The organism is Pseudomonas sp., assembly GCF_040514055.1.
Taxonomy (GTDB): Bacteria; Pseudomonadota; Gammaproteobacteria; order Pseudomonadales; family Pseudomonadaceae; genus Aquipseudomonas.
On sequence record NZ_JBEVDL010000034.1, the window covers coordinates 1 to 56,261 of the forward strand.

At 64.2% G+C, this 56,261-nt stretch carries 54 protein-coding genes (1 of these 54 running past the window's edge); 25 read left to right on the forward strand and 29 right to left on the reverse strand.

Translation table 11 applies throughout. The features are described from left to right. A partial coding sequence (locus ABWY06_RS08115) for a retention module-containing protein (protein WP_353925060.1) occupies positions 1–2,386 on the reverse strand: 2,386 nt, incomplete at its 3' end. A gap of 478 nt (positions 2,387–2,864) precedes the next feature. Between ABWY06_RS08115 and ABWY06_RS08120 the strand changes: the two genes are divergently transcribed. From ABWY06_RS08120 to ABWY06_RS08140, 5 genes are all read left to right on the forward strand, one after another. Continuing rightward, positions 2,865–4,220 carry a TolC family outer membrane protein gene (locus ABWY06_RS08120; protein WP_353925061.1) on the forward strand — a complete coding sequence of 452 codons (1,356 nt, stop codon included), beginning with the start codon at positions 2,865–2,867 and terminating at the stop codon, positions 4,218–4,220. 29 nt (positions 4,221–4,249) lie between these two features. Beyond that, positions 4,250–6,400 carry a type I secretion system permease/ATPase gene (locus tag ABWY06_RS08125; protein ID WP_353925171.1) on the forward strand — a complete coding sequence of 717 codons (2,151 nt, stop codon included), beginning with the start codon at positions 4,250–4,252 and terminating at the stop codon, positions 6,398–6,400. A gap of 45 nt (positions 6,401–6,445) precedes the next feature. Further along, a complete protein-coding gene (locus tag ABWY06_RS08130; protein WP_353925062.1) occupies positions 6,446–7,804 on the forward strand; it encodes an HlyD family type I secretion periplasmic adaptor subunit in 1,359 nt (452 codons plus the stop codon). Between the two features lie 514 nt (positions 7,805–8,318). Beyond that, entirely contained in the window at positions 8,319–8,735 is a 417-nt protein-coding gene (locus tag ABWY06_RS08135; RefSeq protein ID WP_353925063.1) for a hypothetical protein, read from the forward strand. A 99-nt stretch (positions 8,736–8,834) separates the two neighbouring features. After that, entirely contained in the window at positions 8,835–9,413 is a 579-nt protein-coding gene (locus tag ABWY06_RS08140) for a rhodanese-like domain-containing protein (protein ID WP_353925064.1), read from the forward strand. A gap of 229 nt (positions 9,414–9,642) precedes the next feature. Here ABWY06_RS08140 and ABWY06_RS08145 read toward each other — a convergent pair whose 3' ends face one another. From ABWY06_RS08145 to aceK, 3 genes are all read right to left on the reverse strand, one after another. Continuing rightward, complete coding sequence (locus ABWY06_RS08145) at positions 9,643–10,251, reverse strand: tRNA-uridine aminocarboxypropyltransferase (RefSeq protein WP_353925065.1); 609 nt, start codon at positions 10,249–10,251, stop codon at positions 9,643–9,645. A gap of 163 nt (positions 10,252–10,414) precedes the next feature. Next, a complete protein-coding gene (locus ABWY06_RS08150) occupies positions 10,415–10,537 on the reverse strand; it encodes a PA1414 family protein (protein ID WP_353925066.1) in 123 nt (40 codons plus the stop codon). Positions 10,538–10,710: 173 nt separating this feature from the next. Further along, positions 10,711–12,444 (reverse strand): bifunctional isocitrate dehydrogenase kinase/phosphatase, encoded by a 1,734-nt coding sequence (aceK, locus tag ABWY06_RS08155; protein ID WP_353925067.1) that lies wholly within the window; start codon positions 12,442–12,444, stop codon positions 10,711–10,713. Positions 12,445–12,642: 198 nt separating this feature from the next. Here aceK and ABWY06_RS08160 point away from each other — a divergent pair, with 198 nt between their 5' ends. Continuing rightward, positions 12,643–13,551, forward strand: coding sequence for a DMT family transporter (locus tag ABWY06_RS08160; protein WP_353925068.1), 909 nt, complete (start codon positions 12,643–12,645; stop codon positions 13,549–13,551). Between the two features lie 40 nt (positions 13,552–13,591). Here the strand turns inward: ABWY06_RS08160 and cysK are convergent, their stop codons facing one another. After that, on the reverse strand, positions 13,592–14,566 hold the full coding sequence (gene cysK / locus ABWY06_RS08165; protein ID WP_353925069.1) for a cysteine synthase A: 975 nt from the start codon (positions 14,564–14,566) through the stop codon (positions 13,592–13,594). A 118-nt stretch (positions 14,567–14,684) separates the two neighbouring features. On the opposite strand from cysK, the gene ABWY06_RS08170 reads away from it, so the two are divergent. The 3 genes from ABWY06_RS08170 (at position 14,685) to ABWY06_RS08180 (ending at position 18,253) form a co-directional block, all read left to right on the forward strand. Beyond that, positions 14,685–15,767, forward strand: coding sequence for a DUF748 domain-containing protein (locus ABWY06_RS08170; protein WP_353925070.1), 1,083 nt, complete (start codon positions 14,685–14,687; stop codon positions 15,765–15,767). Between the two features lie 260 nt (positions 15,768–16,027). Further along, positions 16,028–16,873, forward strand: a complete 846-nt coding sequence (locus ABWY06_RS08175) for an AAA family ATPase (protein WP_353925071.1) — start codon at positions 16,028–16,030, stop codon at positions 16,871–16,873. Between the two features lie 201 nt (positions 16,874–17,074). Continuing rightward, positions 17,075–18,253 (forward strand): vWA domain-containing protein, encoded by a 1,179-nt coding sequence (locus ABWY06_RS08180; protein WP_353925072.1) that lies wholly within the window; start codon positions 17,075–17,077, stop codon positions 18,251–18,253. Positions 18,254–18,299: 46 nt separating this feature from the next. On the opposite strand, the gene ABWY06_RS08185 is transcribed toward ABWY06_RS08180, so the two are convergent. The 6 genes from ABWY06_RS08185 to ABWY06_RS08210 form a co-directional block, all read right to left on the reverse strand. Next, positions 18,300–19,199: a DUF2950 domain-containing protein gene (locus tag ABWY06_RS08185; protein WP_353925073.1), complete on the reverse strand. Its 900-nt coding sequence runs from the start codon at positions 19,197–19,199 to the stop codon at positions 18,300–18,302. Positions 19,200–19,212: 13 nt separating this feature from the next. Continuing rightward, on the reverse strand, positions 19,213–20,580 hold the full coding sequence (locus ABWY06_RS08190; RefSeq protein WP_353925074.1) for a DUF3300 domain-containing protein: 1,368 nt from the start codon (positions 20,578–20,580) through the stop codon (positions 19,213–19,215). A gap of 223 nt (positions 20,581–20,803) precedes the next feature. Then, on the reverse strand, positions 20,804–21,337 hold the full coding sequence (locus ABWY06_RS08195; protein WP_353925075.1) for a DUF2937 family protein: 534 nt from the start codon (positions 21,335–21,337) through the stop codon (positions 20,804–20,806). Between the two features lie 43 nt (positions 21,338–21,380). After that, entirely contained in the window at positions 21,381–22,154 is a 774-nt protein-coding gene (locus ABWY06_RS08200) for a class II glutamine amidotransferase (RefSeq protein WP_353925076.1), read from the reverse strand. A gap of 3 nt (positions 22,155–22,157) precedes the next feature. Further along, positions 22,158–22,604 carry an HIT family protein gene (locus tag ABWY06_RS08205; protein ID WP_353925077.1) on the reverse strand — a complete coding sequence of 149 codons (447 nt, stop codon included), beginning with the start codon at positions 22,602–22,604 and terminating at the stop codon, positions 22,158–22,160. A 66-nt stretch (positions 22,605–22,670) separates the two neighbouring features. Then, the gene (locus ABWY06_RS08210; RefSeq protein ID WP_353925078.1) at positions 22,671–23,147 is read right to left on the reverse strand and encodes an MFS transporter; all 477 of its coding nucleotides are present in this window, start codon (positions 23,145–23,147) and stop codon (positions 22,671–22,673) included. A gap of 129 nt (positions 23,148–23,276) precedes the next feature. Here ABWY06_RS08210 and ABWY06_RS08215 point away from each other — a divergent pair, with 129 nt between their 5' ends. From ABWY06_RS08215 to ABWY06_RS08225, 3 genes are all read left to right on the forward strand, one after another. After that, complete coding sequence (locus ABWY06_RS08215) at positions 23,277–25,328, forward strand: S9 family peptidase (protein WP_353925079.1); 2,052 nt, start codon at positions 23,277–23,279, stop codon at positions 25,326–25,328. A gap of 33 nt (positions 25,329–25,361) precedes the next feature. Further along, on the forward strand, positions 25,362–26,750 hold the full coding sequence (locus ABWY06_RS08220) for a TIGR01777 family oxidoreductase (protein WP_353925080.1): 1,389 nt from the start codon (positions 25,362–25,364) through the stop codon (positions 26,748–26,750). A gap of 104 nt (positions 26,751–26,854) precedes the next feature. Then, the gene (locus ABWY06_RS08225) at positions 26,855–27,322 is read left to right on the forward strand and encodes a cyclic nucleotide-binding domain-containing protein (protein ID WP_353925081.1); all 468 of its coding nucleotides are present in this window, start codon (positions 26,855–26,857) and stop codon (positions 27,320–27,322) included. A 31-nt stretch (positions 27,323–27,353) separates the two neighbouring features. On the opposite strand, the gene ABWY06_RS08230 is transcribed toward ABWY06_RS08225, so the two are convergent. Further along, the gene (locus ABWY06_RS08230) at positions 27,354–27,674 is read right to left on the reverse strand and encodes a hypothetical protein (protein ID WP_353925082.1); all 321 of its coding nucleotides are present in this window, start codon (positions 27,672–27,674) and stop codon (positions 27,354–27,356) included. An 83-nt stretch (positions 27,675–27,757) separates the two neighbouring features. Between ABWY06_RS08230 and ABWY06_RS08235 the strand changes: the two genes are divergently transcribed. The 3 genes from ABWY06_RS08235 (at position 27,758) to ABWY06_RS08245 (ending at position 29,704) form a co-directional block, all read left to right on the forward strand. After that, positions 27,758–28,099: a YajD family HNH nuclease gene (locus tag ABWY06_RS08235; protein ID WP_353925083.1), complete on the forward strand. Its 342-nt coding sequence runs from the start codon at positions 27,758–27,760 to the stop codon at positions 28,097–28,099. 696 nt (positions 28,100–28,795) lie between these two features. Further along, positions 28,796–29,266, forward strand: coding sequence for an RNA methyltransferase (locus ABWY06_RS08240; RefSeq protein ID WP_353925084.1), 471 nt, complete (start codon positions 28,796–28,798; stop codon positions 29,264–29,266). Between the two features lie 108 nt (positions 29,267–29,374). Further along, a complete protein-coding gene (locus ABWY06_RS08245) occupies positions 29,375–29,704 on the forward strand; it encodes a YgaP family membrane protein (RefSeq protein ID WP_353925085.1) in 330 nt (109 codons plus the stop codon). 131 nt (positions 29,705–29,835) lie between these two features. On the opposite strand, the gene ABWY06_RS08250 is transcribed toward ABWY06_RS08245, so the two are convergent. Both ABWY06_RS08250 and ABWY06_RS08255 read right to left on the reverse strand, forming a co-directional pair. Beyond that, positions 29,836–31,041, reverse strand: a complete 1,206-nt coding sequence (locus tag ABWY06_RS08250) for a hypothetical protein (RefSeq protein ID WP_502948173.1) — start codon at positions 31,039–31,041, stop codon at positions 29,836–29,838. 72 nt (positions 31,042–31,113) lie between these two features. After that, positions 31,114–31,563: a YcgN family cysteine cluster protein gene (locus ABWY06_RS08255; RefSeq protein ID WP_353925086.1), complete on the reverse strand. Its 450-nt coding sequence runs from the start codon at positions 31,561–31,563 to the stop codon at positions 31,114–31,116. A 287-nt stretch (positions 31,564–31,850) separates the two neighbouring features. On the opposite strand from ABWY06_RS08255, the gene ABWY06_RS08260 reads away from it, so the two are divergent. After that, positions 31,851–32,453, forward strand: coding sequence for a nitroreductase family protein (locus ABWY06_RS08260; RefSeq protein ID WP_353925087.1), 603 nt, complete (start codon positions 31,851–31,853; stop codon positions 32,451–32,453). 19 nt (positions 32,454–32,472) lie between these two features. Here the strand turns inward: ABWY06_RS08260 and ABWY06_RS08265 are convergent, their stop codons facing one another. Genes ABWY06_RS08265 through rnd form a run of 3 tightly spaced genes read right to left on the reverse strand, consistent with a single transcriptional unit; the run spans position 32,473 to position 34,895 of the window. Next, entirely contained in the window at positions 32,473–33,423 is a 951-nt protein-coding gene (locus ABWY06_RS08265) for a D-2-hydroxyacid dehydrogenase (protein ID WP_353925088.1), read from the reverse strand. Positions 33,424–33,471: 48 nt separating this feature from the next. Continuing rightward, positions 33,472–33,765 (reverse strand): YcgL domain-containing protein, encoded by a 294-nt coding sequence (locus ABWY06_RS08270; protein WP_353925089.1) that lies wholly within the window; start codon positions 33,763–33,765, stop codon positions 33,472–33,474. Next, on the reverse strand, positions 33,762–34,895 hold the full coding sequence (rnd, locus tag ABWY06_RS08275) for a ribonuclease D (protein WP_353925090.1): 1,134 nt from the start codon (positions 34,893–34,895) through the stop codon (positions 33,762–33,764). The genes ABWY06_RS08270 and rnd overlap by 4 nt, the downstream gene beginning before the upstream one ends. A gap of 176 nt (positions 34,896–35,071) precedes the next feature. On the opposite strand from rnd, the gene ABWY06_RS08280 reads away from it, so the two are divergent. The 4 genes from ABWY06_RS08280 (at position 35,072) to ABWY06_RS08295 (ending at position 39,657) form a co-directional block, all read left to right on the forward strand. Beyond that, positions 35,072–36,133, forward strand: coding sequence for an SMP-30/gluconolactonase/LRE family protein (locus ABWY06_RS08280; protein ID WP_353925091.1), 1,062 nt, complete (start codon positions 35,072–35,074; stop codon positions 36,131–36,133). Positions 36,134–36,221: 88 nt separating this feature from the next. Then, complete coding sequence (locus ABWY06_RS08285; protein WP_353925092.1) at positions 36,222–37,076, forward strand: sulfurtransferase; 855 nt, start codon at positions 36,222–36,224, stop codon at positions 37,074–37,076. Between the two features lie 676 nt (positions 37,077–37,752). Next, positions 37,753–38,997 carry an OprD family porin gene (locus ABWY06_RS08290; protein ID WP_353925093.1) on the forward strand — a complete coding sequence of 415 codons (1,245 nt, stop codon included), beginning with the start codon at positions 37,753–37,755 and terminating at the stop codon, positions 38,995–38,997. A 357-nt stretch (positions 38,998–39,354) separates the two neighbouring features. Further along, entirely contained in the window at positions 39,355–39,657 is a 303-nt protein-coding gene (locus tag ABWY06_RS08295) for a hypothetical protein (RefSeq protein WP_353925094.1), read from the forward strand. Between the two features lie 64 nt (positions 39,658–39,721). Here the strand turns inward: ABWY06_RS08295 and ABWY06_RS08300 are convergent, their stop codons facing one another. Next, positions 39,722–41,071: a glutamine synthetase family protein gene (locus ABWY06_RS08300; RefSeq protein WP_353925095.1), complete on the reverse strand. Its 1,350-nt coding sequence runs from the start codon at positions 41,069–41,071 to the stop codon at positions 39,722–39,724. Positions 41,072–41,120: 49 nt separating this feature from the next. Then, positions 41,121–41,678: a helix-turn-helix domain-containing protein gene (locus tag ABWY06_RS08305; RefSeq protein ID WP_353925096.1), complete on the reverse strand. Its 558-nt coding sequence runs from the start codon at positions 41,676–41,678 to the stop codon at positions 41,121–41,123. Positions 41,679–41,951: 273 nt separating this feature from the next. On the opposite strand from ABWY06_RS08305, the gene ABWY06_RS08310 reads away from it, so the two are divergent. Then, complete coding sequence (locus ABWY06_RS08310; protein WP_353925097.1) at positions 41,952–42,545, forward strand: tetratricopeptide repeat protein; 594 nt, start codon at positions 41,952–41,954, stop codon at positions 42,543–42,545. Between the two features lie 50 nt (positions 42,546–42,595). Here ABWY06_RS08310 and ABWY06_RS08315 read toward each other — a convergent pair whose 3' ends face one another. Further along, a complete protein-coding gene (locus tag ABWY06_RS08315) occupies positions 42,596–43,357 on the reverse strand; it encodes a 3-oxoacyl-ACP reductase family protein (RefSeq protein WP_353925098.1) in 762 nt (253 codons plus the stop codon). Positions 43,358–43,477: 120 nt separating this feature from the next. Between ABWY06_RS08315 and ABWY06_RS08320 the strand changes: the two genes are divergently transcribed. Further along, a complete protein-coding gene (locus tag ABWY06_RS08320; RefSeq protein ID WP_353925099.1) occupies positions 43,478–44,401 on the forward strand; it encodes a LysR family transcriptional regulator in 924 nt (307 codons plus the stop codon). 1 nt (position 44,402) lies between these two features. On the opposite strand, the gene ABWY06_RS08325 is transcribed toward ABWY06_RS08320, so the two are convergent. Next, positions 44,403–44,786, reverse strand: a complete 384-nt coding sequence (locus tag ABWY06_RS08325) for a VOC family protein (protein WP_353925100.1) — start codon at positions 44,784–44,786, stop codon at positions 44,403–44,405. Between the two features lie 130 nt (positions 44,787–44,916). Here ABWY06_RS08325 and ABWY06_RS08330 point away from each other — a divergent pair, with 130 nt between their 5' ends. Further along, positions 44,917–45,864 carry a helix-turn-helix transcriptional regulator gene (locus tag ABWY06_RS08330; protein WP_353925101.1) on the forward strand — a complete coding sequence of 316 codons (948 nt, stop codon included), beginning with the start codon at positions 44,917–44,919 and terminating at the stop codon, positions 45,862–45,864. A gap of 3 nt (positions 45,865–45,867) precedes the next feature. Here the strand turns inward: ABWY06_RS08330 and ABWY06_RS08335 are convergent, their stop codons facing one another. From ABWY06_RS08335 to kdgD, 8 genes are all read right to left on the reverse strand, one after another. Next, complete coding sequence (locus ABWY06_RS08335) at positions 45,868–46,308, reverse strand: YybH family protein (RefSeq protein WP_353925102.1); 441 nt, start codon at positions 46,306–46,308, stop codon at positions 45,868–45,870. 35 nt (positions 46,309–46,343) lie between these two features. Further along, positions 46,344–47,126 carry a DUF899 domain-containing protein gene (locus ABWY06_RS08340; RefSeq protein WP_353925103.1) on the reverse strand — a complete coding sequence of 261 codons (783 nt, stop codon included), beginning with the start codon at positions 47,124–47,126 and terminating at the stop codon, positions 46,344–46,346. Beyond that, positions 47,123–47,482, reverse strand: coding sequence for a YciI family protein (locus tag ABWY06_RS08345; protein ID WP_353925104.1), 360 nt, complete (start codon positions 47,480–47,482; stop codon positions 47,123–47,125). Before ABWY06_RS08345 ends, ABWY06_RS08340 begins: the two co-directional genes overlap by 4 nt. 162 nt (positions 47,483–47,644) lie before the next feature. Beyond that, positions 47,645–48,583, reverse strand: coding sequence for a 2-hydroxyacid dehydrogenase (locus ABWY06_RS08350; RefSeq protein ID WP_353925105.1), 939 nt, complete (start codon positions 48,581–48,583; stop codon positions 47,645–47,647). 23 nt (positions 48,584–48,606) lie between these two features. Beyond that, on the reverse strand, positions 48,607–50,160 hold the full coding sequence (gene garD / locus ABWY06_RS08355) for a galactarate dehydratase (protein WP_353925106.1): 1,554 nt from the start codon (positions 50,158–50,160) through the stop codon (positions 48,607–48,609). A gap of 216 nt (positions 50,161–50,376) precedes the next feature. Continuing rightward, on the reverse strand, positions 50,377–51,732 hold the full coding sequence (gudD, locus tag ABWY06_RS08360) for a glucarate dehydratase (RefSeq protein WP_353925107.1): 1,356 nt from the start codon (positions 51,730–51,732) through the stop codon (positions 50,377–50,379). 189 nt (positions 51,733–51,921) lie between these two features. Further along, positions 51,922–53,364, reverse strand: a complete 1,443-nt coding sequence (locus ABWY06_RS08365) for an aldehyde dehydrogenase family protein (RefSeq protein ID WP_353925108.1) — start codon at positions 53,362–53,364, stop codon at positions 51,922–51,924. Positions 53,365–53,421: 57 nt separating this feature from the next. Further along, positions 53,422–54,333: a 5-dehydro-4-deoxyglucarate dehydratase gene (kdgD, locus tag ABWY06_RS08370; protein ID WP_353925109.1), complete on the reverse strand. Its 912-nt coding sequence runs from the start codon at positions 54,331–54,333 to the stop codon at positions 53,422–53,424. 342 nt (positions 54,334–54,675) lie between these two features. On the opposite strand from kdgD, the gene ABWY06_RS08375 reads away from it, so the two are divergent. Beyond that, the gene (locus ABWY06_RS08375; RefSeq protein WP_353925110.1) at positions 54,676–55,494 is read left to right on the forward strand and encodes an NAD-dependent epimerase/dehydratase family protein; all 819 of its coding nucleotides are present in this window, start codon (positions 54,676–54,678) and stop codon (positions 55,492–55,494) included. 57 nt (positions 55,495–55,551) lie between these two features. After that, positions 55,552–56,261 carry the 5' portion of an SMP-30/gluconolactonase/LRE family protein gene (locus ABWY06_RS08380; RefSeq protein WP_353925111.1) on the forward strand. 175 nt of this gene lie beyond the right edge of the window, so only the first 710 of its 885 coding nucleotides appear in the window; the start codon lies at positions 55,552–55,554; its stop codon lies off the right edge, out of view.

Sequence of the window (56,261 nt, forward strand, 5' to 3'; positions counted from 1 at the left end):
CGTTGATGGTCACGCTCTGCAGGTCGTCCAGGCCGTCGGCATCGCTCAAGCTAAAGCTGCCGCTGGCGAACTCACTGCTGGACGCCGCATCCGAGCCGGCCGCCAGACCGGCTTCGAAGACCTGGTCGTTGCCGCCCTCGTTACCCGGGTCGACCGAGACTTCCGGCCCATCGTTGCTGCCGGTAATGGTGATCGTCAGGGTGGCGCTGGCCAGGTCGCCGTCGGCGTCACGCATGCTGTAGGTAAAGGTTTCGGTCAGGGTCTCGCCATCGTCCAGGGCCTGCACCGCGGCGCTGCCGTTGTTCAGCAGGTAGCTGTAGGTACCGCTGCCGGTGTCGCTAAAGCTGCCGTAGCTGGCGGCCGTGCCGCTCCAGGCGACGAAACCGGTGGGCGTGTCGGCGCCCGACTGGCCGTTGGCGTGCAGGTCGTTGCTCAGTACGTTGCCGGTCACGGCGGTAACTGCCCCTTCGGCCACGGCATTACCGTCGTCCACCGCATTGGGCTGATCGTCGACGATCTCGACCACGATTGAAGCCGGCACCGAGGAGGCGGTGCCATCGGACACACTCAGGCTAAAGGTCTCGCTCTCGACACCCGGGCCATCGGTGGTCGGCGAGGTCAACTCATAGGAGTAACTGGCCACCCCGGTGGCCGGGTTGTAGGCGGTGACGGTCAGGTTGCCGTTCGCACCGGCGAACACAGTGCCGGCCAGGCTGCCGAGGGCCACAGTGACGCCATTGATGGTCACGCTTTGCAGGTCGTCCAGACCGTCGGCGTCGCTCAGGGTAAAGCTGCCAGTGGCAAATTCGCCGTTGGACGCGGCATCCGAACCGTTGGCCAGGCTCCCCTCGAACACCAGATCGTTGCCACCCTCGTTACCCGGGTCGACATTGACCTCGGGCGGCGTATTGACGGGAGTGACCGTGATAAACACCGTGGCGGTAGCGGTCGCGCCCTGCCCGTCGTTCAAGGTGTAGGTGAAACTGGCGACACCGGAAAAATCGGCCGTGGGAGTAAAGACAATATTGCCGCCGGCAAAACTGACGCTGCCGTTGACCGCGTTTTGCACGCTTTGAATCGTCTGCGGATTGCCTTCGGGGTCCGTGTCGTTGGCCAGCAAGGTCGCCGGGCTGATGGTCAACGGCGTATCTTCCGCGGTCGACAAGGCATCGTCGGTGGCGCTGGTAGTGTTCGGTACAGGTGGTGGCTCAGGCGGCTCTGCGACCGGGAGCACGACTATGGTGACCGTCGCGGTGTCGGTCGCGCCGTTGCCGTCATTGACGGTGTAAGTGAAGCTTGCGGTCCCGCTGAAGTCCGGGGTGGGCGTGAACAGAATGTTGCCGTCCGGTCCGAGGGTCACCGTACCGTTGACGGCAGCTTGCACACTCTGAATCGTCAGCGGATCGCCTTCCGGGTCGCTGTCGTTGACCAGCAAGGTCAGCGGGCTGATCGTCAGCGGCGTGTCTTCAGGGGTGGTCAGCAAGTCATCGGCGGCCCCGGTGCTGTTGTCGTCCTGCGCATCGGGCGCATCGTTGACCGGGGTCACCCCGATCGTCACGGTGGCCGTGTCGGTACCGCCGTTTCCGTCATTGACCGTGTAGGTAAAACTGCCGGTACCGTTGAAGTCAGGGTCCGGGGTGAACAGGATGCTGCCGTCCAGGCCCAGGCTGACGGTGCCATTGACCGCCGCTTGCACGCTTTGGATGGTCAAGACATCACCATCCAGGTCGATGTCGTTGCCCAGCAAAGTGGCCGGCTGGATCAGCAGGGGCGTGTCTTCAGCGGTGGTCAGGGCATCATCGGCGGCCCCGGTGCTGTTGTCGTCCAGCGCGTCGGGCGCCGTATTGGGCGCCTGCAGCAGGGCCGCTTCCGGATCGGGAAATGCGGGCGCCCCGTTGAGCCCCTCGGTGGGAAAACCGATTTCGGGATCGACCGAGGCGCCCACCGCATCGAGCAGCACAAAGGAGTGCCCGCCGCCGGCCGCACCGCCGGCCCCACCGGCACCGGGACCAGCTGCGGTGGCCTCACCCACTTGAGTCGGGTCGACGCCCGCGGCGATTGCCGCTTGCAGCGCCTCGACATCGCTGAGGTCCTGCGTACTGGGGGCCGCGGCTGGGGCGTCGGCTGCCGCGGTGGCAGCGGCAGGGCTTTCGGCAGGCTGGGCACTGGCCAGCGCCTGGGGATCCAGCAGCATCTGGCTGTCGCGCCCCAGGGTCAGTTCGCCGCCCGCGGACAGCGCCAGCGCGACCGCACCATTGGCCCCGGTGACCAATTGCTCCCCGGCAAAAACCTTGTCACCGGCCGCGAGCGGGCGACGGCTACCGTCGGCTGCCACTGCAAAGACCTCACCGACCAGCTGACTGACGACACCCATTACTGCGGCCATGATTGCGTCCTCGTTCCCACTGCCGACCAGTGCCGGCCATGCCTCAAAGAGATGGGATCAACGAGCCTTCGCGCGTCTGGCTTACGGGGTAGGAGCTTCGAATGCTGCGGTACTGGGCAGTGAAATCAACGAAGTGCGACAAAAAATTGTCGCAACGACCCGCCGGACCACTTCACTTAAAACTGCCGTCTATATATGCCAAAAAAGCTTATTGATCGTTTTTATCAGCACACAAAGCACTATAAAAGCCAGTAGATGGCCAGCACCACGGGGCTGTTAGCGCCAACAATGTGCTGCTTTTCACAAAGCGCATAAGATTTTTTCGACATAACTGTTGTGAGAATTTTTTCTTAATGCCTGCAAAAAGATGTTCTTAGCTCTGTCGTTACAAACCTGAAACGGTTTGACCGAAAAATAAGCCATTAAATTGGCGATTGCAAAATGACATCTACCAAACGACATCTAGCGGAGAAGTCCCATGCGCGCCTTGAACCCTCTCTGGAGCGGTCTGTTGCTGGCGATCGGCTGCACCCAGGTTGATGCAATGACATTGTCCGAGGCGATACAGAGCACGCTGGACAATCACCCCGAGATCCGCGCGGGGGCCGATAGCCGCCTGTCCGCCGACGAGGAAGTCAAAGTCGCCCGCGGAGCCTACCTGCCCAGCGTCGACCTGCTGATGGGTTACGGCCGGGAAAACTCCGACAACCCCAGTACCCGCGCCCAGGGCGATCATCACACCGAAACACTGACGTCCAGCAGCGCGGAACTGCGCCTGCGCCAACTGCTGTTCGATGGTTTCAACACGCCCAATGAAATCGCCCGTACCGAGGCTGTGGTGAACTCACGCGCCTACCGGATCCTGGGTACCTCCGAAAGCCTGGCGCTGCGCACTGTCGAGGTGTACCTGGAGGTGCTCAAGCGTCGGGAAATGGTGACCTTGGCGCAGAACAACCTGCAGGCGCACCTGCGCATCAATGACCAGATAGGCCTGCGCAGTCGTCAGGGTGTTGGCAGCAACGCCGACACCGACCAGTCTGAAGCGCGCCATGCCTTGGCACAGAACAACTACTACACCGAACAGGTCAATCTGGCCGACGCCGAGGCCAATTTCTACAGTGCGGTCGGGCGCCTGCCGGACGAATTGGAAGCGCCTGCCAGTCTGAAAGGTCAACTGCCGGCTGACCTGATGCAGGCTCGCCAGGCGGTGGTGAACAACAACCCGCTGCTCAAATCCGCGCAAGCCGATGTGCAGGCGGCGCAGAAGCAGTACGAGGCGGCCAAGTCACCGTTCTACCCGCGCTTCGACGTGGAGTTGGCCACCAACGCCGATGACAACGTTCAGGGCGATGAAGGCCACGCCAACGGCTGGCGCGCCGGGGTGGTGATGAACTACAACCTGTTTAACGGCATGCGCGACAAGGCCCGCCTGCAATCGACCGCCCACCAGGTCAACGAGTCGATGGACATCCGTAACAATGCGTTGCGCCTGCTCAATGAAAACGTCGCCCTGGCCTGGAACGCCATGGAAAACGCCCGCCTGCAAACACCCAAGGCACGCGACTATGCTGAGTACACGGCCAAAGTGCGTGAGGCCTATCAACAGCAATTTGGCCTGAGCCAGCGGACCTTGCTGGACCTGCTGGACAGCGAAAACGAACTCTTCACCGCCAACCGTCGTTACGCCGAGGTGCGCTACACCGAGGAGTACTCGATGTACCGGGTGATGGCTGCCATGGGTGCTTTATTGCGCCATGAGCAGGTCACGGTGCCGGCTGAGGCGGTTGCCCTCAACGAGGTGAAAAGCGAGGCCCAGCTGCCCGAAATGAAGTAACCGACCAGGAGCAGCGAAGCGTGACGACCATGGAACGAGCCGGTCCTGCCGGTGATCCCCGCGTGAGCCATGACGATCCCCTGCTCGACGGCTTGCTGATCCTCTGCAAACTGCACGGCTGCGCCGCCAGCCGGGGCAGCCTGAGTGCCGGCCTGCCCATGCCCGCGCAGCGCCTGAGCGCCGATCTGCTCCCCCGCGCCGCGGCGCGCGCGGGCCTGCAGGGCCGCGTGCTCAAGCGCGAGCTGCAGGGCATCACCAGCCTCAATCTGCCGGTACTGCTGCTGTTGAAAAACGGCCGCTGCGCCGTACTGCGCCGCTGGGATGCCAAGCAGCGGGCCTTGATCCTGCCCAGCGAGGCAGAAGGCGGTGAGCAGTGGGTCGGGCAGGAGCAACTGAACGCGGAGTACAGCGGCCAGGCCTTCTTTGCGCGCCCCCACCACGAGCTGGAGGAAGTGCGCAATCCACTGCTGCCGCGGGTCAACGCCTGGTTCCGCGACACCCTCAAACTGTCGCGCGGGCTCTATGCCGATGCCGTGCTGGCCAGCCTCTTAGTCAACCTGCTGGGCATGCTGGTGCCGTTGTTCGTGATGCAGACCTACGACCGCGTCGTCCCCAATCAGGCCCTCGCCACGCTCTGGGTCCTGGCTTTCGGCTTGCTGCTCGGCACCCTGTTCGAGCTGCTGCTGCGGGTGTTACGCGCCAACCTGCTGGATCAAGCGGGCAAGAAAACCGATGTGGTGCTGTCGGCCACCCTGTTCGAGCGCATCACCGGCATGGCGATGAAGGCCCGACCTGCCTCCGTCGGCGGCTTTGCCCAAAGCATCCACGACTTTCAGGGCCTGCGCGAATTCCTGACTGCGGTGACGCTGACCAGCCTGATCGACCTGCCGTTCGCCGTGCTGATGATCGGCGTGATCGGTTTGCTCGGCGGCTGGCTGGCGCTGATTCCCGTGCTGGCCTTCCCGATCACGGTCGCCTTCGCCTTGATCATTCAGCGTCGCCTGCGCGACACGGTGCAAAAAAGCCTGGCGTTGGCCGCGCAGCGCCAGGCGCTGTTGATCGAAACCATCGGCGGTCTGGAAATGCTGAAAGCCTGCAGCGCGGAAAGCGAACGTCAGCATCTCTGGGAACAAACCCACGGCGCCCTGACCCGCCTGGATGTGCATGCCCGCTTCCTGTCCGCCCTGGCCACCAACGGTACCTTGTTCCTGCAACAGCTGGCCGGCCTGGCCACCATCCTCGTCGGGGTATATGGGATTATCGCCGGAGAGCTGAGCGTGGGCGCCCTGGTCGCCTGCTACATGCTCGGCAGCCGGGTATTGGCGCCCTTGGGGCAGATCGCCGGGTTGATCACCCGCTACCAACAGGCACGGCTGACCATGGTCAGCACCGATGCCCTGATGGCCCTGCCGCAGGAGCGCCAGAACAAACAGCAGCCCCTGGAGCGTACCCAGCTCAAGGGTGCCCTGGAGGTCCGCCAGGTCAACTTCCGGTATCCCGGACAAAGTACCGCCGCGCTGTCCAATGCCAGCCTGCGCCTGAACGCAGGCGAGCGGGTCGGCATTATCGGCCGCAGCGGTTCCGGCAAAAGTACCTTGGCGCGCCTGGTGATGAATTTCTATCAACCCGACGAGGGCCAGCTGCTGCTCGACGGGCTGGACTTGCGCCAGCTGGATGTCGCCGACCTGCGCCATCAGATCGGCTACGTCGCCCATGACCTGCCCCTGCTGGCCGGTAGCCTGCGCGACAACCTGACCCTTGGCGCGCGCTACGTCAGCGATGCGCGCATGCTGGAAGTGGCCGAGCTGACCGGTGTCCAGGACCTCGCACGGCAGCACCCGCAAGGTTTCGACCGGCCGGTGGGCGAGCGCGGCCAACTGCTTTCCGGCGGCCAACGGCAGGCCGTGCTGCTGGCCCGCGCCCTGTTGCTGGACCCGCCGATTCTGTTGCTCGACGAACCCACCAGTGCCATGGACAACACCAGCGAGGAGATCCTGCGTCACCGCCTGCAGACCTGGGCCCAGGGCAAGACGCTGCTGTTGATCACCCACCGCGCCTCCATGCTCAGCCTGGTGGACCGCCTGGTGGTGCTGGATAACGGGCACATAGTCGCCGACGGCCCGAAAGCCTCGGTGATCGAGGCGCTGCGCAAGGGCCGAGTGGGTCCGGCGGCAGTGTGAACGGCCCGTCTTATCGCGTCAGAACCGGCCTGGAGCCATCCCGTTATGCCGACAAGTCCTTCGATACGTGGTTACTTCGACGGTTTCCGCCAGCGCCGGCAGGACACCGAATTTATGCCGGAGGTGGCCGGAGCGGTACTGGAGGACTCGCCCTGGCAAACCCGGATGACCGTCTGGGCCGTCGCCGCCTGCCTGTTGAGCGCCCTGCTCTGGGCGCATTTCGCCATTCTGGAGGAGGTCACCACCGGCGAAGGCAAGGCCATTCCTTCCAGCAAGATCCAGGTGATCCAGAACCTCGAGGGCGGTATCGTCAGCGAAATTTTCGTGCGTGAGGGGCAGATGGTGCAAAAGAACGCCGTGCTGCTGCGCCTGGACGACACCCGCTTTCGCTCCAACAAGGGCGAAAGCGAAGCCGATCGCGTGGCCCTGGTCGCCCGGGTCGAACGCCTGAGCGCCGAGGCCGAAGGTCGGCCGATTGCCATGCCGGCGGAAATCACCGAACACGCCGCGCAGTTGGCCGAGGACGAACTGGCGCTGTACCGCTCGCGCCAGCAACGCCTGCACAGCGAGCAGCGCACCCTGGGCGAACAGCTGCAGCAAAAGATCCAGGAGCTGGCGGAGTTTCGCTCCAAGCAGCAGCAGTTTCGCTCCAGCCTGGGGTTGATCCAGCAGGAAATCAATATGTCCGCGCCGCTGGTGGGCACCGGTGCCATCTCCGAAGTGGAGATCCTGCGCCTGCGCCGCAGCGCCGTGGAGGTCCGCGGCTCACTGGATGCCACCACCCTGGCAATTCCCCGGGCCGAGTCGGCCATCAGTGAGATCAAGAGCCGGATCGAAGAGTCCGAGCTGGTGTTCCGCTCGGATGCCTTCAAGGAGCTCAACGAAGTACGCACCGAGCTGAAGAAAATCACCTCCACCGGCTTGGCCATCGAGGACCGGGTCAGCCGCACCACGGTGCTGTCCCCGGTGCACGGCATCATCAAGCAGCTGAAGGTCAACACCATCGGCGGGGTGGTGCAACCGGGCAGTGACCTGCTGGAGATCGTCCCGCTTGAGCAGAACCTGCTGATCGAGGCCAAGGTACGGCCACAGGACGTGGCGTTTCTGCACCCGGGCCAGAAAGCCATGGTCAAGTTCAGCGCCTACGACTACACCCTTTATGGCGGGCTCAAGGCCCAGCTGGAGCTGATCAGCGCGGACACCATCACCGACGAGGAAGGCCACAGTTTCTACCTGATCCAGGTGCGCACCGACCGTAACCACCTGGGCAGCGACGCCAAGCCGCTGCTGATCATTCCCGGGATGATCGCCACCGTGGACATCATCACCGGCGAAAAAAGTGTACTGGATTACCTGCTCAAACCCGTCCTTAAGGCCCGCGCCGAATCCCTGCGCGAACGTTGAAGGACCTGCAGCCAGCTGCCTGATTGCGTAGGTCGGGTGAGCGCAGCCTAAGATTGGGCCGAAAACGCGCAAATATCGCCGGAGCACCCCGCCCTACCAGAGCGTCGCCCCCCGCACATCACCTGTAGGCTACGCCAACGCGCTTTGCGTAGGGTGGCGATAGCCGCGCAGATAGCCGCTCCGACCAACCACGCCATGGCCAGCGCGCGGCCTAACCCACGCGGACGGACACTCCGTTGCGCGCAGTGGCGGGCGGTAGCTTGGCCGGATCGGCATACCCACTGCGGACTGCTCCCGGAAAGTGCTGGTTTGTGCAACGGATGGGACCGCACTGTGCGTATGCAGTCATATGGGTCGAGCAAAATGTGATATGCAGGTAATACAGGCTGAAGATGCGAGTAAGTTAATCATGATTTTATTTTTTGCATAGGCATAAATCCGTGTGTACGGAGTTATCCAAAAGACACTATTATGCAAAATTTCGGAGCTTCATCCAATCACTGCCAGAGGCCCTATGGAAAACCGTGCAATATCAATAAGCCTAGCGGTTTCGCTTGCCGCCTACCTTGCCAGCAAGCTGCTTCTAAAAGCTCATACGATCCTTCAGGAAGCGACTCAGAGCCAACTTATTGCGCCACTTATTGACATCCTGCATCAATCCATAACCATTCTTCCATGGCTGATTGGCGGGGCCACTGCAGGCTACCTGTGCACATATAACCCTCTCAAGCATGGAGCCATTACAGGTGCACTATATGGAGCCGCATTTAGTACCATTGGCATAATGGTATTAAGTGGCCAGACATACGAGACGCCTGACAAAATCTCACAACTAATCTATGCGGCAGCATTTACCGCCAAGAGCTCCTTTCTGTTTTCGCTATCTTCGGCATTTGGTTTCTTAACGGCGAACCAGCGCAGGGGCCTCTAACAATGTGCTCGACTCGTTCGCTTCGTTCACTGGGACCAGCTAATATCGCCCCTTGGCTTAATCCTTAGGTCCGACCACCTGTCACTTAAAGGACAGACAATGAAATCGAAAATAGCAATGTTGAGCGTGCTGCTACTTGTCACTCTACAGACATCCGCGCAGGTCAAGAATTATCCACCCGCCAACGTTAGCTTCGACGATTTCAAGGGCCTGGTTGCAAAGGTTGAAACGCATCGGGCCAACCGGCTGGTTGATCTTGATACATTCTTGACGATGAGCAAGCGGCCGGGAGTGATCATCTTGGATACGCGGTCGGCGTTTCGTTATGAGCGTATCCACGTCGAAGGAGCGAAACATTTAAGCTTTACCGATTTCACCCAGGATAACCTGCGCAACGTCATACCGTCTGTCGATACGACCGTATTGATTTACTGCAACAACAACTTCGCAGGCAACCAGACCCATTTCGCTAGCAAAATAGCCTTCCCTCAACCAAGAGATTCAGTATCCGTACAATTCGCCGCTCAGGAAAAACCAATTATGATGGCCCTGAACATTCCAACCTATATCAACCTCTACGGGTATGGATATCGAAATGTGTATGAACTGGATGAACTCGTGAACGTAAACGACCCCAGGATCACGTTTGAAGGGTCCACTGTTAACGATAAACCCTAGGCCCCTGGTTTTTTAGCTCATGGGGTCGAAAAGACTATTTTCTATTCCCCGTTATCTCCTAGGGCCCACCGCGGTTGCGCAACTCGCGCGAAGCTAGACCGCTCCAAGGACAAAAACACGCCGAGTACTGATGGCGTAATCATTCCTTATTATCGTTGCCGGGTTAGGCTGCGCTAACCCGGCCTACGGGCGGGCGAAAGAATTCGCCCCAACATACATCTCGCCCCCCTCAGGCTTCGTGCCGGCCGTGGTTGCGCCTGTAAGTTTCATCGCCCATGGCCGCGATCTGCCCTTGGATCAAGGCTTCGAAGGGCCTGAGCAGGGCCTGGTAGGACTTCGGTGCATCGAGCAACTCCAGGGCGCAGACGATCGCCTCGAGGGTCGACACGGCACCGGGCATCGGCGCCTTGCGCAGGCGGTAACGCGAGGACAGCCCCGCGGGCAGGGTCAAGCGTGGCAAGGCGGCCAGCAGCGGGTTCAGGTGCAGCAGCTTGCGCGCCTTGCGCCAGGTGCCGTCCGGCACCACCAGCAGCAACGGCTGCCCGTCCGCCTCGGCGGCAGCACTGGCCACCGGCTGGGCACCCTCCCCCGGAAACAACAGGCAGGCTCGATGACCGGGCCGCGCCAGCAGGGCCGACAAGTCCTCGAACACTTCGCCGACCCGCAACTCGCCATTGGACAGGCCCAAGGCCGCCAAGCGAGCGGTGTTCAAGGCATGCTCGACTTCGCTCGGGTGCTGCAGGATCAGCACCCGGGTGCGGCTGTCCAACAGCGGAATCAGTCCGCAGAGGCAATGGCGGGTGGGGCGCGCGCAGCGCGCGCAAGTGGGGCGTGACATGAATTCTCCTCGGCCAGGCAGTCTGCCATAACCTCGCACGGACAGGGCACGGCGAAGTCCAGACTGCTGCGCAAGAATTCAATGAGGGCGAGAAAAATCAGCGTACACAGGCAAGCCGGCAACAAGGTGTCGCCGGCCTGGGACAAAGCAGCATCCAACGGTCTTAGCGCGAGCGACGCTGCTCGGCCAGGCGGCGTTGCTCAGCGCTTTTGATCGGTATCGGTTGCAGACGCGGCGGTTCAACCAGACCCAGGGCTACCGCCAGTTCATGGAGCCATTCTTTCATGTTGAACCCTCCTACGCGTAAATGTCGGCCGACTCGGTCATGCCGAGCCTCCTTCCCCTAGAGTAGGCTGAATCGGCGAGCGACGCTCGCAGCGGCACAACCTTTTCTCCAAGTGCTGAACCAGCCTACCACAGCCCTGCCGCCGCCCACGAAGGCAGCTGCTACAGGATGCGTCAGGCCGGCGTCTCGCTGTTTTTTTCCTTGCGCCGATAAGGGAACACATCGATCACCTTGCCGGCCCGGATCGCGGCCTGCAGGCCCTGCCAGTACTCAGCCTGGTAGAGGTCGCCGTGCAGTTCATTGAACAGACGCCGCAGGCGCACGTCGGCGAACAGGAAGCGCGGAAATTCCTCGGGAAAGACATCCAGCGGCGCAACCGAGTACCAGGGCTCCAGGGCCATTTCGTCCTCCGGATAACGCGGTGGCGGGATCCGCCGGAAATTGGCTTCGGTCAGGTAGCAGATTTCGTCATAGTCATAGAACACCACGCGACCGTGGCGGGTGACCCCGAAATTCTTCAGAAGCATATCGCCGGGGAAGATATTGGCCGCCGCCAGCTGCTTGATCGCCAAACCGTACTCCTCCAGCGCGTCCCGTATCTGGGCTTCGTTGGCGTGCTCCAGGTAGATGTTCAACGGGGTCATGCGCCGCTCGGTCCAGCAGTGGCGCACCAGCACCACGTCGCCCTCCACCACCACAGTGGACGGCGCCACCTCCAGCAGCTCGGCCAGGCACTCCGGCTCGAACTTGCTCAGGGGAAAACGGAAATCGGCGAACTCCTGGGTATCGGCCATGCGCCCGACCCGGTCGACGCTTTTGACCAGCCGGTACTTTTCGATCACGGTGTTGCGGTCGACGTTCTTCGACGGCGAAAACCGGTCCTTGATGATCTTGAACACCGTGTTGAACCCCGGCAGGGTAAACACGCTCATCACCATGCCCCGTACGCCGGGGGCCATGATAAAGCGGTCGTCGGTGGTGGCCAGGTGATTGATCAGCGAACGGTAGAACTCGGACTTGCCGTGCTTGTAAAAGCCGATCGAAGTGTAGAGTTCGGCCAGGTTCTTGCCGGGCAGGATGCGCTTGAGAAAGCCGACGAATTCCGCCGGAATCGCCACGTCGACCATAAAATACGAGCGGGTGAAGGAGAAGATGATCGACACCTCGGCCTCGTCGGTGATCAAGGCATCGACCTGGATACCCAGACCTTCGCGGTGCAACAAGGGGATCACCAACGGCCATTGCTCGTCACGGGTGTAGATGCGCCCGACCAGGTAGGCACCCTTGTTGCGGTACAGCACCGACGAGAACAGCTCCATGCACAGGGCCGGGTCCTTGCACACCCAGTCCGGCAGGTTTTCCCGCAACTGCAGCTCCAGGCGCGCCAGGTCGCGGGGCAAATCCTCGTAGGGCACCCCAAAGCGGTAGTCCTCCAGTACCTGCGCCAGCATGCCCGTCAGGTTGACCCGCGGGATATAGGTGCGGGTCTGGGCGGCACGGCCATGGCTGCGCAAGGACGGACGCGTGGTGTGCACGAACATGCTGCCGTCGCTGATGCAGTCATGACTGAACAAGCCGCAAAAAATCGAGTTGAACCAAGTTTCCGCCAACTCATCGTCGAAGCGCAGGTCAATCAGTGCGATATAGGCACTCTTGACCAGCGGCCATTGGCCAACATCCAGCAGCTGCTCTTCACGGAAGGTCTGACGCAGACGCTGCCCGACTTCACTGACCTTTTCCTCGTACAGGTTGATGCGCGCGGCCGAAGCCTGTTGCGCTTCCTGCCATTGCGCGCGCTCGAAACGCTCGCGGGCACCGTCGGTGATCTGGCGGAAATGCTCGCGATAGTCGTCAAAGCCGTCGAGGATCAGACGGGCGATATCAGCGGCCGGCCATTGCTGCGCCATGGGGAAACCTCTGCAAAGGAAACGAAGAGCGAGCTTAGCCAGAGGGCGCCCCAAGGAAAAGCGCCAAAGCGGACCCCTTGGAAAATATCTGCCGAGCCGCCGACCCTGCACCAAAGCTGGGCAGGGTCGATGTTTTGCCACTGGCAAGCAGGCGCCGTTGCGGTATGGTGGTCGGCCGCTCCTTTTTAGGTCACTGCCGTGAGACCCGTCGATTACCTGCGTCTGATCGCACTCGCCGCCATCTGGGGCGCCAGCTTCCTCTTTATGCGCATCGTCGCCCCCGTCCTTGGCACGCTGCCCACGGCTTTTTTCCGCGCTTTCCTGGCGGCCATCGGCCTGCTGGTGATCCTGCTGATCATGCGCGCCAGTTGGGATTTTCGCGGCAAGCTGAAACACTGCCTGGTGCTCGGGGTGATCAACGCCGGCATCCCCTCGGCCATGTATACCGCCGCGGCACAAGTGTTGCCGGCCGGTTACTCGGCCATTTTCAATGCCACCACGCCGATGATGGGCGTGCTGATCGGCGCCCTGTTTTTCGCCGAAGGAATCACGGCCACCAAGGCCGGCGGCGTGCTGCTCGGCCTGCTGGGGGTTGCCCTGCTCACTCGCACCGGGCCGGTCGCCTTCGATACGACCCTGCTCTGGGGCGCGCTGGCCTGCCTGATTGCCACCGCCTGCTACGGCTTCGCCGGGTTCCTGGCGCGGCGTTGGCTGGACCAGCAGGGCGGCCTGGACAGTCGCCTGGCGGCCTTTGGCAGTACGCTGGGGGCCAGCCTGCTGCTGTTGCCGCTGTTCGCGGTGTCCGCAATCAGCCAGCCGCCGGCCAGTTGGGGCGGCAGCACGGTCTGGCTGTCCCTGGCCGGGCTGGGTTTCGTCTGTACCGCCTTTGCCTATGTGCTGTATTTCCGCCTGCTCACCGATATAGGCCCGGTACGTTCGATGACGGTGACCTTCCTGATTCCGCCATTCGGTGTGCTTTGGGGCGCCCTGCTGCTGGATGAGCCGCTGTCCTGGGCCTATCTCTATGGCGGGGTGCTGATTGGCCTGGCACTGTGGCTGGTGGTCAAGCCCAGCGCCCCGGCCGCGAGCAACATCGAGTCCGCCTGAGCCATCGAGCCGAGCGCCCGGTGCACCGGGCGCCCGCCCGTTACTGCTGCAGTTCCTGTTCGCTGAACAGGCCCTCGAACAGCATGCTGCTCAGGTAGCGCTCCCCCGAATCCGGCAGGATCACCACCAGGGTCTTGCCCTGCATTTCCGGCTCTTCGGCCAGCCTGACCGCCGCGGCCATGGCCGCCCCGCAGGAAATGCCGCAGAGAATGCCTTCCTCGCGCATCAGCCGCAGGGCCATGGCCTTGGCATCGTCGTCAGTGACCAGCTCGACCCGATCGACCAAGGTCAGGTCGAGGTTCTTCGGCACGAAACCGGCACCGATGCCCTGGATCTTGTGCGGGCTGGGTTTGATCTCCTGGCCCGCGCGCGCCTGGGTGATCACGGGCGAGCTGAGCGGTTCCACGGCCACCGAGAGGATCTGCTTGCCCATGGTCTTCTTGATATAACGCGACACGCCGGTGATGGTGCCACCGGTGCCAACCCCGGACACCAGCACGTCGATCGCTCCATCGGTGTCGTTCCAGATTTCCGGGCCGGTGGTTTTTTCATGGATGGCCGGGTTGGCCGGGTTCTCGAACTGCTGCGGCAGGTAATAACGCTCGGGGTCGGTGGCGGCGATCTCCATGGCCTTTTCGATCGCCCCTTTCATGCCCTTGGCTGGCTCGGTCAATACCAGCTCCGCACCCAGGGCCTTGAGCACCTTGCGCCGCTCCAGGCTCATGGAGGCCGGCATGGTCAGCACCAGCTTGTAACCGCGGGCGGCGGCAACGAAGGCCAGGCCGATACCGGTGTTGCCCGAGGTGGGCTCTACCAGGGTCATGCCCGGCTTCAACAGTCCCCGGCTTTCGGCATCCCAAACCATGCTGGCACCGATCCGGCATTTGACCGAATAGGCCGGGTTGCGTCCTTCATTTTTGGCCAGGATGGTGACGCCCTTGGGCCCCAGGCGGTTGATCATGATCAGCGGTGTATTGCCGATGGCTTGCGCGTTGTCTGCATAGATGCGGCTCATGACGGTGTCCTTCCTACCTTGCCTGGAAAGCCTCCAAGCCTAAGACGGCGACCGGCATCAGTCCAGCCCAGCGCAGCCGGTCTGAACCCTTGGCCTCGCCCCATGGTCAATCTTGACTATGACGAGACTAAAAAAACGCTATGCGGTACCGGCCTGGACCCTGATCGGGTTGGCGTTGCTGCTGCTCGCCCTGCACCTGGCACTGCCCTATCTGGTGCGTGACTACCTCAACGGCAAACTGGCCGAGATGGGCGATTACCGCGGCCAGGTCAGCGATGTCGACCTGGCCTGGTGGCGCGGCGCCTACCGGATCAACGGCCTGCGGATCGTCAAGGTCGAGGGTAAGGTACCAGTGCCCTTTGTCGAAGCGCCGATCATCGACCTGGCCGTCAGCTGGCAGGCCCTGTGGGAGCACCGGGCCATAGTGGCGGTGGTGGTATTCGAACGCCCGGAGCTGAACTTCGTCGACGGCGGCACCGACCGCGCCGCCTCGCAAACCGGTCAGGGTACCGATTGGCGCGCGCAGATGAACAAGCTGCTGCCCATTACCCTTAACGAGGTACGGGTACGCGACGGACGTATCAGCTTCCATAATTTCAACTCCTCGCCCCCGGTCGATCTGGAAGCGACCGCTGTGGAGGCCAGCCTCTACAACCTGACGACGGTGGCCGACGCCGAAGGCGGACGTATCGCCCGCTTCGAAGGGCGAGCGCAACTGTTGGGCCACGCACCGCTGGAAAGCACGGCGAGCTTCGATCCGTTCCAGAATTTCGAGTCATTCGAGTTCAAGCTGCGGGCCACCGGTATCGAGCTCAAGCGCCTCAACGATTTTTCCTCCGCCTATGGCCAGTTCGACTTCAACGCCGGCAGCGGCGACCTGGTGATCGAAGCCCAGGCCAAGGAGGGCGAGCTCAGTGGTTATATCAAACCGCTGCTGCGCAACGTGGATGTCTTCAATTGGCGTCAGGATGTCAGCAACGAGGACAAGGGTTTCTTCCGCTCGGTCTGGGAAGCGCTGGTCGGCGGCGGCGAGAACCTGCTGAAAAATCAGTCCAGGGACCAGTTCGCCACTCGGGTCGAACTGAGCGGCAGCGTGCGCCAGCAGGAGATCAGCGCCTTTCGCGCCTTCCTGGCCATCCTGCGCAACGGCTTTGTACAGGCGTTCAATTCACGCTTCGAGGACGGCTCCACCGCGCCCTGAGTCGCAACCGCCCTTTCTCGCAGTGAACCGATGATGCGGCTTTCCGCTGTCCGGCACTCTCGGCAACCCGAGGCCTGGGCAGTCCGGGGAATCCGCACCGGGCGTCAGCCGTTCGAAACTCCAGACCTGCCCGCCCGCCATTCAGTGACTGAATGGCCGCGCTGCGTTCACAGCAGCATCGTCGGCGCGTTATAGTCGTCTTTTTTACAATACTGAACCGCCGGGTTTACTCCCGATGACTCCTGTTCGAGGATGTACCGATGAAATTCGAAGGCACCCAGGCCTATGTGGCCACTGACGACCTGAAGCTCGCGGTCAATGCCGCCATCACCCTGGAGCGTCCGCTGCTGGTCAAGGGCGAACCCGGCACCGGCAAGACCATGCTGGCCGAGCAGCTGGCCGAATCCTTTGGTGCCCGCCTGATCACCTGGCATATCAAGTCGACCACCAAGGCCCACCAGGGCCTGTATGAGTACGACGCGGTCAGCCGCCTGCGCGATTCGCAGCTGGACTCCGACAAGGTGCATGACGTCCGCAACTACATCAAGAAAGGCAAACTCTGGGAGGCCTTCGAGTCCGAAGAGCGGGTCATCCTGCTGATCGACGAAATCGACAAGGCCGACATCGAATTCCCCAACGACCTGCTGCAAGAACTCGACCAGATGGAGTTCTACGTTTACGAGACCAACGAGACGATCAAGGCAGTCAAGCGCCCGATCATCATCATCACCTCGAACAACGAAAAGGAACTGCCGGACGCCTTCCTGCGCCGCTGTTTCTTCCACTACATCGCCTTTCCCGACCGCGCGACGCTGCAAAAAATCGTCGACGTGCACTACCCGAATATCAAGAAGGACCTGGTGGCCGAAGCGCTGGACGTGTTCTTCGACGTGCGCAAGGTGCCGGGCCTGAAGAAAAAGCCTTCGACCTCGGAACTGGTCGACTGGCTCAAACTGCTGATGGCCGACAATATCGGCGAAGCGGTGCTGCGCGAACGGGATCCGACCAAGGCCATTCCGCCCCTGGCCGGCGCCCTGGTGAAAAATGAACAGGACGTGCAGTTGCTCGAGCGCCTGGCATTTATGAGCCGTCGCGCCGGTCGTTAGTCATCGGGCTGCTGCGCGTCGGCCATGCAGCGTTGAAATCCGGTTCGGGCTGCTCATTTACAGACGTAAACTCCGCGCCCTCACCGGATTCCGCCTTGCCTGGCTCTAGCTCGCGAGCCCTTGCACCGAGTCGATCCAATGCTCGTCATCGCGAGGGTTGGCATTGGTGCCCGCCCAGAACCAACCCATGAGGGCGCAGATATGCTGCTCAACCTATTTAATGAAATGCGCGCGGCCAAGGTGCCGGTGTCGGTACGCGAGCTGCTCGACCTGCTCAACGCGTTGAAGCACAACGTGGTATTCGCCGACATGGACGAATTCTATTTCCTCGCGCGCACCATCCTGGTCAAGGACGAGCGTCATTTCGACAAGTTCGACCGGGCCTTCGGTGCCTATTTCAGGGGGCTGGAGAATCTCAATCAGCACCTCGAGGCGCTGATCCCTGACGAGTGGCTGCGCAAGGAATTCGAGCGTTCGCTGACCGACGAGGACCGCGCCAAAATCGAATCCCTCGGCGGCCTGGACAAGCTGATCGAAGAATTCAAGAAACGCCTCGAAGAACAGAAGGAACGTCACGAGGGCGGCAACAAATGGATCGGCACCGGCGGTACCAGCCCCTTCGGTTCGGGCGGCTATAACCCCGAAGGCATTCGCGTGGGCGATGCCGGCAAACGCCAGGGCAAGGCGGTCAAGGTCTGGGACCAGCGCGAGTACAAAAATCTCGACGACCAGGTCGAACTGGGCACACGCAATATCAAGGTGGCGCTACGTCGCCTGCGCAAGTTCGCCCGTCAGGGCGCCCAGGATGAGCTGGACCTCGACGGCACCATCGACCACACCGCCAAGGACGGCGGCCTGCTGAATATCCAGATGCGTCCGGAACGGCGCAACGCAGTCAAGCTGTTGCTGCTGTTCGACATCGGCGGTTCGATGGATGCCCATGTCAAGGTCTGCGAAGAGCTGTTCTCGGCGTGCAAGACCGAGTTCAAGCACCTGGAGTATTTCTACTTTCACAATTGCATCTACGAATCGGTGTGGAAGAACAACTTGCGGCGCACCTCCGAGCGCATGTCGACCCAGGATCTGCTGCACAAGTACGGTGCCGACTACAAGGTGATCTTCGTCGGCGACGCCGCCATGGCGCCCTACGAAATCACCCAGGCCGGCGGCAGCGTCGAACACTGGAACGAAGAACCGGGTTATGTCTGGATCAAACGGTTTATGGAGAAGTACAAGAAGCTGGCCTGGATCAACCCCTACCCCAAGGACACCTGGAATTACACCGCTTCGACCAATATCGTCCGCGAGCTGGTTAACGAGCAGATGTATCCGCTGACCCTGAGCGGGCTGGAAGAAGGCATGCGTTTTCTGAGCAAATAACAACGGGCCCGATCGGGCCCGTTGTTCGTTCAACCCAGGCGCAGCTTCAAGGTGTCGCCGGCAATGCCTCCTCCGCCGCCTCACGCCAACTGCTGTCCGGATCGAAACGGTCCATGGCCTTCGCCAGCGTCGCACTGTCCGGGCCGAGGTCTTTCTCGAACACCTGGCCATCGTGACTGATCATGAAACTCATCACCCCAGTGTCGCCATAGGCGCTCGGCCAGGCGATCAGGGCGAATCCCCGACTCATATTGTCGCCCAGTCTGTAGCCGTAGGCGCCGCCTGGCGCCGAGGGGCCCTGGGCCGTGAGGATGCGGTAGTGGTAACCCTGCCAGTCGCCGTCGGGCAGCTCGTCGCCGAACAAGGGCCCGAGCGGGCTTTGCTCGATGCCCTCCTCCTCGGCCCAATACAGGCCATCGTACTGGCCGTCGCTGCTCATGAATTTTTGCGCATACTCGAGAACCCCGTCACCATCGCGGTCGACCTCGGCATAGTCCATCTGCGCATCGTGGTAAGCCCGCACCGCCTGGACGGTGGCCAGTTCGTTACGGCCGATGCGCCGGACACGGATCACCTCGCCACCGGCCTTGGCATCGAAGGCCCAGCCAGCCTGGTTATGCACCAGCGGCAAGGGGAACTCCCAGTGTTCGCTACCGACCAGCAGATGGCCCAGGCCCTGACCATCCACCTGCACCTGGTGCGCCTGCCGGTACAAGGTGAGGAAGGCATCGACGTCCTTGCGTTGGACGTCATCGGTGGGGATAAAGGTTCGCCAGTCGGTCCCCAGCAGGGCTCCCAGGCGCTCGCCATCGGCTTCGGCGCTCCCCAGCGCGGTCACCAGCGCTTCAGCGGCGGCCTCGGGGGTGGGAAAGGCTTGTAGCGCCTGCACCAGCGGAGCCAGTGCCAACAGCGACAACAACATGAAGACACGCAATCCAGCACTCATGAAGAATCTCCTGTCAGCGCCGACGGGCGCCGCCGCTGCGAGAGGATGACGGAGCACGTTGCACGCGCTGGCCACTGGAGCGTGCCGATTGCGGACGGCTGGCCGCTTGCCGACTGGCCTGGCCACGGTTGGCCTGGTCACGCGTCTGCCCAGGGCTGCGGGCACCGGCAAAGGCATTGTCGCGGGCTCCCCGACTACCGGCCTGCTGCTGGCGCACCTGCTGGCGAGCCTGGGGGTTGCTTTGCGCACGCGGACGCGCCTGGGACTGTTGCCGGTTGAGATCCCGGGTCGCCGTCTGGGCACGAGCGCGGGCCTCGCGGTTACTGGTGGCCGGCGCCTCGATACCGCGCTGCTGCAAGGACTGGCGGGCGCGCTCGCGGTCATTGACCCGGGCGGCGTCACGGCCGCGGAACGCATCGCGCTGCTGACTGCCCTGCAGGCGCTGGCTGAATTTCTCGCGACTGGCCTGGTCGCGATAAGGCACGCCGTTGCGATTGGCGGCGTTGTGCTTCCAGTTGTTCTGGTTAGCATTGATCTTGCGATTGGAGTTGATGTTGTTGTAGCGATTGACATCGATGTCGATGTCATTGCTACCCCAATTGCAATCGCCCCACAGTGAGTCGATGATTGCCACACCGGCCGCAAAGCCCAGTCCGGTCGCGAGCGCGCCGCCAAAGTAGTAACCCGGAGGGGGCGGGTAATACACCGGTTGCGATGGATAGGGCCAGGCGCCGTAGACCACGGTCGGGTTGTAGCTGGGCACGTAGATAACCTGCGGCTGGGCAGGCTCGATGATGATGGTCGCCGGGGCGGGCTGCTGCACCACTTCGACGGTAGACGCCGATGCGGGGGCTGGCTCGGCCGGTTTTTCAGTGACCTGTTGCTGCTCGTTGGACTTCAGGTGACCGGCAGCCTTCGCCGCACGCCTCAGGCGCTGCACCGAATCCATCACTGCATCGGGTTGCGCGAGAAAGGCATCACCCACCCGCTGCACCCAGGCCGGATCCTGGCCCAGCATGACCAGCACCGTCGGAAAGGCCACCAGCGACTGCACGCTCGGATCCCAGGGTTGCTCAGCGACCGCACGTACCGCCGTATCACCGCTGCTGTCGGGATGCTCCATGGACCAGGCCGCGGCGTCGGCAACATTGCCCGGGTAAGTCGTCGCCATCAGCACTTGTGCCAATAGCGCATCGGGGTACAGGGCCAGGGGTGCCAGCATCTGGTCCAGCTCCTCCGGGTTGAATACGGCCTCGGAGGCCGTTGCCGCCGCTGCCGGAGCAGCAGCCGGCGCCGGTGCGGCGAAGCTCTTGTCGATATTCGAACAGCTGGCCAGGGCCAGTGCGGCAAGTAGCAGGGTCCAGCGGTAGTAGACGCGCATGACGCCTCTCCAAGGGAATAAGCGGATTCAGGTGCAGGGCTACGGCGACCGTTGACAGTCTGTCCAAACCCGAGCGTCGTACGCCAAGCGCAAGCCGAAACGGCGTCCTCACTCAGCCTAGTCAATTGATAGCGCTTTGCCGCCCGAGTCTGCACGCAATGCCGAGGGTCACTGCGCGCTTGGCTGGGAGCACCTCCCAGAGACCGCTCAACACCCGGTGAAGTTAGCGCCAGTGGCGTTTTTCATATCCAACGGCCCGGTGTTTGCGGCCTATCCCCAGGGTCCAACCCAGTCCAAGCAGCACCAGTTCCACCAGCCAGGCCAGCAGCAGCGCACAGCCGATGCCCCAGGCGATCGCCTCGGGGGCCAGCAATACCTGGTAGCGATAGGCCTGGAAAGTTTCCGCCCGTAGTTCGGGGTCGGCGGCCACCGCCACGTGCCACGCCTTGGCATACCAGGGGCCTTGCAACGCTTCCCACTCCCGTTGCCAACGCAGACCACGGCTCAGCAACAGGTTGAGACTGTCGGCATCGCTGCGCATCACCGGGTCCTCGCTCGCCCGGTAATGCCCCACCAGCGCCTGCAGGTCGCCGTTGAAAAAGCGCTGAGCCGTCTCACGGAAACCCTTGAGCCCCTCCTCGGACTCCAGTCGGTGCGCTTCCACACGATTGCCGTAATCATGCACGAAGCCTGGCACCTGGACGCCGATCAGCAGCCCCAGGGCGAATAATCCCAACCGCAGATAACTTCGTAGCACCTGTCTCTCCCTGTCTTATGGTTTACCCGCGACTTCAGTGACCTCAGCTCTGCCCCGCCGCCACGGATTCGCCGCGGCGCCAGAGGCTCCATTGCCCTGGCTGGTACAGCGTCCAGGTTTCGTTCTCGGTCAAGGGTTCGGTGGCCAATACCGTCACCACGTCGTTGGGCGTGGTTTCCGCCTGGAAGTCGACGATGACATCCACATCTTTCAACCGAGCCGGTCCGAAGGGCGCGCGCCGGGTGATCTGCGCCAGCTTGGTCGAACAATAGGCGAACAGCCAATCGCCGTCGCTAAGCAGGCAGTTGAACACACCCTTGTGACGAAATTCACTGCAGCTCGCCACCAGCAACGCCAGCATGGCGTCAATGTCCGCCGGCGCGGCGAACGCCAGACGCAGCCGATTGAGCAATTCGCAGAAGGCGGCCTCGCTGTCGGTGTCGCCCACCGGTTGGTAAAAGCCGTCGGCCGGCTGGAAATCCGCCAGCTGGCCGTTGTGGGCGAAACACCAGTTGCGCCCCCACATCTCGCGCATAAAGGGGTGGGTGTTGGCCAGACAGACCCGGCCGACATTGGCCTGGCGTATATGACCTATCACCACTTCGCTCTTGATCGGGTAACGCTGCACCAACTGCGCCACTTCGGACTCGCAACTCGCTCGCGGATCCTGGAACAGCCGCAGACCACGCCCTTCGTAGAAGCCAATGCCCCAGCCATCGCGGTGCGGCCCGGTACGGCCGCCTCGTTGCATCAGCCCGGTAAAACTGAACACGATATCGGTGGGTACATTGGCACTCATGCCCAGCAGTTCGCACATGGCTCAGGCCTCCTGCCGCAGCACGCCGCGCAACAGCTCGGCCTCGGCCACCAGGCGCACGTGCAGGCGCTGGCGGCCCAGGGGCAGGAAACGGGTCAGGGCGCGCCAGAGCAGCGCCGCCAGATCGCCGCGGCGACGTGGCACCAGGTGCAGATGCAGGTGCGGCACGTGTTGATTGGCCAAGGGACCGTCGTTGAGCATCAGATTGACCCCTTCGATACCCGCCCCGGCGGCATACAGCGCCCGCGTCAGGCGTTCCGCCAGGGCGAGCAGGCGTTCACGGGCCGGCACCGGCAGGTCGTGCAGAAAGGGCGCATGGGTCCGGCTGATGACCAGCAGGTGGCCTGGACGCAACGGATGGATATCCAGCAGCACCAGGAAATCCTCCTCCTCGTGCAACAGGTACGCCGGCAAGCGCCCGGCGACAATGGCGCAGAACACGCAGTCCATGGACGCTCCTCGATCGAAGGGGCCATGCTGACCGGCTGACGCCGACTGTGCAAGCGCCGCGCCGGATTACAGGCGCGGTTCGATCCGCAGGCGGCCGTTAGCATCGGCACTGGGTTGCAGTGCTTCGACGGGTTGCTGTTCCCTGTCCATGATCTCGCGCAAGGTCGGCTCGTCATCGGCAATCGGCGCCGGTTGACTGGAGCGGCCACGCCACCAGCGTTCGATCGGCCAGCGCAGCGCGGCGAATACCAGGTACAGGCCCAGGGCGATCAAGCCGTACAGCGCCAGGTCGGCCACCGCGCGCCAGACGTTGTTGCCGACCTTGAACAGCAGGTCCAGGGCGGTGATGGCGATCGCCGGGGCGAACAGCTCCTTGGTCGGATCGATGATGGTCGGCGTCAGCAGCAGCACGCCCATCAGCAGGCGCAGGGGCTCACGCAGGAAACGCCAGAGCCAGCCGGTCAGACGAAACCACACCAGCAGGCAGCCCAGTGCGGCGACGGCATAGGCGGACCAGGCGAGCAGGTAATCTTGTTCAGTCATAGGGTCGGAACATGGCGAGACGATTGAAAGGGCGCTTATGATAACGGCTTTTCCGCGCACCGGCGCGCCCGCCGTGATGTGCCGAGCGCAGCCTGACCGGCGCGTCCCCTTCTTGCCATCGAGTTGCCCATGCCCCCTGCGTCTTTTGAACTCAAAGCCCCCGTCGCCCGCCAACACGCCGGCCCCGACCCGTACCGCTGGCTGGAGGAACGCGACGCCCCCGCGGTGCTGGAGTACCTGAACGCCGAAAACACCTACCTCGAGACGCAGTTGGCCGATCAGCGGGAGCTGCGCCAGGCCTTGTTCGAGGAGATCAAGGGGCGGATCCGCGAGACCGACCTGTCGCTGCCCTCCCCCTGGGGCGCCTACCTGTATTACCAGCGCACCACCGCCGGCGACGAGTACCCGCGGCACTACCGCTGCGCCCGCCCTGCGGACGACTCGCTGGACGTGGATGAGGCCAGCGAACAGCTACTGCTGGACCCCAACACCTTGGCCGAGGGCGGGTTTATCGCCCTCGGCGCCTTCAGCATCAGCCCCGACCACGCCCGCCTGGCCTACAGCCTGGACACCAGTGGCGAAGAGATCTACCGGCTGTATGTAAAGGAGCTGGCGACAGGCGAGGTGATCGAGCTGCCATTCGAGCACTGCGACGGCAGCCTGACCTGGGCCAACGACAGCCAAACGCTGTTCTTCGGCGAGCTGGACGACACCCACCGCCCGCACCGCCTGCACCGCTATCGTCTGGGCGAGGCAAGCGCCGAGCAGGTGTTCGAAGAGAACGACGGACGTTTTTTCCTCAGCTGCTACCGCAGCAGTTCGGAGCGCCAGCTGATCCTGGCCCTCGGCAGCAAGACCACCGCCGAGGCCTGGGTGCTGGATGCCGACCGCCCGCGGGACAGCTTCCAGTGCGTCGCGCCCCGGGAAGAAGGCCATGACTATCACCTCGACCATGGCCAGGTCGAAGGCCGCTGGAGCTGGCTGATCCGCAGCAACCAGGCCGGCATCAATTTCGCCCTGTACCACGTGCCGGAGCAGGACGTTCCGCGGCGCGCGGCCTGGCAGACGCTGGTGCCTCACGACGACGCGGTGATGCTCGAGGACATCAGCCTGAACGCCCAGGCCCTGGTGCTCAGCCTGCGCCAAGGTGGCCTGCCGATCATCGAGGTGCGGGCCCAGGGCCTGCCGCCGGCGCGGTTGCAGCTGCCCGACGCGGCCTACAGCCTCCATGTGCACGACACCCTGGAATTCGACAGTCCGCTGATCCGCCTGCGCTACGAGGCATTGAACCGCCCCGCCCAGGTCCGTCAGCTGCACCTGCTCAGCGGCGAACAGCGGGTGCTCAAGCAGACGCCGGTGGAGGGACCCTTCGACCCGGAGGCCTATGTCAGCCAGCGCCTGTGGGCCCGTGCGCCCGATGGCACCCAGGTGCCGATCAGCCTGGTGGCCCGCCGCGAGGTGCTGGGTCAGCCCGCACCGCTTTACCTCTACGGCTACGGCGCCTATGGCGAGAGCCTCGACCCCTGGTTCTCCCACGCACGCCTGAGCCTGCTGGACCGTGGTTTCGTCTTTGCCATCGCCCATGTCCGGGGCGGCGGCGAGCTGGGCGAAGCCTGGTACCGCGCCGGCAAGCTGGAACATAAACACAACAGCTTCGACGATTTCATCGCCTGCGCCGAACACCTGATCGCCGGCGGCTACACCCAGCCCTCGCGACTGGCGATCAGCGGCGGTAGCGCCGGCGGCCTGTTGATTGGCGCGGTACTCAACCAGCGCCCCGAGTTGTTCGCTGCCGCCATCGCCGAGGTGCCCTTCGTCGACGTGCTCAACACCATGCAGAACCCGGACCTGCCGTTGACCCTGACCGAATACGACGAATGGGGCGATCCCCACGAACCCGAGGTCTACCAGCGCATCCAGGCCTACGCCCCCTACGAGAACGTCCGCGCCCAAGCCTACCCGGCGATGCTGGTGGTCGCCGGCTACAACGACAGCCGTGTGCAGTATTGGGAAGCAGCCAAATGGGTGGCCAAGCTGCGGGCCAGCAAGACCGACCACAACCCGCTGTTGCTCAAGACCGAACTGGACGCGGGCCACGGCGGCATGAGCGGCCGCTACCAGGGCCTGCACGATGTCGCCCTGGAATATGCCTTCCTGCTTAAGGTGCTGCGGCTGACCTGAGCTGCCAGCCGTACAGATCGAGAGGGATAGCCCGTGCAGAACCTGTTCTATCGTTGGCTGCTGCTGATCGGGCTGGGCCACGTAGCACTGGGCGTGGTATTGGCGTTTACCGCCCAACTGCCCATCGCCATGCCCTACTTCCAGTACCTGTACGCCAGCGTCGGGGCCGGCCAGGCCGCCTCGCCCGAGCAGCATTCCGTGGTGACCACCCTGGTACGCCTGTTCGGTCCCACGGTAGCCAGTTGGGGGCTGCTCTTCAGCCTGTTGGTACACCTGTATCGCCAGCACGGCCACGCCTTGATCAAACCTACGCTGTTCGCCGCCCTGCTGGTGTGGTGCTTGCTCGACAGTGGCATTTCCACCTATTACGGGATCCTTGCCCACGCCTACCTGAACATGGCGGCGGCACTGGCGATTGCCGTGCCTTTGTATTTTCTCGTACCGCTGCAGTCCGCCGATGACCACGCGCACGCCTTGCGCTATGCCAATGGTAAATCGCTGAAAATCCTTATGACCGGCGGTACCGGCTTTATCGGCCAGCCCCTGGCTATGGCGCTCAGCCTGGCGGGTCATGAGGTGTTGATCCTGACACGCCGAATTGCCCCAGCTGCGGACGCATTCAGTGGCCGGATAGCCTTCATTACCGATCTCCAGCTAATCCGCTCGGACGAGCGTATCGATGGCATCATCAATCTGGCCGGTGAACCCTTGGCCAAAGGGCGCTGGACGCCAGCGCGTAAAGCGATTTTTCTGCAAAGCCGTCTACAGGTCACCGATGCGCTGCTGCAACTGGTAAAGCGTCTGCAGCACAAACCCGAGCTGCTATTGAATGCGTCGGCCGTGGGCTATTACGGGCATCAGCAGGACGGCCTGCTCGACGAGCACGCAGCGGCTATCGACTGCTTCTCCCACCAACTCTGTAGCCAATGGGAAAAGCGGGCGTTGACGTTCGAACAACGTGGCCTGCGGGTCTGCCTGCTACGTATTGGCATTGTGCTCGGCAACAATGGCGGGCCGCTGCAGGAACTACGTCGCTCGTTCGAACTCGGGGTAGCAACGCAACTGGGCAGCGGGCGCCAATGGCTGCCATGGATCCATTTGCACGACGTACTGGATATCTGTGCATTTTTGCTGAGCAAACCCGAACTGCAGGGTGCGGTGAACGTCACGGCCCCCGAACCCGTAACCCAGGCGGAATTCGCCACAACACTCGCGCGACAGCTGGGCAATACGCCTTTCAGGATAAAGGTTCCGGCCAGGTTGCTACGCCTGCTGATGGGGGAGATGGCCGATGAAATACTCCTGAGCGGCCAACGGGTGGTACCGCGGAAATTGCTGGAGCATGGCTACACCTTTGCACATTCAACGCTCCCGGCAGCGCTGGCTGATCTGATCTGCGTCTCGCGGCAACGAACGAACTAGCCACCGCCACGCCTGATCCCACTGTTTCGCCCACTGCCGCGGGACTGCAATCGAGCACGGACCTGGCGGATAATCGCTCTCGTTTATGCCCTTAAGGAGACACCATGCCTGAATCCGCCCACCTGGTCGGCGCCATCCGAGACATGCTGATGGACTGCGGCCTGTTCGACACCCTGCTACCGGCCGAAGCGCAGTCGGCGGCGGGTTATTTCAGCATCAGCAAGATGACCCAGGACACGGTGATCTTTCGTGAGGGCGACGCCGGCACCTTTATGTGCATCCTGCACCAAGGGCGCATTTCCGTGCGCAAGAGCAATTCCAGTGAACAGCTGGTCGAATTCGCCACCCTGCGCAATGGCCGGGCCTTCGGCGAGATGGCGGTGCTCGACGGTGAACGGCGCTCGGCGACCTGCGTAGCCGCCACCGATTGCGTCCTGCTGATCCTGGCCAAGGACTCCCTGGAAAAAATGCTGCAGGAAGCGCCGCGCCCGGCGGCCAAGGTCATACGCGCCATCGCCGTGGCGCTGTCCAAGCGCCTGCGCATGGCCGACGGGCAACTGGTCGACCAGTGACGCGAAGGCCATGGACGAGCGGGGCCCGCCTTCATTCGCTGGCTTTGGGGACGCCCTCCGGCGCCGGTCGCGCGGGCTGCTGATTGCGTTGCAGCTGCTGTTCCAGCATCGGCACCGCGGTGTCGGACGGACGTGGCGAGGCCGCAGGGCGACGGCCGTTGTCCAACAAGGGTGGGGTATAGGCCGGACGCGCGGGCGTGGGCGGCACGGCCGGCGCATAGGGCGTCGGCGTGGCGGTGCCCGGCGAGCCGTTAGCCGCCTTGGCTTCGTTCGCCCCGCCGCTGAGCACCATCAGACCCAGCAATATCGCCAGCGGCGCACCGGCAGACAGGAATCGGGAGAAAAGTCGCATAGGGGGCTCCAGCTAAACCGACTTTGGCTTTATTCTGACAGCATCAGAACCCTTGCGTTCGCCCGCCCACCACAGGCCCTCCCATGAGCTCCAGCAATAGCCGTTTCCTGTCCTCCAAGGCCGAGGAAGATTACCGCCAGAAAGCCCTGAAGATGTACCCCCATGTCTGTGGTCGTTGTGCCCGGGAATTCAGCGGCAAACGCCTCAGCGAGCTGACCGTGCACCACCGCGACCATAACCATGGCAACAACCCTCAGGACGGTTCCAACTGGGAACTGCTCTGCCTGTTCTGCCATGACAATGAGCACTCTCGGTACACCGACCAGCAGTACTTCGCCGAAGGCTCCACGGCCAGCCCGCAAGCGCCGAAGTCGACCCATAAGGCTTTTGCCGACCTGGCCGCCCTGCTCAAGCCAAAAGAGTAAGCCGTCCCTAGCCGCTTGGTGCGGACAGGGGCACCCTGGTGACAGGGTTGGGTAGCCGCCTACCCGGGTATGAAGGGAACTAAGGGGCGAGTGACTTCACCGTAGTTCCCGCTCCTGCTATCCAGCGTTCCCCGTCGCTCCCAAGAAAGCGGGAGCCTCGGTACGACAAAGTCTCTGGATACCCGCCTGCGCGGGTATGACGGGGGTCTGTAGGCCGGTGGAGCTGTTCGGACCCGAGCTGCGTAGCACTGTAGGCCCATCAGCAGTGCCAGAGGCTTTACGTCCTTCCCGCGAAGGCGGGAACCCAGGGGCGACAAGGTTTCTGGAAACCCGCCTGCGCGGGTATGACGGGGGTCTGTAGGCCGGTGGAGCTGTTCGGACCCGAGCTGCGTAGCGCTCTAGACCCATCAGCAGTGCCAGAGGTTTTACGTCCTTCCCGCGAAGGCGGGAACCCCAGTGCGACAAGGCCTCTGGTTACCCACCTGCGCGGGTATGACCGCGGGCTGGAGGCCCCCGAACCGGTGCTGGCGAACTCAATTCCCCCTAATTGGCGAAGGTCACGCCCACTCGCGTGCGACCTTCTAGCAGCCGACTGCAACCCAATAGCACCTGCCTCGGAAAGCCAAACGTTTGCGCTGGGCGCGTGCCGTGAAGTCCGTATAATCGCGCCTCTTTGCATTTCTAGGGCACACGCACGTGGCGAACCGACGGTACAGTTGCATTGGCTTGTACAACCCCAAGTCTCCGGAAAACGTCGGCGCGGTCATGCGCGCGGCCGGGTGTTATGGGGTCAATTCGGTGTTCTATACCGGCACCCGCTACGCCCGGGCCCAGGACTTCGTCACCGACACCAAGAAGATCCACCAGGACATCCCGTTGATCGGCATCGAGGACCTGCAAAAGATCGTACCGCTCGGCTGTACGCCAGTGGCCGTGGAGCTGGTCGAAGGGGCCCGTTCCTTGCCGGAATACACCCACCCGGACCGGGCCATCTATATCTTCGGCCCCGAGGACGGCTCGCTGGGCAAGGATGTGCTGGCCTGGTGCGAGGAAGTGATCTACATCCCCACCAACGGCTGCATGAACCTGGCAGCGACGGTCAATGTGGTGCTCTATGACCGGATGGCCAAGGGCCTGAACACCAAATCCGGCCCGCTGTTTCGCTAGCCCCAGGTGTATCCGTGGCATCCGCGCGCGCCGGAGGACGCTACGCCGTCTGAACAGATGGCCGCGTGCGCAGTCAGTTATAGGGTCATTACCTTCAGGAGTATCACCATGCCCACCCTCTCCGGCCCCGTTCGCCTGGTCCCCACTACCCGGCGCGTCGACCTGTCGACCCACAATGTCGAGGGCTGGGAGCGCGCGCTGTCCGTCGCAGGCGGCGTGCTGATGCTGGCCAAGGGGCTACGGCGCGGCGGTGTGCCAGGCCTGTTCCAGGTCGCCGTGGCCGGCGTCGCGCTGACCCGCGGCATCAGTGGTTACTGCGCCGGCAAGAACCTGCTGATGGAGCGCCGCGCGCAACTGGACGATATTCGCCTGCAGCTGGAGGCCGCCCGCATCAAGTTGGCCGAACTGCAGAGCGCCGCGTTGGTCAGCGACGCCTGAAGATCGCTGGAACGACGCCCTGGTCTGTAGAGCCCATCGGCGGGCTGTCGCGGGACGGCGCGCCGAGGCCGCCCTATATCGGCGTCCGGCTGCTAGCGGCCGCCAGGCCACGCGCAGGCCAATTGCCCTTGCTAACGCAGCAATTCGCTATCCAATACCTCGGACGGTTCGCTCATCAGGTTCTGGCTGATCGCGATAAAGTCCGCGGTGCTGACCTGGTCGAGGCGCATCAAGCCACGCGCGACATCGTCCAACGAATGACGATCCTGGCTGCTCTGGCGAATTTCCCGGTCCAGGGCCTGCAATAACAGCACCGCGCGGGCGGTGACCGCACCATGTGAAGACTCTCCGCGCAGGCTCTCCACGTCCTCGCTCCAATCGATCAAATGCTCGCGCACTTTCTGGTAACGCTGTTCGCTCAGCCCACCGGCACGGCGCATCAGCTCGATGGCGTAGTACTCGGCCAGGCCTTCGGTGATCCAGTCACTGCGATCGGTGTCGTGGATGCGACTGAAGACGTGCACCAGCTCGTGCACCAGCGCGCTGGTGCCGTTTTCGCTGACCAGGGGCCGGTCGGCGTGCAGGAACAGGGAGTTGGAGGCCGACAGGCCGCCACGCCACATCGGGTCACCGGCGCCTACGATCAACAGCTTGCCCGGGTCCCGGGGAAACACCGCCTGCATTTCCGGCCAGACGAAGGTCAGCAGCGTCAGGATGTCCATGCGACGCATCTTCTCGCCGACCGGCGCGGCGATGGTGACATCGGTTTCGCCGAGTTTGGCGCGCCGCGTGCCCACCTTGCCAGCCAGGATCCAGCCGGTCGGGCGATCGAACTTGCGTGCCGGATTGTCGATGCGAAAGCGATTCTTGCCGATCCGCGGCCAACCGGTTTCGACGCTCTTCCAGCCCTCGGGCAGCTCGAATTCGAGACGGGCCACCAGTTCGGTGCCGTCGCTCTGGTTCAGGGTCGCGCTGGGCACCAGGTCGTCGCCACGCAGCAGGGCCCAGTCGGCGGTCATGCGCGCATCGAAATCGCCGGCATTACGCGGATGGCTGATGCGTACCCGGTACGTCAGGCTCGCCTCGCCGCTGGCCGGTGTCCAGGTGCCGCGCCCCGCACCCTCCTGCTGCCATTGGCCATCGGCCTGGAAATCGCTGAAGTAACCCTTGTCGCCCAGGTTGAAACTGAGGCTACGAACCCGCTCGCCCTGTTCCAGGCGCAGGCTGACTTCGGCCTGATCGGCGTCGGGCAGCAGGCGCACGCGGTAATCCAGATCGATTTTTTTCGTGGCCCAGACCGGCGCACTCAGCGCCAGCAAGGCGGCGGACAACAGCAGACGCGAACCGATGGACACCGGACTACTCCTGGATAAACGTATGGGGGGGGTTAACGGCGGCGCGGCACCGGCTCAGCCAGCGCGGAAAATCATATGCTCTTCCCAGTCGTCCTCGGCCACGGCGGTTTCGCTGAGCATGCGCCCCGACATGGAAATACCGGCGTTGTGCACGGCCTGAGGGTCGTCGCAAATCAGCGGGTGCCAGGGTGGCAGGTCCTTGCCCTCGGCCACCAGGCGATAACCGCAGGTCGGCGGCAACCACTGAAACTGGTTGGCCTGGCCCGGGGTGAGCTGAATGCAGTCGGGCACGAACTGTCGGCGGTCACTGTAATTGGTACAGCGGCAGCTGGTCAGGTCGAGCAGCTTGCAGGCGATGCGGGTGTAATAGACGCCACCGTCCTCCTCATCCTCGAGCTTTTGCAGGCAGCACAGGCCGCAGCCGTCGCACAGCGACTCCCATTCCTGCTGGTCGAGTTGCTCGAGGGTCTTGCGTTTCCAGAAGGGTTCGACTTTGGCGGCCATGGCAATTGAGGGTCTGAGGGGGCGTAAAAGGCCGCCAGTCTAGGGCTTGCCCCGCTTTATTGCCACGCCCGCGTGGCCTCACTGGACGGCAAGGCACAGGGTTGACAGCCGGCCCGCGTCGCGACCGCGCTGGCATGCACCATCGCGCCAGGTGAGGAGCACGGGACCGCCGGTCGGGGGCCCTGCGCTGAGCAGCTTGCACACCGAGGCCACGCTTTGCCGATACACTGCACGCCCCTGCGCCGCCCCCCCGGCGGCCGTCCTCAGTGAGCAGGAACCACTGCCCCATGACAGCCGAACAGCCTTCCCTGCGCGACAGCGTCTACCCGATCGACCCGCAGTTCATCGCCCGCTGGTCACCCCGCGCATTTACGGCGCAGGCGATCGACGAGCAGACCTTGCTGAGTTTTTTCGAAGCCGCGCGTTGGGCCCCCTCGTCCTTCAATTCCCAGCCTTGGCGTTTTCTCTACGCCCGCCGCGACAGCCTGCATTGGCAGCGCTACCTTGAGCTGCTCAGCCCGTTCAACCGCAGTTGGGCGCAACAGGCCTCGGCGCTGGTGGTGGTACTGTCGAAAACCACTATTACCGGCACCAGCGGCAATGTCCGGCCGGCGCCCTTCCACACCTTCGACAGCGGAGCGGCCTGGGCCTACCTGGCCTTGCAGGCCAGCCTGAGCGGCTGGCATGCTCATGGCCTGGGCGGGTTCGACAAGGCGCTGGCACGCCAGACCCTGGGCATTCCCGGGGAGTACGAGGTGGAGATCGCCCTGGCCATCGGCAAACAGGCCGACAAGCAGGTGCTGCCGGAGGACCTGCAGGCCCGCGAGCAGCCCAGCCCTCGGCTGCCACTGGCCCAATTGGTCAGCGAAGGGGATTTCGCCTGGGACTGACACCGCCCGCCGTGAGCAATCAGTAACCGCGGCGGAAATCCACCTGACCACGCAGGTCCTGACCGGTCTCGAGCCGCTGCAGGTTATCGAGAAACAGCTGCGCCATGGCCCCGGGCAGGGTCGGCGCGGCACTGTGGCCGGTTAGCAGCAGGCGCGGCACCCGCCACAACGGATGGCCCGCGGGCAGGGGTTCTTCACGGCAGACATCCAGTACCGCGCCCGCCAGGTGTCCACGCTCCAGGGCCGCGACCAGGTCCTGCTCGACCACCGCGCCGCCACGACCGGCGTTGATAAACAAGGCGTCGGGTTTCATCCGCGCGAACAGCGGCGCATCGTACAGGTCGCGGGTGTCTGGGGTATCGGGCAACAGGTTGAACAGGTAGTCCGCCCAAGCCGCCTGTTCCGCCAGGCTGTCCTGGCCCGTCACCTGCTCGAAACCGACCCGAGCACGGGGCTCTCGCGCAATGCCACGCACCTCGAGGCCCCAAGGCGCCAGGCACTGGGCGACCCGCTGGCCGATATCGCCGGCACCGACGATCAACAGCCGCCGCCCCGCCAGCGTGCCGGGCAACGGACCGTCCCAGCGCTGGTCGACCTGGCTGGCCAGCCGCCCCAGCACCCGACGTTCGTGGGCCAACAGGTAAGTCAGCAGGTACTCCGCCATCACCTGGCCAAAAATGCCCACGGCCCGACTGAGCCGATAATCCCGTGGCAGGTCCGGTGCCAGCAGCGGGGTAATGCCGGCCCAGGTCGACTGCAACCAGCGGGGCGTGCAGCCCTGGCGCAGCAGCGCAGCCAACTGGTCCGGTTGACCGAACCATAGCGGGCACTGAGCGGCCAAATCGACCACTGCCGCGTGGCTGGCAGCGCCGTGCACCTCGCGCCCGGGGTATGCCTGACGCACCCGGGTGGCGTACTCATGATGCTGTGCGTCGATAATCAGGATCGGCGCTGAATCGGTGGTGCTCATCGTTTACGGCCTATGGCGTGACAGGTGCCGGGGTCGCTCGAACCCGACTTAGATCGGGTCGTTACGGCGCAGCAGCTCTTCGGGCAGGTGCTGGATGTACTCGTCTTCGGCCGGCGGCATCTGCAGGTGATAACCCTGCTTTTCCAGGTTGGCCAGAACCTGGTGAATATCCTCGCGGGCCAGCGCCCGCTCGGGGCTGAGCACCAGGTCGAAGCTGTGGATGGGCGGTCCGAAGGCGGTCAACAAGGTCTCGGGCACCAGCTTCAGGGCGTTCTTTTTTTCCACGTAGAGGTACATCTCGTTGCGTCGAGGACTCTTGTAGATCGAGCAAATGCGTTTCATGGCGCCTCTCCAGTCACGGCCAGGCTGTCGAGCAGCGTCTGACCCATCAAGTCGCGGCGCCAACCGCGCAGCGAGTCCGGCAAATGGTAGGGGCCGTTGGGGTAGCCGGTTTTCAGCAAGGCCTCGAGGGTCTTTTTACGCAGCATCAGCTCGGGCGCCATGTCCAGGCGTTCGGCCTCGCGCTGGCCGACGCCGCGCAGGGTCTTGAGCAGGGCGGCCGCCTCCATGGGCAGGGGCTCGGGCAATGCCGCGGGCCACTCCGCGGCCGGCAGGGCCGCGGCCTGCTTGATCAGCTGCAGGATGACCTCGCCGTCCTGGCGCACGGTCTTGGGGTGCATCTCCTCGATACGCGCCAGGCTTACCAGATTATCCGGCTGGGAGCGCGCCAGCGGCCACAGCGAGTTATCGCGAATGATGCGGCTGCGTGGCTGGTTGCGCGCACGGGCCTCGGCCTCACGCCAGGCGCACAGCGCCCGCATGACCGCCAGTTGCGCGGGGGCCAGCTTCCACGCCAGCTTGGCCTCGCGGTAGAGCATCTGGGGATCGACCTCGCGGCGCAGGTTGAGCACCAGTTCGGCGCCGTCGTCCAGCACCCAGGCGGCTTTCTCCGGCGACAGCCGCGGGCGCAGGGCCGCATAGACCTCGGCCAGGTGCAGGGCATCTTCAGCGGCGTAGCTGACCTGGGTCTCGGACAGCGGACGTTGCAGCCAGTCGGAACGGGTTTCGCCCTTGGGCAGCTCGATGCCCAGGACTTCCTGCACCAACCGCGAATAGCCCATGGAAAAGCCGATATTCAGGTAAGCGGCAGCCAACTGGGTATCGAACAGCGGCGTCGGCAAGCTACCGGTCAGGCGCAACAGCACCTCCAGGTCTTCACTGCAGGCATGCAGCACCTTGACTACTGTCGGCTGCTCCAGCAGCGCGGCAAACGGCCGCCAATCCTCGATCAGCAGCGGATCGATGAGGAACACCCGCTCACCGGCGCAAATCTGCAACAGCCCGGCAATCGGGTAGAAGGTATCGACCCGCATAAACTCGGTGTCCAGGGCCACATGGTCCAGGGCTTGCCACTCGGCACACCGCAGCGCCAGCGCGGCGTCATCAGCAATCCAATGAATCTCGATGGGCACAGGCTTCTCCTCAAATAATGCCCGGCAGTATATATCGACCCTCACTCTCACCGCGCATCAACCGCTTGCCCCACCCGAACCAGGCTTCTATGCTGCCGACGCCCCGCGCAAAGGCCGCAGACGCTCGCCGTCGCGCCATCCGGCAGGCCGCGCCCCGCCCCGTCACAAGGACCGTCATGAAAAAAATATTCGGCCTGCTGGCAGTCATCCTCGCCGCTGGCGCCCTCTACCTGGCGCTGACTCCCAGCCCGATCGACCCTCTGGCCTGGGATGCACCGCCGGCGCCTGCCATGACCGGCCCCCTGGAGCCCAACGACACCCTGATGAAGGCCACGCTGCTGGCCCAAGGCCAACTCAGCGGCCCGGAAGACACCGCGGTGGACGCCCAGGGTCGGGTCTACGCCGCCTTGCACGACGGGCGTATTGTACGCCTGACGGACCGGGGCGACCCGCAGGCCTTCGCCGATACCCAGGGCCGCCCGCTGGGCATGGACTTCGACGCCCAGGGCCAACTGATCGTGGCGGATGCCTACAAAGGCTTGCTGTCCATCGACCCCGAAGGCCGAATCAAGGTGCTTAGCCAGCAGGCCGAAGGCGTCCCGTTCCGTTTTACCGACGACCTGGATATCGCCCGCGACGGGCGTATCTATTTCAGCGACGCCAGCCTGCGCTTCGAACAACCGGATTACCTGCTCGACCTGCTCGAGGCGCGCCCCTGGGGCCGCCTGCTGCGCTACGACCCGGCCACCGCACAGACCGAAGTGCTGCTCAAGGACCTGTACTTCGCCAACGGCGTGGCGCTGTCGGCCGCCCAGGACTTCGTGCTGGTCAACGAAACCTACCGCTACCGCATCACCCGCTACTGGATCAGCGGCGCCAAGGCCGGCCAGCACGAGGTGTTCGCCGACAACCTGCCAGGACTGCCAGACAATCTGCAGGGTGATGGCGCGGGTACCTTCTGGGTCGCCCTGCCCTCGCCACGCAAGGCCGATGCCGACTTTCTGCACCGCCACCCCTGGCTCAAGGCGCAACTGGCCAAGCTGCCACGGGCCCTGTGGCCAAAGCCGCAAGATTACGGGCTGGTGATCGCCTTGGACGAGCAGGGACGTATCACCCGCAGCCTGCATGACCCCAGCGGCCGTCACCTGCGCATGATCACCTCGGCCAAACCGGTCGGCGATTTCCTCTACCTGGGCAGCCTGAGCAACGATCGCATCGGCAAGCTGCAGCTTCGCTAAGGCTCCCCGTTATCCGGCGCCGCCCGGTCTACGCCGGACCACCCGACTGGTTTATCATCTGGTTTTTCGCTGACCACTGGAGCTCGCCATGCCCAACGCGTACCTGCTCAGCCCCTTGCAATTGGCCGAGCGCCTCGGCCAGCCCGACCTGGTGGTCCTCGACTGCCGTTTTGCCCTCGACGACCTGGCCTATGGTCAGCGCAGTTACGCCGAGGGGCATATTCCCGGGGCGCAATTCGCCGACCTGGAACAGCACCTCTCCGGTCCGATTCGGCCGGGGGTGACCGGTCGCCACCCCTTGCCGGACCCGGCCGCCCTGATGCAACGCCTGCGCGACTGGGGGGTGAACCAGCACAGCCAGGTGGTGCTCTACGACGACGGGCCTGGCGCGTACGCCGCCCATGCCTGGTGGCTACTGAGCTGGCTGGGTAAAAACAGCGGCGTGCAGTTGCTGGACGGCGGCCTGAAAGCCTGGCGCGACGCAGGCCTGACACTGCAGATCGACCAGGTCAGAGTCGCCGCGGGTCACTTCACGGGCGAAGCCGACGAGCGCATGCTGATCGATGCCGCGCAGCTGCTGGAGCGTCTCGGCGATCCCCAGCTGACCCTGCTCGACGCCCGGGCCCAACCGCGCTTTCGCGGCGAGATGGAGCCCATCGACCCGGTTGCCGGGCATATTCCCGGGGCCCAATGCGCGCCCTTTACCGACAACCTCGACGCGGATGGCTTCTTTCTGCCCGCCGCGCAATTGCGCGCGCGTTTTGCCGCCCTGCTGGGCCCTCGCCCGGCCGAGCAATTGGTGGCCTACTGCGGCTCGGGGGTCACCGCCTGCCACAACCTGTTCGCCCTACAGCTGGCGGGATACGACAGTCCGCGCCTTTATCCCGGCTCCTGGAGTGAATGGATCACCGACCCGAACCGCCCCCTTGCTCGCGGCGATTGAGTCGTTGCCCCTGAAGCACCTGGGGCAGGACCAGGTGCCTCAGCCGCCGCAATGGGGCCGGGCCGGCGTTACGCCAGGCAGTGCCCCGCTCGCTGCTCAGCTGGCGACCGGCAACCCTCCGATTGTGCGGTGCTGACCCAGACCGTTATCGTACAACCCACTGACATAACCCTCCCCGTCGTGCGCCGATTACGTACGTTCGATCCAGGATGTCCTGTTTTCCATGACGCCCTCTGCTGAATAACAAACACCTGAATCCATCGCCCGACCCGCGCCAGGTCGGCGAAAACCCAATCCATATGGGGTTTCAGGCGATGCCACTGTCCATTGGCCCTTCCGCCCATTGACAAGCTCCGTCAGGGCTGTCGATAATCGCTCTAGTTGTACGACAACGTATAACATAAAAAATAAGATCAGGGCCTAAGCATGTCCAACCCCAGGTTGATCGCCCCGCACCAGAGACGCCTTCGAATGCTTGCCCAGGGCCACGGCGCCGCGCGCCGTTCGCTCCTGCGCCGCTGCAGTTTTGCCGACGGCTAGCCTCGGCCAAAACCTGGCTCCTGGCCAGGCTCACCGCCCTCTCGTCAGGGCACATCACCGATCCCCGATCAGCATGTGCGCCCCCGTGGCCTGCAGGGGGACGGCTTTTGCATCACATAATGGGAGCACAATAACAATGACATCTCGCCGCACCCCTTCCCTGGTCCTGCTGAGCACCACCGCCCTGAGCCTGGTCCTGTCCGCCCAGAGCCAGGCCGCCGGTTTCGTGGATGACAGCAAGGTCAACCTGAACCTGCGCAATTTCTACATCAACCGCAACTTCGTCGACCCCAGCAATGCCCAGGGCAAGGCCGAAGAGTGGACCCAGAACTTTATTCTTGATGCCCGCTCGGGCTACACCCCGGGCATAGTGGGCGTGGGCGTCGACGTGCTGGGCATGTGGTCGCTGAAACTCGACGGCGGTGGCGGCACCGCGAACACCGGCCTGCTGCCGGTCCACGCGGGCGGCCAGCCCGCCGATGATTTCGGCCGTCTGGCGGTGGCCGGCAAGGTCAAGCTGTCGAAGACCGAATTGAAGGTCGGCGAGTGGATGCCGGTGCTGCCGATCCTGCGCTCCGACGATGGCCGGTCCCTGCCTCAGACCTTCCAGGGCGCCCAGTTGACCTCGACGGAAATCGACGGCCTGACCTTTTACGGCGGCCAGATGCGCGGCAACAGCCCACGCAACGACGCCAGCATGGAGGACATGTTCTATGGCGGCGCCGGCTCCGACCGTTTCAACTTCGCCGGGGGGGAATACGCGTTCAACGAGAAACGGACCCTGATCGGCCTGTGGAACGCCGAGCTGCAGGACATCTACAGCCAACAGTACCTCAACCTGGTACACAGCCAACCGATCGGTGACTGGACCCTGGGCGCCAACCTGGGTTACTTCCAGGGCAGCGAAGACGGCAGCGAACTGGCAGGTGAATTGGACAACAAGACCTATTCAGGGCTGTTTTCCGCCAAATTTGGCGGCAACACCTTCTATGTCGGCCTGCAGAAAGTCAGCGGCGACACCGGCTGGATGCGCGTCAATGGCACCAGCGGCGGCACCCTCGCCAACGACAGTTACAACGCCAGCTACGACAACGCCAAGGAGCGCTCCTGGCAGTTGCGCCACGACTACAATTTCAGCGCCCTGGGCATCCCGGGGCTGACCCTGATGAACCGCTATATCAGCGGCGACCAAGTGCACAGCGGTGCGGTGACCGACGGCAAGGAGTGGGGCCGCGAATCGGAACTGGCCTACACCGTGCAAAGCGGCACCTTTAAAAGCCTCAGCATGAAATGGCGCAACGCGAGCATCCGGCGCGACTTCAGCAACAACGAGTTCGACGAGAACCGCCTGATCTTTAACTACCCGATCTCCTTGCTCTAGGGTGATGTTTCAGTCGTTCCCGCGAAGGTCGGAACCCAGGCGCATGGAAGCTCCAGGATACCCGCCTGCGCGGGTATGACGGGTGCCTGGGGTGTGGGTGAATTCGCCGTCGTTGCCGCGCGGGCTATTCACCCTTCCTCGTCGTTCCCGAGCAACGGCAGTCAGGCCCTGCCTCGTGGAGGGCGGCTGAACCGCTTTCTGCAGTGCTCCACGCCCCACCCTGCTCCGCACGCAGCCAGAACCGGTTAACATCCTCTGCGTCTGGCGTCCTGCCCGGCGCGCGCCGCACCGGCTGCGGCGTCCCAGGGCAGCCGCGCCAGACCTCTGGATCCGATCGATTAAAATGGAGCTTTACTCGTGAACAAAACCCTGACCACCGCGCTGCTGGCGCTGCTAAGCCTCCCTGCCTTGGCGGCGAGCGAGACGGCGCCAAGCGACAAGGCTGCCACCCTGACCAATCTCGAACTGAGCCTGGAGGACGGCCGGAAGTTTGAGGTGCAGGCCACCACCACTCAACAGAACGGCAACACCACCTTACTCAGCGGCAATGTGACCATTACCCTGGATGACGTGACCTTCACCACCCAGCAGGCCACCCTGGTGCATGAAGCCGGCAGGACCCTGATCAAGATGGCCTCGGCCCAGTCGCGCCCGAACTGAAGCACACCGCCCCCCTGGCGCCTGACCGGCTTGACTGCCGGCTGCGGCGCCGCTTGCGCCGGTATCAGAGAAACCAGCGGTATTCCCGAGCGCTGACGTCGTTCATAAAGGCCAGGTGGTCCTGGCGTTTGTTTTCGCAATAGACCATCACAAATTCGCTGCCCAGGCCTTCGCGCAACACGCCGTGGTCCTGCATCTGCGCCACCGCGGTAAGCATGTCCTGGGGAAAATCGATGCCGCTCTGGCGATTCTCGTTGAGCGGCGCGATCGGTTCGCGCTGAGCGTCCAGGCCATGTTCCATGCCGGTGAGAATCGCCGCCAGGACCAGATAGGGGTTGGCATCGGCACCGGCCAGACGGTGTTCGATGCGCAGGTTGCGCCCGTCCGATTCGGGAATGCGGATGCACGCATCGCGGTCCTCGAACCCCCAGCTGGCGCGACTGGCCGCATTGACCATGGCCCCGTAGCGGCGGAAGGCATTGTGGTTGGCGGCGAAGATCGGCATGCAATGGGGCAGCAGCTCCAGGCAACCGGCCACGGCGTGGCGCAAGGGCCGCTGACCATCGCCATCGAGCAGGTTGTTGCCGGCCTTGTCGTACAGGCTGACGTGCACATGCATGCCGCTGCCCGGGGCCTGCAGGTACGGCTTGCTCATAAAACTGGCCCGGTGCCCGTGCTTGAGGGCGACGCCGCGGGTGCTGCGGCAGAACAGCGCTGCCCAGTCGGCGGCGCACAGGCCATCGGCGTTGTGACCGAAGTTGATTTCGAACTGGCCCGGTCCCAGCTCGGCGGTGATCACATTGGCGTCCACCCCTTGCTCGACCGCGGTCTCGACTATGTCGTGCAACACCGTGGAAAAGCGCGACAGCCGCTCGATATGCATGTTCGGCTGGTCGTCGGCGTCGTCGCACAGCGGGTCGCGCGGGAAACACGGCAGGCCGTCCTGCAGCTTGCGGTCGAACAGGTAGAACTCCAGTTCGAAAGCCACCACCGGATAAATGCCCCGGTTTGCCAGGCGCTCGAGCACCCGCGCCAGCACCTCCCGCGGTTCGAACTCGATGGGCGAGTCAGTGCCGTCCGAGCTGATCAGCATTTGCCCCAGCGGCTGGCCTTCCCAGCTCACCGGTTTGAGGGTGCCGGGGATCAGGCGCCGCAGTGCATCCGGATCGCCGTCGTTGAAGCAGTAATCCCCGATGGGATGCAGGCCGCCCTGGACGCCCAGCAACACGCAGTTCTGCGGGATCTTCAGCGGGCTGCCGGCGGCGACCTTTTCCAGCATGTCCACCGGGTAGCGCTTGCCGTAGAAATGCCCCGGGATATCCAGGGCGATCAGGTCGACGTAACGCACCTCGGGGTAGCGGGCCCGAAAGGCACGCACTTCGCTGAGCAGGTCGGATACAGGGGCCGTCATCATTCTTGTCCTTATTCGGGGCGGTAAGCGGTAAAAGCGCAGGCAGGGGTGTCTAGCGAAACACCCAGAGCACCCGCGCAGGAAATTCGGTGAGGTTGGCGTAGCGAAACTGTGCGTGGGGCGGCAGCTGGAACCCGTCGTTGGGGCCCAGGGTCACCGGCTCGCCATCCTGCCCCAGCCACAGGGTCAACTGGCCCTCGAGGACGAAACCGCCCTGCTCCGAGCTGTCGTCGAGATGCCCCTCACCGCTGGTGGCGCCGGGTGCCAGGTGGCTTTCGAGCATGGCGAAACCCGCCGACATGCTCGGCGACACCAGCACATCGGTAATGCCGCCAGCGTAATACAGGGTGCGCCGCTCACCGGGCCGGGTGACCCAGGGCAAAGCGCGCGGCTTGCTCAGGCTGTAAAAATAGGTGGTGGGTACGCCGAGGACTTCGCTGATGGCGGTCAAGTCGGCCACGGTCGGACGCGACAGGCCGCGCTCGACCTGGGAAAGAAACCCCACCGAACGTCCGACCCGCGTCGCCAGGTCGCCCAGCGTGAGGTTCTTGTGCTTGCGCAGGTCGCGGATCAGGATGGCCAGACCTTCGACTTCTTCTTGCATGTCCATCGGTAAACTTCCGATCAAGGGCCCGATTGGCCCGTATCTACCACCCCTGAGCGACAGCTGCCTCGCCCACGAATGAAATTTACAACTATTTATTTCATGAAAAATACACTGAAATTTTCACCAAGCCAAGCTGAACCTATCCCAGGCGCCACCTTTCGCCTTGCCAAAAGAGGACCCGATGCAACCCGGGGTGCGTTTCGCCGTCTGAGTTATCCAGTCAGGGCAGTCGCGCCCGGTTGTTTCACGCCCGCTCCTCAACCAAGGTCCATCGCCATGCGCAGTCAATGCTTCTCCTTGCCCCGCCCTGCGCTTGTTTTTTTTACCGACCCGGCACCGATCAAGGGCCTGTTGGTGGGTCTGGGGCTGTCGCTACTGGGCGGCTGCGTTACTCAGCAGACCCCGCCCACTCCGGCTGAGCCACCCGCGTCGGTAACCACGGCGCCTGCTCCAGCACCGGCGACCAGCCTCGAGCAGTTGCGCCAGCAGGCCAACCGTGGCGATGGCGACAGCCAGTTCCAGCTGGGCAGCCAGTATTTCGCGGCCCAACCCCGCGACCTCAATCAAGCCCAGCATTGGTGGAAACGCGCGGCCAACCAAGGCCATGCCGGGGCGGCGGTCAGCCTGGCATTTCTGCATACCGGCCGGACCGACCCGGCCTACAAGGACCCCCAGGCCATGCTCCGCTACCTCAATCAGGCGGCAGCCGGTGGCAATGCCATGGCCCAGCATGTGCTGGGCAACTTCTACCTGCGTGGCGAAGAGTCGGTACCGCGCGACCCACAACAAGCACGGCGCTTGTTCCAGAGCGCCTGCCAGCAACAGTACGCACCCAGCTGCAAGGCCCTGGCCGAGCTGCCCCAACCCTGAACGACAAACCCCGCGACAGGCGCGGGGTTGGCAAGCGGAACGAAGCAGACTCAGGCGGCGAAGCCGCCGTCGATGGTCAGGCTGGCGCCGGTGATATAGGCCGCTTCCGGACCGGCCAGGAAGGCGACGAAGGCGGCGATTTCCTCCACCCGGCCGTACCGGCCGACCGCCATCAGGTCTTTGAGGCTGTCGGCGAATTCACTGTTGGCCGGATTCATGTCGGTATCCACCGGCCCCGGCTGCACGTTGTTCACCGTGATGCCGCGCGGGCCAAGGTCACGGGCCATGCCGCGGGTCAGGCCGACGATGGCCGCCTTGCTCATGGCATACACGCTACCGCCGGCGAACGGCATGCGTTCGGCGTTGGTGCTGCCAATGGTGATGATGCGGCCGCCCTCGCCCATCTGCCTCGCGGCCGCCTGACTGGCGACGAAGACACTGCGCACATTGACCGCCAGGGTCTGGTCGAAGTCCTCCAGGCTGAAGGTTTCGATCGGCGCCAGCGCCAGGATGCCGGCATTGTTCACCAGGATATCCAAGTGGCCGAACCGCGCCACGCTTTGCGCCACGGCGTCCTGCACCGCCTGCGCATCGGCGCTGTCGGCCTGCACGGCCAGCGCCCGACCACCACTGGCCTCGATGCTGCGCACCAGTTCGGCGGCCTGCTCCGGCGAACGCGAAAAGGTCACCACCACGGCGGCGCCCTCCGCCGCCAGCCGGCGGGCGATGGCGGCGCCGATGCCGCGTGAACCGCCCTGGATCAGCGCGACCTTGTCGGTGAGTGAACGGGCAGTGGAAGTAAGAGTGGACATGGTGAGTCTCCGTAAAAGAGGGCCAGCGGCCCGGGGTGAGCTCAGTATCCACCGGGTATAACCTGCCGATAAGCCAGCAATCAGGCGTTATAATCGATCCAAATGGTTTGGAATGCGCCCATGGAAACCCTCAATGGCCTGGCCTGTTTTGTCCGCACCGCCGAAGCAGGCAGTTTTGCCGGGGCCGCACGGCACCTGGGGCTGACGCCCGCCGCGGTGGGCAAGAACGTCGCCAAACTGGAGACCGGGTTGGGCGTGCGGTTATTCCAGCGCAGCACCCGTCGCCTGACCCTGACCGAAGCCGGCGAGCGCTTTCTGCTGCAGGTCAGCGGCAGCCTGGGCACCTTGCAAAGTGCCATGGCCAACCTGGCCAGCAACGCCGGACAACCGGCTGGCGTGCTCAAGGTCAGCATGGGCCAAAGTTTTGGCCGGCTCTACGTGCTGCCCCTGTTGGGCCCGTTTCTACAGCGTTACCCGGCGATCCTGCCCGACTGGCATTTCGATAACAGCCCGGTCGACTTGATTGGCCAGGGCTATGACGCGGCCATCAGCGGCGCGATGGATCTGGCCCAGGGCATGGTTGCGCGCAAGCTGGCCCCGGCGCACCGCGTGCTGGTGGCCTCGGCGGCCTACCTCGAGGCGCACTCGACACCCGCCAAACCGGCTGAGCTGGCCCGGCATGGCGGTATCCTGATCCGTTCCCCGCAGACCGGCCGCATACGCCCCTGGGGTTTGCGCAATCGCCAGCAGGACGAAGCCGCCATCGAGCTGCCGGCGCGCCTGACCCTGAACGACCCCGAGGCCGCCTGCCACGCGGCCCTGATGGGGTTGGGCATCGCCCTGGTCAGCCTGCCCCATGCCCTGCCGTACCTGGACAACGGCGGCCTGCTTCGGGTGCTGCCGGATTGGCACGTCGATGCCGGGCATATCTCGGTGTACTTCGCCGGACACAGCCTGCTGCCGGCCAAGACCCGGGTATTCATTGACAGCCTGGTCGAGCATTTTCACCAGCAGCGATTGCCCGAGCGCTTCGACGCCCGTTGACTCAGCGGTAACAGGCCACCTCGACGCTGTAGCCATCCGGGTCTTGGGCAAACGCGGCGTAATGGGCCTGCGCCTCGCGCCATCCCGGGGCTCCACTGTCGCGCCCGCCGGCCTGCAGCGCCGCAGCGTGAAAGGCATCGACGACGGTGCGTTCGGGCGCACAGAAGCAGAATTGCGGCCGCGCCTGGCAGACACCGCGTCCGGGTCCCGCACTGACCAGGTAGAGCACGCCATAGGGCTGTTGGACCGGGCCAAAACCGGCGACCAGTGCCGGCCCCTGGGCGGTATCGGATTTGAGTTCATAGCCCAGCGTGGCCAGCACCTGTTGATACCAGGCGCGGCTGCGGGGGTAGTCGGAAACGACTATGGACAGGTGATCGATCATCGGGCGTGCTCCAGGTGACGGCGGCAGAGATCCATGGGTGGCGATGAACAGGGCAACGGCGGTCGGCAGACAGGCTAACGGCCAATTAGGCTATATTCCGTCCTAATTAAATGCTGCCAGGACATTTTTCATGGCCAACCCCACCGGCCGCGTACTGGCCCTGCTGGAACTGCTGCAAAGTGGCGGGCAACAGAGCGGACGGGCGCTGGCCGAGCGCCTGGGCGTCGATGGGCGCACCTTGCGCCGTTACCTGCGCACCCTGGAGGATCTGGGTATCCCGCTGACCAGCGAGCGCGGCCGCCATGGCGGTTATCGCTTGGTGGCCGGCTTCAAGCTGCCGCCCATGATGTTCACCCCTGCCGAAGCCCAGGCCCTGACCCTGGGCTTGCTCGCCGCCGGCGAGCTGGGCCTGGCGCAGCTCGCCCCCGCTGTGCACAGCGCCCGCGCCAAGCTGGAGCGGGTCATGCCGGCCCCTCTCAAGCAGCAGGTTCGCGCCCTGAGCGAAAGCACCGCGTTGGTGCTGCCTCGCAGCCGCGCGCTGGGTGACCAGCAGGTGTTGGCGACCCTGGCGTCAGCCTCCCAGGCCCGCGAACGGGTGCGCCTGAGCTACCGCTCGGGGCAGGATGCACTCAGCGAGCGCGAAGTGGACCCTTACGGCCTGGTCTACCGTGACGGACTCTGGTACCTGAGCGGCCGCTGCCACCTGCGCAACGCATTGCGCTCGTTTCGCCTGGACCGCGTGCAGACGGCCGTTCCACTGCTGGTGCGCTTCACCCGCCCGGCAGATTTCGACGCCGCCGCGCATTTGCAGAGCAGCCTCGCCAACCTGCCACGGGCCCATGCCGTGCAGGTGCTGTTGCACACCGACCTGGCCAGCGCCGCCCGGGAATGGGGCGAGCAGATGGGCGTGTTGATACCCCAGGCGCGGGGCGTACTGTTGAGCACTGGCACCGACCATCTGCAGTGGTTTGCCCTGCGGCTGGCGCGCCTGCCCTTCGATTTCGAGGTCGAGGCACCGCCGCAATTGCGCACGGCGCTGCAGGGCCTGGGGCAACGCCTGATAGCGTCGACCCGTTGAGGCTCAGGGCTGCAGGTCGAACTGCGCCTTGCCGCTTTCCATCTCGAAGGGCGCGGAGAAATGCTCGTGGATGATGGTCCAGCGGCCCTGCAGCTTGCGGTAGCCCTGGCTCACCCGCATCCAGGAGCGGTGCTCCTGGCCCTGCTCGTCGGTGCCGCCGCAATGGCACAGGTAGAACCCCAACCCCAGGTCGCCGCTGACGGTGATAGTCGGTTGATGGACCTCGAACAGGCTCATCCCGGCGCACATCTGCATGCACATCTGCCAATGGGCGCCATAGGCCTCTCGGCCCTCAAAGCGCAGCGGGCCGACGGCGTCGAAGGCGACTATGTCCGGTGCGTAGTGACTGACGATGCGCGCCACGTCCTTGGCCTGGGCGGCCTGGCTCCAATCGCGCAAGAGTTCGTGAATCTGCGTGACGTCGTTATTGCTCGTGGTGTTCATGCTGCACCCTCCTTTTCAGTCAATGATGGCCGCCATCAGTCGGCGGCGGGGGCCGCGCCGCAACAGGTCGGCGCCGCGGGGTCGATATAACGGTCATGCAGGCGGGTCCAGTTCATGCCTTGCCCGTGCAGGTCGGGCATGCCGTCCCAGCCTTCCTGACGGCCCAGGGGCGTCAGGTCCAGGTAGTTATAGGTGCCCATCAACAGGTCCAGGCCACGCCCGTAGCTGGAGTAACAGTGGTAGACCCGGGTACCGTCGCGCAGGAACACGCTGACCCCTGGCTGCTCGCCGGCCAGGTGATGGTCCAGCCCCAGGCGTTGCAGCTCGGCCTGGTCACGGTAGTTGTAGCGCACCGGCGCCACCGCTTCGTCGAGGGTCACCTGGTAGTCGTGGTTGAAGCGGCTGCCCAGCGAGCTGTACCAGGGCAGCGTCCAGCCCATGCGCCGCTTGAACGGTTGCAACTGCTCCTGGGACGCCCGCGACACCAGCACCAGGTGGGTATCGCGGGCATGCAGATGGGCTTGGTGGCCGATATTGTCGACCAGCGAGGAACAACCGAGGCAGCCTTCGCCGCGCGCCTCGAAGAACATAAAGTGGTAGACGATCAACTGGCGCCGCCCCTCGAACACTTCCAGCAAACCGAGCTCCGCGTCGACGCCCTGAAAACGGTAATCCTCCGTGACTTCCACCATCGGCAACTGACGCCGCCGGGCATTCAGCGCGTCGCGGGCGGCGGTCAAGGCTTTCTCCTCGGCCAGCAGGGCCAAGCGCGCCTCCAACCAGGTGTCAGCATCGACCACGGGGGGATAGGCGTTCATACGTCCGGCTCCACACCCGCCAGCTGGCGCACCGGCCGCACTTCGATCGAGCCGACCCGCGCCGGCGGGATCTTGCCGGCGATCTGCAGGGCCTCGTTGAGGTCGCGGGCCTCGATCAGGTAAAAGCCGGCCAGCTGCTCGCGGGTTTCGGCGAAGGGGCCGTCGGTGATCGACAACTGGCCGCCGCGTACCCGCACCGTGGTGGCGCTGTTCACCGGGTGCAGGGCTTCGCCGGCCAACATCTGCCCAGTGGCCATCAGCGAGGCGGCGTAGGCCTGACACTCGTCGTCATGGGGGCTGTCGGGGGAGTTGTGCAGCGCCTGTTCGTCGCTGTAAACCAGGCACAGGTACTTCATGGTGACCTCCAAAGGCGCTTAGGGTTAATCCCTAGTCGTGGGCGCGCTATGGAAATCGACAATAGACCAAAAAATATTTTCACAAACAAACGACGCGCGGAACGGCCCCAGACAAATGGGGCGCGCTGGCAGCCGCTCAGCGGATCACACTCGGGAGAGCGCCTACAACGGGGTCAGCAACTGGCCCCGCTCGACGAAGGCCCGCAGGTTGGCCAGCACCAGGTGCTCCATGTCCCCACGGGTTTCCTCGGTGGCACTGCCGATATGCGGCGCCAGCACCAGGTTCTCCAGTGCCCGCAAGGCGGCCGGTACTTGCGGTTCGCTGGCGTAGACGTCCAGCCCGGCACCGCCCAGCAGACCGTGTTGCAAGGCATGGATCAATGCCGGCTGATCGACCACCGAACCGCGCGCGACATTGATCAGGATGCCCTGGGGGCCCAGCGCGTGCAGCACGGGCGCATCGATCAGGTGCTCGGTGGCCGGCCCGCCGGGGCAGGTCAGCACCAGGAAATCGGCCCAGCGCGCCAGCTCCAGCAAGGCCGGTTCGTAGGTCAGCGCGCTGCCCACCAGGGGCCGGCGATTGTGATAACGCACCGCCATCTGAAAGCCACTGGCCCGCTGCACCAGCGCCTGGCCAATGCGGCCCAGCCCGACTATGCCCAGGCGCTTGCCGCTGACCTTGCGGCCCAGCGGCAGGGCCCGGGTACCCCAGTCGCCGGCCCGCACATGGCGGTCGCCACGACTGAGGCCACGCGCGGTGTCCAGGATCAGCCCCATGGCCAGGTCCGCCACGCAGTCGTTCAATACCTCCGGGGTGGTGCTGACCGGGATACCGCGCTCACGGGCCCCTTGCACGGCAAGTGCGTCATGGCCCACGCCAAAGCTGCAGATTGCCTTGAGGTTCGGTAACTGCTCCAGTTGCCCGGCCGAACAGCCAAAGCGCGCCGAGGTCACCAGCAGGCCGAAGCGAGTGCCCTGCTCGCGCAGAAAGGCGACGGGGTCGTCCTGCTGCCAGAGCGGCGTGACCCGGTAGCAGGCCGCGAGCGCCTGGTTGAAAGCCTCGCTCAGGGGGCCGACCTGCAACAGCTCGAATTCAGGCATGGGGCAGTGCTCCGGCAGGACGCTCAGGTGATGGGCGCCGGGTTGAACAGGGTGATGTCGTTGTGCAGCCCCAGTTGCTCGGCCGCGGCGCGTTTACGCCCGCTGGCGACGTCCAGGTAATAGTGGAACAGCTCCCAGCCCAGGGTCTCGATGCTCGCGCGACCGGTGGCGATGCGCCCGGCATCGATGTCGATCAGGTCCGGCCAGCGCTGCGCCAGTTCGGTGCGGGTGGAGACCTTGATCACCGGCGCCATGGCCAGGCCGTAGGGCGTGCCGCGACCGGTGGTGAACACATGCAGGTTCATCCCCGCTGCCAGTTGCAAGGTACCGCAGACAAAATCGCTGGCCGGCGTGGCGCAGAAGATCAGCCCCTTGGCAGTGACCCGCTCGCCCGGCCCCAGCACGCCGTTGATTGCACTGCTGCCGGACTTGACGATGGAACCCAGGGATTTTTCGACGATATTCGACAAACCGCCCTTCTTGTTGCCCGGCGTGGTGTTGGCGCTGCGATCCGCTTCGCCCCGCTGCAGGTAGCGATCGTACCAGTCCATCTCGCGCACCAGGGCAGCGGCCACCTCGGCGCTCTCGGCCCGGGCGGTGAGCATGTAGATGGCATCGCGCACCTCGGTGACCTCGGAAAACATCACCGTCGCGCCGGCACGGACCAGCAGGTCAGAGGCGAACCCCAATGCCGGGTTGGCGGTGATACCGGAAAAGGCATCGCTGCCGCCGCATTGCATGCCCAGAATCAGCTCCGCGGCCGGCACCGTCTCGCGGCGGCGCTGGTCAAGTTTCTTCAGGCGCGCTTCGGCCATGGCCATGATCTGCTCGATCATCTCGCCGAAACCCTTGCCCGCATCCTGCAGGCGATACAGCCAGGGCTCGGACAGGTCCACCGACGGATCGTCCGCGTGCATCACCTGGTCGGCCTGCAGCTTCTCGCACCCCAGGCTGACCACCAGGGCCTCGCCGCCCAGGTTGGGGTTGCGTGCCAGATTGCGCACCGTGCGGATGGGGATATAGGCATCCCGCGCGGTGATCGCCACGCCGCAGCCGTAGCTGTGGGTCAGGGCCACCACGTCGTCGACGTTCGGGTACCGCGGCAGCAGCTCCCTGCGGATGCGCGCCACCGCGTGATCGAGCACGCCGGTCACGCACTGCACCGTGGTGGTGATGCCGAGGATATTGCGCGTGCCGACGGTACCGTCGGCATTGCGGTAACCCTCGAAGGTATAACCCTCCAGGGGCGGCAGCGGCGTGGGTACCGCAGTGGCCATGGGCAGGCTGTCCAGCGGCGGCGCGGCGGGCATGTCCAGCTGGGTTTCCCGGACCCAGCTGCCCTGCGGCAGGTATTCGCGGGCGTAGCCGATGACGTGGCCATAACGCAGCACCGGGGCGCCCTGGGCGATATCGACCAGGGCGACCTTATGGCTCTGCGGCACGCCTTCGAGCACCTGCAGGCCATCGGGGAAGCGGCTGCCGGCGGCGACGCCCTGGTCGTTCACCACGACCACGACATTGTCGTCGGCATGCAGGCGCACATAGCGCGGGGAGTCAGAGTGGTCGATCAACTGCATGGAGGGTCTCCAGAGGGTGCGCTCGGATGGAAACAGCGACGCCGGACGTACCGGCGCCGCTTCGCTCAAGGACGTGCGGGAGCCAGAGGTAAAGCACCGGCCTGCCACCCGTATCGTCGTGCGCCCATGTCCAGTGAAGGCGACCGAGGCTCAACAGAACGGCCCGCCAGGGCAGGGTCCCGTAACCCGGGTGCGTGGGATAAGCCGAGCGCTGGCTCAACGCACCAGGCACGGGCGTTTGTTGTCGAAGCTCCAGTTGGGGATCAGGTACTGCATGGCCGCGGCGTCATCGCGCGCGCCCAGGCCATGGCGTCGGTACAGCTCGTGGGCCCTGGCCAGGGCATCCCAATCCAGCACGACGCCAAGGCCCGGCGTCTGCGGCACCCGCACCTGGCCGTCGACGATCTGCAAGGGGTTGCGCGTCAGGTGCTGGCCGTCCTGCCAGATCCAGTGGGTGTCGATCGCGGTGACCTTGCCCGGCGCGGCGGCGGCCACATGGGTGAACATCGCCAGGGAAATGTCGAAGTGGTTGTTGGAGTGCGAGCCCCAGGTCAAGCCCCAGTCGCGGCACATCTGCGCCACCCGCACCGAGCCCTGCAGGGTCCAGAAGTGCGGATCGGCCAGGGGAATATCCACCGACTGCAGCTGCACCGCGTGACCCATCTGCCGCCAATCGGTGGCGATCATATTGGTGGCGGTCGGCAAGCCGGTCTCGCGGCGAAACTCGGCCAGCACCTCGCGGCCGGAGTAGCCGTTCTCGGCGCCACAGGGGTCCTCGGCGTAGGCCAGCACCCCGCGCAGGTCCCGGCACAGGCCGACCGCCTCAGGCAGTGACCAGGCGCCATTGGGGTCCAGGGTGATTCGCGCTTCGGGAAAGCCTTCGGCCAAGGCGCGCACGGCCTGCACTTCCTGCTCGCCGGCGAGGACACCGCCCTTGAGTTTGAAATCCTTGAAACCATAACGGCCATGGGCCGCTTGTGCCTGGCGCAGGATCGCCTCGGTGGTCAGCGCCGGCAGATTGCGCGCGCGAAACCAGGGGTCGTCGGCATGCTCTTCGTCGCGATAGGCCAGGTCGGTGTCGCGACGGTCGCCGATGAAAAACAGGTAGCCGAGCATCTCCACGCGGTCGCGCTGCTGACCCTCGCCCAGCAGCGCCGCCAGGGGCACGCCCAGGTACTGACCAAGCAGGTCGAGCAGCGCGGTTTCCAGCGCGGTGACCGCGTGAATGGCCACACGCAGGTCGAAGGTCTGCAAGCCGCGGCCGCCGCCATCACGCCCGGCGAAGGCCTGCCGCGCACGGTTGAGCAGCCGTTGGTAATCACCGATGGATGCGCCCAGCAGCAGGCCGTGGGCCTCGTCCAGGGCCTGGCGGATCGCCTCGCCACCGGGCACTTCACCCACCCCGATGTGCCCGGCGTTGTCTTTGAGGATCAGGATATTGCGGGTGAAATAGGGCCCGTGGGCGCCACTCAGATTAAGCAGCATGCTGTCCTGTCCGGCCACCGGTACGACCTGCAGCTCGGTGATCCGCGGGGTGCCGGCAAAGGCCCCGGCAGTCTGTTCTGTACTCATGACCCTTCCCCTGTTGTTGTGCAGTCGGGTTTGACTGGTGCAGCACACAAAAAGCCGCGCGAGCGGCCATGGCATGTTTCGCAACATGGCGCGTGCGGTTGTTTTAATAGGCCGCTGAAAAACCTAGGCGAGGCCGCCGAGCCTGTTTTTAACGCCGTATCGGCAACGCAGCCAGTTATCGACCGCCTGTTAGCCGATATAGGTGGTTTTCACCGTGGTATAGAACTCCTGGGCGTACTTTCCCTGCTCACGACTGCCATAGGACGAGCCTTTGCGCCCGCCGAACGGCACGTGATAGTCGACCCCGGCGGTGGGCAGGTTGACCATCACCATGCCGGCCTGGACGTGGCGCTTAAAGTGGTTGGCGTACTTCAGCGAGGTGGTGCAGATGCCGGCGGACAGGCCGAATTCGGTGTCATTGGCCAGGGCCAGCGCCGCCTCGTAATTGGCGACCTTGACGATATTGGCCACCGGCCCGAAGATTTCTTCGCGGCTGATGCGCATCTCGGCGCTGCTGTCGGCGAACAGGGTGGGCGCCAGGTAATAGCCGTCTTTCGCGCAGCTCACCCGTTCGCCGCCCGCCACCAGGCGTGCCCCTTCCTGTTTACCGATCTCGATATACCTGAGGTCCTGGTCGAGCTGCGCCTGGGAGACCACCGGGCCGATGTCCACACCCTTCTCCAAGGCATGGCCAACCTTGATCGACTTCATCCGCTCGACCATGGCCTCGACGAAACGGTCGTGGATACCGGCGGTGACGATCAACCGGCTGGAGGCGGTGCAACGCTGGCCGGTGGAATAGAACGCACTTTGCACGGCCAGCTCGACGGCCACCTTGAGGTCGGCGTCGTCAAGGATCACCTGGGGATTCTTGCCACCCATTTCCAACTGGACCTTGGCCTGGCGGGCCACGCAACTGGCGGCGATGCCGCGGCCGACCCCCACCGACCCGGTAAAGCTGATGCCGTCGACCTGCGGGTGCTGCACCAGGGTCTCACCGACCACCCGGCCGCTGCCCATCACCAGGTTGAACACCCCGTCCGGAAAACCGGCGCGGGAAATGATCTCGGCGATCGCCCAGGCACAGCCCGGGACCAGATCGGCGGGCTTGAGCACCACGCAGTTGCCGTAGGCCAGGGCCGGCGCTACTTTCCAGGCGGGAATGGCGATGGGGAAATTCCATGGGGTGATCAGCCCCACCACGCCCAGCGGCTCGCGGGTCACTTCCACCGACACGCCAGGGCGCACCGAGGTCAGCAAATCGCCGGACTGGCGCAGGCATTCGCCGGCGAAGAACTTGAAGATATTGCCGGCACGGCTCACTTCGCCGATGGCCTCGGGCAGGGTCTTGCCCTCTTCTCGCGCCAAGAGGATGCCGAGCTCCTCGCGGCGGGCGAGGATCTCGCTGCCGACCTTGTCCAGGGCATCGCTGCGCGCCTGGATGCCCGACGTCGACCAGGCCGGGAAGGCGGCACGGGCGGCGGCGACCGCCTGCTTGACCTGCAGCGCATCGGCCTGGGCGTATTCGCCGATGACATCGCACAGGTCCGAAGGGTTGATATTGCTCGAATAGCTCTCGCCGGCCAGCCATTGACCGCCGATAAAATTGTCGAAGCGTTGTACGTTAGCCACTGAAGGCCTCCTCAGGGGATACCGCTCGCCGGCGAGCGGTGAAGTAAAAGGCCGGGGTTACTGCGCACCCTGGGCATGGATCAAGGCGGCCAGCTTTTCGTATTCGTCCGCCCGCAGCTCGGTCAACGGCGCGCGGACCGGGCCGGCGCTGTGGCCGACGATCCGCGCGCCGGCCTTGACGATGCTCACGGCATAACCCGCGCAGCGGTTGCGGATCTCCAGGTAGGGCAGGAAGAAGTCATCGATGATCTGGCCAACCGCGGCCTGGTCTTCCCGGGCGATGGCGCCGTAAAAATCCATCGCGGTTTTCGGGATGAAGTTGAACACCGCCGAGGAATACACCGGCACGCCCAGGGCCTTGTAGGCCGCGGCATAGACCTCAGCGGTCGGCAGGCCACCGAGGTAACTGAAGCGGTCGCCCAGGCGGCGACGGATCGACACCATCAGTTCGATGTCGCCCAGGCCATCCTTGTAACCGATCAGGTTCGGGCAACGCTCGGCCAGTTGCTCCAGCAGCGCCGCGGTCAGGCGGCAGACGTTGCGGTTGTAGACCACCACGCCGATCTTCACCGACTTGCAGACCTGCTCGACGTGGGCGGCAACCCCTTCCTGGCTGGCTTCGGTCAGGTAATGCGGCAACAGCAGCAGACCCTTGGCCCCCAGGCGTTCCGCTTCCTGGGCGTACTGGATGGCCTGGCGGGTCGAACCACCCACGCCGGCGAGAATCGGTACACCGCCAGCGCAGGTGTCCACCGCGGTCTTGATCACCGAGGCGTATTCGTTGGCCGCCAGGGAGAAAAACTCACCGGTGCCGCCGGCGGCGAACAAGGCGGTCGCGCCATAGGGGCTCAGCCACTCCAGGCGGCGGGCGTAGCTGGCGGCATCGAAATCGCCAGCGGCATCGAAGTCGGTCAGCGGGAACGACAGCAGGCCGGACGAGAGGATGGACTTCAGTTCTTGTGGATTCATTGTGCGAACACCCTGTGCAACATGTGATGGGTACGGAGGCGATGATTGCCCGCGAAGAGATACGTTATCGTACAACATTAAGAAATACCACTCCCTCTTGGTGGACTCCCACTGCAAACCCCTCGCAGCCCGATGTCGCGCCTTGACGTCAGCGAAAGCCTTATAAGACCGCCGCCGCATGGCGAATAGCCGGGTATAAAGGCGACGAGTCGCGGATGATGAATCCGCTGAATATTCCCCCTAAGTCGCGTTGACAGCAGGTGAATGGCTGATGATAATCGGACGATGTCATACGACAACCGATAACACATCATAATAATAATTCAGCTTCAGGGCCCCACCATGACCACCACCCTTGCCGCCATTCCCTTTAAACGCCTGCTGCTGACCGGCGCCGCCGGTGGCCTCGGCCAGGTGCTGCGCGAGCGCCTGCAGCCCTATACCGAGGTGCTGCGCCTTTCCGATATCGCCCCGCTGACCGCCGCCCGCGGCCCCCACGAGGAAGTGGTGCATTGCGACCTGGCCGACAAGGCGGCGGTTGACCAACTGGTCGACGGCGTCGAGGCCATCCTGCATTTCGGTGGCGTGTCGGTGGAGCGCTCGTTCGAGGAGATCCTCGGCGCCAATATCTGTGGGGTATTCCATATCTATGAAGCGGCCCGTCGGCACGGCGTCAAACGGGTGGTGTTCGCCAGTTCCAACCACGTGATCGGCTTCTACAAGCAGGGCGAGATCCTCGATGCCCATTCGGCGCGTCGCCCCGACGGCTACTACGGGCTGTCCAAGGCCTATGGCGAAGACCTGGCGAGTTTCTACTTCGACCGCTACGGCATCGAGACCGTCAGCCTGCGCATCGGCTCTTCCTTTCCGGTACCACACAACCGCCGAATGCTCAGCACCTGGCTCAGCTATGACGACCTGACGCGGCTGATCGAACGCGCGCTGTACACCCCCGATGTCGGCCACACCCTGGTCTACGGGATGTCGGCGAACCGCGAGGTCTGGTGGGACAACCACCTGGCGGGCCACCTCGGGTTCGAAGCCCAGGACAGCTCGGAGCGCTTTCGCCAGCAGGTCGAGGCGCAGCCCCTGCCGGCCGCCGACGACCCGGCGCGGGTCTACCAGGGCGGTGCCTTTATCGCGGCGGGCCCCTTCGACTGAGCCCACGCCCTGGCGTACCCGGCGCTTCGATCCAGATAACAACAAGAGACACAGGCCATGCACGCAGAATTGCTCGTCGATGCCCGCAACGCCGTGGGCGAAAGCCCGGTCTGGGTAGCCCAGGAACAGGCGCTGTACTGGGTGGATATTCCCGCCGGCCGCCTGCACCGCTGGAGTGCCGCCAGCGGTGCCAGCAGCTGGCAAGGGCAACAAATGCTCGGCTGCATTGCCCGCCGCGCCGACGGCAGCTGGCTGGGCGGCATGCAGAGCGGGTTGTTCGGGCTGCGTCCGCAGGCCGATGGCAGCCTGGCCAGCCAGGCGCTGATCGACACCCCCCACGCCGTATCGGGCATGCGTTGCAACGATGGGCGCTGCGACCGCCAGGGGCGTTTCTGGGTCGGCAGCATGCTGCTGGACATGGCCGCGGGACTGCCAGTGGGCAGCCTCTACCGCTACGACGGCGGCCAGGGCGGCGCGCTGACCGTCCACCTGGGCGATTTGATCGTGCCCAACGGTCTGGCCTTCAGCCCGGACGGTCGCACCCTGTACCTGTCCGACTCGCATCCCAGCGTGCAGGCCATCTGGGCCTTCGATTACGACATCGACAGCGGCACGCCGAGCAATCGTCGCCTGTTCGTCGACATGCGCCAGCACCCCGGCCGCCCCGACGGTGCCGCGGTCGACGCCGACGGTGGCTACTGGATCTGCGCCAATGATGCCGGCCTGGTGCACCGCTTCACCCCGAACGGAAAACTCGACCGTTCGCT

What these genes read in the sequence shown, in the direction of transcription:
- ABWY06_RS08120 (WP_353925061.1), top strand. Translation starts at nt 2,865, where the DNA reads ATGCGCGCCTTGAACCCTCTCTGGAGCGGTCTGTTGCTGGCGATCGGC.
- ABWY06_RS08125 (WP_353925171.1), top strand. Translation starts at nt 4,250, where the DNA reads ATGGAACGAGCCGGTCCTGCCGGTGATCCCCGCGTGAGCCATGACGAT.
- ABWY06_RS08130 (WP_353925062.1), top strand. Translation starts at nt 6,446, where the DNA reads ATGCCGACAAGTCCTTCGATACGTGGTTACTTCGACGGTTTCCGCCAG.
- ABWY06_RS08135 (WP_353925063.1), top strand. Translation starts at nt 8,319, where the DNA reads ATGGAAAACCGTGCAATATCAATAAGCCTAGCGGTTTCGCTTGCCGCC.
- ABWY06_RS08140 (WP_353925064.1), top strand. Translation starts at nt 8,835, where the DNA reads ATGAAATCGAAAATAGCAATGTTGAGCGTGCTGCTACTTGTCACTCTA.
- ABWY06_RS08145 (WP_353925065.1), bottom strand. Translation starts at nt 10,251, where the DNA reads ATGTCACGCCCCACTTGCGCGCGCTGCGCGCGCCCCACCCGCCATTGC.
- ABWY06_RS08150 (WP_353925066.1), bottom strand. Translation starts at nt 10,537, where the DNA reads ATGAAAGAATGGCTCCATGAACTGGCGGTAGCCCTGGGTCTGGTTGAA.
- aceK (WP_353925067.1), bottom strand. Translation starts at nt 12,444, where the DNA reads ATGGCGCAGCAATGGCCGGCCGCTGATATCGCCCGTCTGATCCTCGAC.
- cysK (WP_353925069.1), bottom strand. Translation starts at nt 14,566, where the DNA reads ATGAGCCGCATCTATGCAGACAACGCGCAAGCCATCGGCAATACACCG.
- ABWY06_RS08170 (WP_353925070.1), top strand. Translation starts at nt 14,685, where the DNA reads ATGACGAGACTAAAAAAACGCTATGCGGTACCGGCCTGGACCCTGATC.
- ABWY06_RS08175 (WP_353925071.1), top strand. Translation starts at nt 16,028, where the DNA reads ATGAAATTCGAAGGCACCCAGGCCTATGTGGCCACTGACGACCTGAAG.
- ABWY06_RS08180 (WP_353925072.1), top strand. Translation starts at nt 17,075, where the DNA reads ATGCTGCTCAACCTATTTAATGAAATGCGCGCGGCCAAGGTGCCGGTG.
- ABWY06_RS08185 (WP_353925073.1), bottom strand. Translation starts at nt 19,199, where the DNA reads ATGAGTGCTGGATTGCGTGTCTTCATGTTGTTGTCGCTGTTGGCACTG.
- ABWY06_RS08190 (WP_353925074.1), bottom strand. Translation starts at nt 20,580, where the DNA reads ATGCGCGTCTACTACCGCTGGACCCTGCTACTTGCCGCACTGGCCCTG.
- ABWY06_RS08200 (WP_353925076.1), bottom strand. Translation starts at nt 22,154, where the DNA reads ATGTGCGAACTGCTGGGCATGAGTGCCAATGTACCCACCGATATCGTG.
- ABWY06_RS08205 (WP_353925077.1), bottom strand. Translation starts at nt 22,604, where the DNA reads ATGGACTGCGTGTTCTGCGCCATTGTCGCCGGGCGCTTGCCGGCGTAC.
- ABWY06_RS08210 (WP_353925078.1), bottom strand. Translation starts at nt 23,147, where the DNA reads ATGACTGAACAAGATTACCTGCTCGCCTGGTCCGCCTATGCCGTCGCC.
- ABWY06_RS08215 (WP_353925079.1), top strand. Translation starts at nt 23,277, where the DNA reads ATGCCCCCTGCGTCTTTTGAACTCAAAGCCCCCGTCGCCCGCCAACAC.
- ABWY06_RS08225 (WP_353925081.1), top strand. Translation starts at nt 26,855, where the DNA reads ATGCCTGAATCCGCCCACCTGGTCGGCGCCATCCGAGACATGCTGATG.
- ABWY06_RS08230 (WP_353925082.1), bottom strand. Translation starts at nt 27,674, where the DNA reads ATGCGACTTTTCTCCCGATTCCTGTCTGCCGGTGCGCCGCTGGCGATA.
- ABWY06_RS08235 (WP_353925083.1), top strand. Translation starts at nt 27,758, where the DNA reads ATGAGCTCCAGCAATAGCCGTTTCCTGTCCTCCAAGGCCGAGGAAGAT.
- ABWY06_RS08245 (WP_353925085.1), top strand. Translation starts at nt 29,375, where the DNA reads ATGCCCACCCTCTCCGGCCCCGTTCGCCTGGTCCCCACTACCCGGCGC.
- ABWY06_RS08255 (WP_353925086.1), bottom strand. Translation starts at nt 31,563, where the DNA reads ATGGCCGCCAAAGTCGAACCCTTCTGGAAACGCAAGACCCTCGAGCAA.
- ABWY06_RS08260 (WP_353925087.1), top strand. Translation starts at nt 31,851, where the DNA reads ATGACAGCCGAACAGCCTTCCCTGCGCGACAGCGTCTACCCGATCGAC.
- ABWY06_RS08265 (WP_353925088.1), bottom strand. Translation starts at nt 33,423, where the DNA reads ATGAGCACCACCGATTCAGCGCCGATCCTGATTATCGACGCACAGCAT.
- ABWY06_RS08270 (WP_353925089.1), bottom strand. Translation starts at nt 33,765, where the DNA reads ATGAAACGCATTTGCTCGATCTACAAGAGTCCTCGACGCAACGAGATG.
- ABWY06_RS08280 (WP_353925091.1), top strand. Translation starts at nt 35,072, where the DNA reads ATGAAAAAAATATTCGGCCTGCTGGCAGTCATCCTCGCCGCTGGCGCC.
- ABWY06_RS08285 (WP_353925092.1), top strand. Translation starts at nt 36,222, where the DNA reads ATGCCCAACGCGTACCTGCTCAGCCCCTTGCAATTGGCCGAGCGCCTC.
- ABWY06_RS08290 (WP_353925093.1), top strand. Translation starts at nt 37,753, where the DNA reads ATGACATCTCGCCGCACCCCTTCCCTGGTCCTGCTGAGCACCACCGCC.
- ABWY06_RS08300 (WP_353925095.1), bottom strand. Translation starts at nt 41,071, where the DNA reads ATGATGACGGCCCCTGTATCCGACCTGCTCAGCGAAGTGCGTGCCTTT.
- ABWY06_RS08305 (WP_353925096.1), bottom strand. Translation starts at nt 41,678, where the DNA reads ATGGACATGCAAGAAGAAGTCGAAGGTCTGGCCATCCTGATCCGCGAC.
- ABWY06_RS08310 (WP_353925097.1), top strand. Translation starts at nt 41,952, where the DNA reads ATGCGCAGTCAATGCTTCTCCTTGCCCCGCCCTGCGCTTGTTTTTTTT.
- ABWY06_RS08315 (WP_353925098.1), bottom strand. Translation starts at nt 43,357, where the DNA reads ATGTCCACTCTTACTTCCACTGCCCGTTCACTCACCGACAAGGTCGCG.
- ABWY06_RS08320 (WP_353925099.1), top strand. Translation starts at nt 43,478, where the DNA reads ATGGAAACCCTCAATGGCCTGGCCTGTTTTGTCCGCACCGCCGAAGCA.
- ABWY06_RS08325 (WP_353925100.1), bottom strand. Translation starts at nt 44,786, where the DNA reads ATGATCGATCACCTGTCCATAGTCGTTTCCGACTACCCCCGCAGCCGC.
- ABWY06_RS08330 (WP_353925101.1), top strand. Translation starts at nt 44,917, where the DNA reads ATGGCCAACCCCACCGGCCGCGTACTGGCCCTGCTGGAACTGCTGCAA.
- ABWY06_RS08335 (WP_353925102.1), bottom strand. Translation starts at nt 46,308, where the DNA reads ATGAACACCACGAGCAATAACGACGTCACGCAGATTCACGAACTCTTG.
- ABWY06_RS08340 (WP_353925103.1), bottom strand. Translation starts at nt 47,126, where the DNA reads ATGAACGCCTATCCCCCCGTGGTCGATGCTGACACCTGGTTGGAGGCG.
- ABWY06_RS08345 (WP_353925104.1), bottom strand. Translation starts at nt 47,482, where the DNA reads ATGAAGTACCTGTGCCTGGTTTACAGCGACGAACAGGCGCTGCACAAC.
- ABWY06_RS08350 (WP_353925105.1), bottom strand. Translation starts at nt 48,583, where the DNA reads ATGCCTGAATTCGAGCTGTTGCAGGTCGGCCCCCTGAGCGAGGCTTTC.
- garD (WP_353925106.1), bottom strand. Translation starts at nt 50,160, where the DNA reads ATGCAGTTGATCGACCACTCTGACTCCCCGCGCTATGTGCGCCTGCAT.
- gudD (WP_353925107.1), bottom strand. Translation starts at nt 51,732, where the DNA reads ATGAGTACAGAACAGACTGCCGGGGCCTTTGCCGGCACCCCGCGGATC.
- kdgD (WP_353925109.1), bottom strand. Translation starts at nt 54,333, where the DNA reads ATGAATCCACAAGAACTGAAGTCCATCCTCTCGTCCGGCCTGCTGTCG.
- ABWY06_RS08375 (WP_353925110.1), top strand. Translation starts at nt 54,676, where the DNA reads ATGACCACCACCCTTGCCGCCATTCCCTTTAAACGCCTGCTGCTGACC.